Raw genomic sequence first — 56,078 nt, 5'->3', positions numbered from 1 at the left:
TACATCGCGTTATGGTGTGTCTCTCGTCACCGGCCGGGTCCGTGCGTCCCGCCGCCCGGACCGGGCGAAAAAGTTCAGCACATCAAAGCGTACAAACCTAGGCTTTCCGAAGAATCACGACGACGTGGAGACTCATATGCCAGGCGCCATCTATGCCGAAGGTCTGGTCAAGACCTTCGGGAACGTAAGGGCACTGGACGGCGTCGACCTGGAGGTCCCCGAAGGCACCGTCCTGGGCCTGCTCGGGCCGAACGGCGCGGGCAAGACCACCACCGTCCGCTGTCTGACCACCCTGCTGCGGCCCGACAGCGGCAAGGCGGTCGTCGCCGGCCTCGACGTGCTGAAACAGCCCGACGCCGTACGCCGCTCCATCGGCCTGTCCGGCCAGTTCGCCGCCGTCGACGAGTATCTGACCGGCCGCGAGAACCTGCAGATGGTCGGACAGCTCTACCAGATGAGGGCGAAGGCCGCGAAGACCCGCGCGGACGAACTGCTGGAGCAGTTCAACCTCGCGGACGCCGCCGACCGCACCGCCAAGACCTACTCCGGAGGCATGCGCCGCCGGCTCGACCTCGCCGCCGCCCTGGTCGTCTCGCCGCCCGTGATGTTCATGGACGAGCCGACCACCGGCCTCGACCCGCGCAACCGCCAGCAGCTGTGGGAAGTGATCAAGCAGCTCGTCTCCGGCGGTACGACCCTCCTGCTCACCACCCAGTACCTGGAGGAGGCCGACCACCTGGCGCACGACATCGCGGTCGTCGACCACGGCAAGGTCATCGCCCAGGGCACCTCCGACCAGCTGAAGGCCCGCACCGGCGGCGAGCGCGTCGAGGTGGTGGTGCACGAACGCGAGCACATCCCGTCCGCCTCCGCGCTCCTGGACAAGTACAGCCTGCGCGGCGCCGGCCGGGGCGACACCACGGTCGAGGACCACATGCGCAAGATCACCACACCGGTCTCCGGCGGGGCGAAACTCCTCGCCGAGATCATCCGCGACCTCGACACCAGCGGCATCGAGATCGACGACATCGGTCTGCGCCGCCCCACCCTCGACGACGTCTTCCTCTCTCTCACCGGCCATGTCGCGGAGGCCAAGGACGACGAGAACACCAAGGAGGCCGCGAAATGAGCGCCGTCACCGATGCCGTACGGGTCACGGCCCCCGGCAATCCCATCGGCCGGTCGATCCGGGACTCCCTGGTCGTCGCCAAGCGCAATCTGATCCGCATGGGCCGGATTCCCGAAGTGATCATCTTCGGGCTGATCCAGCCGATCATGTTCGTGGTGCTGTTCTCGTACGTGTTCGGCGGGTCCATGGACATCGGCGGCAGTACGAGCCCGCAGGTCTACCGCGAGTTCCTGATGGCCGGCATCTTCGCCCAGACCGTCACCTTCGCCACCGCCGGCGCCGGGGCGGGCATCGCCGAGGACATGCACAAGGGGCTCATCGACCGCTTCCGCTCCCTGCCCATGGCACGCGGCGCGGTGCTCACCGGCCGCACCCTCGCCGACATGGTGCAGACGGCGCTCACCCTGCTCGTGCTCGCCGTCGTCGCCCTGCTGGTCGGCTGGCGCACCCACACCAGCATCGGCGAGGTGCTCGGCGCGTTCGGCCTGCTCCTGCTCACCGGGTACGCCTTCACCTGGATCGGGGCGCTCATCGGCCTGTCGGTCCGCACCCCGGAGGCGGCCACCTCCGGTGGACTGGTCTGGCTCTTCCCGGTCACCTTCGTGTCGAACGCGTTCGTGGACTCCAGCAACATGACGCCCTGGCTGCGTCACATCGCCGACTGGAACCCGTTCAGCGCCACCGTCCAGGCCTGCCGTGAGCTCTTCGGCAACCCGGGGGTCTCCACCTCGGACGCCTGGCCCATGCAGCACCCGGTGTGGGCGTCGCTGATCTACTCGGTCCTGATCATCGTGTTCTTCCGCACCCTCGCCGTGCGCAAGTACCGCTCGGCCGCGGCATGACGAAGCCCCCGGCACCGCGCGGGTGCCGGGGGCCCGTCAGGGACTCGCGGGCGGATCAGCCGCTGTAGGGCTTCGCCTCAAGGATCTTCACCGAGGCGACCTTGCCGTTCGGCAGCTCGTACTGGGCGTCGTCGCCGACCTTGTGGCCGATGACGCCGGAGCCCAGCGGGGACTGCGGCGAGTAGGTCTCGATGTCGGTGCTCGCGTACTCGCGGGAGGCCAGCAGGAAGTCCAGCGTGTCGTCCTCGTCGCCGTCGAAGGCGATCGTCACGACCATGCCGGGCGCCACCACGCCGTCGGCCGCCGGGGCCTCGCCGACCTTGGCGTTCTCGAGGAGCTGGGTCAGCTGGCGCACACGGAGCTCCTGCTTGCCCTGCTCCTCCTTGGCCGCGTGGTACCCGCCGTTCTCCCGCAGGTCCCCCTCCTCGCGCGCGGCCGCGATCTTCGCGGCGATCTCCGTGCGCGCGGGACCAGTAAGGTACGCAAGCTCGTCCTTGAGCTTGTTGTACGCCTCCTGGGTCAGCCAGGTGACGTTCTCGCTGGTCTGGGTCACAGGTGCTCCTCGTAGGTACTGGGAATACAAAGCAACGCCCTACCCAGAAGGATGGTCCTCCAGGGATGGGCGAAACCACGAGCCTAACAATTCAGTGCCCGAAGGGGGAGGACATAAGCCACCAGACTCATGTCAGCGCAGGTCAGCAGCCAGGTATTCCCGGCGGTGCCGGTCCGTGCGCCGGTCCGGGCGTCAGTCCGTGTGGCAGCCGACGAGCTCGGCGGTCGTACCCGGGGAGGTCGTACGCAGCGTGACGACCTCATCGACGCGCGTGGCGTCCCTGTCGAAGCGGAAGTCGGCGCGGCCCACCTCGGCGCCGTCCTCGGACTGGGAGCGGACGGTGCAGTAGCCGTCGACGCCGGCGTCCTTGTGCACCTCCAGATGCACCTTCACCGCGTCGTCGGAGATGTCGAAGCCGATCACCTCGGCGCTGATCTCGTTCTGCGCGACGTAGTGGTAGCCGAGCCAGCCGACCAGCCCGAGCAGCAGCACCGCCAGCACGCCGCCGACGACCTTGAGGGTGCGGTCGGCACGCTGGTCCGAGGAGCGGCCGTAACGGCCCTCGGGCAGCCGCGTGCTCGGCGTACTCATGATCGTCTCCTCGGCTCGGAACCCGGAGCCGGACCCCGGAATTATTCGTCCCCCGATTCGGTCACTATAGAAGCCTGCGACTGCGCCGCCGCACTGAGGGCGCCTACCGACTTGAGGATTGAGTCTTGACTGACCAGCTGCGACTGATGGCCGTCCACGCCCACCCCGACGACGAGTCGAGCAAGGGCGCGGCCACCATGGCGAAGTACGTGTCCGAGGGGGTGGACGTGCTCGTGGTGACCTGCACGGGCGGGGAGCGCGGCTCCATCCTCAACCCGAAGCTGCAGGGCGACGCGTACATCGAGGAGCACATCCACGAGGTGCGCAAGAAGGAGATGGACGAGGCCCGGGAGATCCTGGGGGTGAAGCAGGAGTGGCTCGGGTTCGTGGACTCCGGTCTGCCCGAGGGCGACCCGCTGCCGCCGCTGCCGGAGGGCTGCTTCGCCCTGGAGGACGTGGACAAGGCGGCCGGTGAGCTGGTCCGCAGGATCCGCGCGTTCCGCCCGCAGGTGATCACCACGTACGACGAGAACGGGGGGTATCCGCACCCCGACCACATCATGACCCACAAGATCACGATGGTGGCGTTCGAGGGTGCGGCGGACACGGCGAAGTACCCGGAGGGGGAGTACGGGCCGGCGTTCCAGCCGCTGAAGGTGTACTACAACCAGGGCTTCAACCGGCCGCGTACCGAGGCGCTGCACGAGGCGATGCTGGACCGGGGGCTGGAGTCGCCCTACGGGGACTGGCTGAAGCGGTGGAGCGAGTTCGAGCGCAAGGAGCGGACGCTCACCACGCATGTGCCGTGCGCGGACTTCTTCGAGATCCGGGACAAGGCGCTGATCGCGCACGCGACGCAGATCGATCCGGACGGGGGCTGGTTCAGGGTGCCGATGGATCTTCAGCGGGAGGTCTGGCCGACGGAGGAGTACGAGCTGGCGAAGTCGCTCGTCGATACCTCCCTCCCCGAGGACGACCTCTTCGCGGGCATCCGGGACAATGTCTGACATGAGCGCAAGCGCAAGTCTGGCAATGACGCACCTGGTGCCTCTGGCGAAGGAACTCGACGAGGACAAGGTGACGCCCGGTGTTCTCGGGTTCATCGTGTTCGCGGTGATGGCTCTGGCGGTGTGGGGGCTGATGAAGTCGATGAACCGGCACATGGGGCGGGTGGACTTCCCGGAGGCGTCCGAGGAGCCGAAGCCGGAGCCGACGACGGCGGACGGTCGAGGCTGAGCCCTCCACCCCTGCCGCCCTCGGGGCTGCGCCACCCCGCCGCCCTCCGCGGGCAGCCTTAAGAGCCTGAGAGGTCCCCCGGTGACACGGGCGCGACGGCACCCGGGAGGCGTAGGGCTGCGCCACCCTGCCGCCCTCCGCGGGCAGTCGTGCCGCTGGGGCGGCACGGGTGGGCGCGACGGCACCCCGTAAGCGCCGGGCCGCGCGACTCACCCCGGTCAGGCAGCGTCGCCGGGTGCCGGCTCGTGGGTGGTTGTGCCCACCCGTTCCGCCCTGCGGAACGACTGCCCACAACCACGGCGGGGTTGCGACGCACCCTGCGTCATCTCACGCCACAACCACGGCGGGGTTGCGACGCACCCTGCGTCATCTCACGCCACAGCCACGGCGGGGTTGTGACGTGCCCTGCGTCATCTCACGCCACAGCCACGGCGGGGTTGTGACGCGCCCTGCGTCATCTCACGCCACAGCCACGGCGGGGTTGTGACGCGCCCCGCGTCGGTGTCGCGTCGGCGCGGATGGTCAGCGGGTGGTGACCGGTACGCCCATTACCTCGCGGGCGTGGCGGGTGGGGACCATGCCGAGGTGCCAGGCCTGCCAGCCGGACTCCAGGGTGACCCCCCGCTCCAGGAGGAGCTGGTACGCCTCCACGCAGTCGGCGAGTTTCCCGTCGCGCAGGGCGTGGCCCGCCCGCCCCAGCTGGGCCAGCTCCTCCTGCGCCACCGCCGTACCGACCTCCGTACCCCCCGGCGCCGCGTACGGCAGCAGCGTGCAGCGCAGGAAGCGCGCCCAGTCCTCGCCGCGCCGGTCGCCGTACGAGGCGAACAGCGCCACCGCCTCGTCGCACAGCGCCAGCGCCTGCGGCGTGCGCGCGTTGCCCGCGTCCACGACCGCCAGCTCCAGACAGGTCCACGCCTCCCCGTGCGCGACCCCGATCCGCTGGAAGTCGGCGCGCGCGTCGACCAGGAGCTGCCGGGCGAACCCGGAGTTGCGCAGCGACCCCGTCTGGGCCGCCCGCTGGTCCCGGGTCACCCGCGCCGAGTGGTGCCGGGCGCAGGCGAGGCCGTACACGTCCCGCATGCGGGAGAACATGGTGCGGGCCCGTTCCAGCTCACGCACCGCCCGGTCCAGGTCGCCGGTCTCCTCCAGGGCCTGTCCCAGGTAGTACAGCGTCCACGCCTCGCCCCGCGCATCCTCGTTGTCCCGGTGCCGGGCGGCGGCCCGGCGCAGATCCTCGACCGCCGGTGACGCGTCCCCGTCCACGAGCCGGGTCCGCGCCAGCTCGGTCAGCGCCCACGCCTCACCGCGGGCGTCGCGGGTGCGGCCGTAGAGCTCCAGGGCGGTACGCAGCTCGGTCTCCGCCCGCGGCACGTCGCCCATCCGAAGGTTCAGCTGCCCCAGCTGGAAGTGCGCCCACGCCTGTCCGTGCACGGACTCGCCCGCGCGGTGCAGCACCAGCGACTCGGTCAGCAGGTCCAGGGCCTCGGAGAGCCCGGCCCGGTCCCGTACGACCGCCGCCAGCGCGTGCATCGTCCAGGCGCGGTCCGTGGCCAGCTCGGGCGCGGCCTGCAGATCCAGCGCCTCCCGCAGCTTCGCCGACGCCTCGGTCAGGTTGCCCTGGTGGTGCAGCGTGATGCCGAGCGAGGTCAGGGCCCGCGCCGCGCCCGCCTCGTGCTGCGCCTCCCGGTACAGGTCCACCACCGATGTCAGCGTGCTCCGCGCCTTGTCCAGCTCGCCCAGCTGACGGGCCGCGATGCCGGTGCGCCACTGCACGGAACGCACCAGCAGCCCCTCGTCCACGGCCTGCGCCAGTTCGTTGATCTCCCCGAGCCGGTACAGGTCGCCGCGCAGCAGGCAGTAGTCGCACAGCGCGCCGAGCAGGTTCAGCACCGCGCCCCGGTCCACGCCCTCGGCGTGCCGCAGCGCCGCCGTGATGAAGCTCGACTCGTCGTCCAGCCAGCGCAGCGCCTCGTCGAGCGAGGTGAAGCCGTAGGGGCTGAAGCGGTCGGAGCGGGTCGACATGTTGCCGTCGACGAGCCGCAGCACCGAGTCGGCGAGTTCGGCGTAGTTCACGATCAGCCGTTCCTGTGCCGCCGTGCGCTCGGCGGGTTCCTCCTCGTCGTGGAGCCGGGCGAGGGCGAAGGCGCGGACGAGGTCGTGCAGCCGGTAGCGGCTGTGCCGTACGCGGTCGATCAGCCCGGCGCGGTGCAGCGCGGTCAGATGCCGGGTGGCCTCGGCCTCGTCGGTGGCGAGCAGCGCGGCCGCCGCCGCGGCGCCCAGCGAGGCCCGCCCGGCCAGTGCGAGCCGCCGCAGCAGCCGCCGTACGGTGTCCGGCTGGTCGGTGTAGCGCAGCCACAGGGCCCGCTCGACCGGTTCGACGGGACCGTAGGCGCCGAGGTCGGTGGCGAGGGCGAGCGGGGAGCGCGGGCCCAGGGCGGCCCCGGCGATCCGCAGTGCCAGCGGCAGGCCCCCGCACAGCTCCCGGACCCGTTCGGCGGAGTCGGCGTCGTACGGCCCGGAGGTGTCCTGCGCGGCGGCCGCGAGCAGTTCCTCCGCGCCGGCCGGGTCCAGTGGCTCCACCGGCAGCTGGTACACCCGGGCCGGCAGATCGTCAGGCAGCCCCAGCGGCGCGCGGGAGGTCACCAGGACCAGACTGTCGGACCGCTCGGGGATCAGCGTGCGGACCTGCTGCGGATCACAGGCGTCGTCCAGGACGATCGTGACCGGCATCCCGGTCAGATGCTGGTGGTACAGCTCGCTCAGCCGCTTGACCTGCTGGTCCGGGGACGACCGCTCACGGAACAGCAGCTGCTCGCGCGGCGCCCCGAGCCGGTTCAGCAGGTGCAGCAGCGCGTCCCGCGTGGACAGCGGCGGCTCACCGGGGCTGTCGCCGCGCAGATCGACGACGCACGCGCCCCGGAAGTGGTCCTTCAGATCGTGCGCGGCGCGCACCGCGAGCGTCGTACGGCCGCTGCCGGACGTCCCGTGCAGCACCACCACCGTCGGCCGGGTCTCCGTGGTCGCGCGGGCCGCCCGCACCCACTGCCGGATCCGCGCCATCTCCTGCCGCCGCCCCGCGAACGGGCCCAGCGGTTCGGGCAGTTGCCCGAACGACTGCTCCAGCACACTGCGCCCGCGGGCCGCCGCGCTCTTGTCCGTGCCGCGCAGCCGGGGCCCCGTCTTCTTCGGCCCGGTGGACGCGGCCAGCACCCGCTGCTGGTCCAGGAACGGCCGTATCCCGCGCACCTCCAGCGCCGTCAGCCACTGCAGTCGCAGCTGTTCGGGCCCGCCCGGCTGGCTCACCGCGCCGGCCCGGTGATGGGCGGCGGGCACATGGGCGCCGGCCACCTTCACCACGGTCGCCGCCGCGCCCACGACCCCGACGGCCACGCCCGCGCCGAGCGCCGTCCCGGTGCCCGTCCCCAGCGCCATGTCGGCGACCACGGCGGCCACCCCGGCCACGCCGGCGACGAGCAGCGGCGTCCCGGCGCCCTCGCGGGCGTACCGCTGGCGGAAGCTGAGCTGCCCGGCCTGCGCCTCGTCCAGCGCGCGCGTGTACGCCGCGTACTCCTCGGCCGAGCTCGACGCCATCGACTCCAGCGAGCCGCGCGCCCGCGCGAGCAGCACCTTGCCGTCGGTGCGCCCGCCCGACCGGCGCACCTCCTCCTCCACCGCCCGCGCCAACAGCCGCTCGGCGTCGGACCGATGACTGTCCCGCATGACATGTCCCCCTCCGACGGCAACTCCTACGCCCCCGAGTGTCCTTCGGACGGAGCGTCAGCGCGAGAGGGCGACGATCAGCGACCGCGACGGCGGACGGCCTCCTGCGCGTGTCGGGGGCCGGGGTGCGCGAGGATGGCCGTATGGCGAACCGACTTGCGCAGGCCACGTCCCCCTACCTCCTCCAGCACGCCGACAACCCGGTCGACTGGTGGTCCTGGTCCGAGGAGGCCTTCGCCGAGGCGCGGCGGCGGGATGTGCCGGTGCTGCTGAGTGTCGGCTACTCGAGCTGCCACTGGTGTCATGTCATGGCGCACGAGTCCTTCGAGGACCGGGACACCGCCGATGAGATGAACGCGCACTTCGTCAGCGTCAAGGTGGACCGTGAGGAGCGGCCCGACGTGGACGCCGTCTACATGGAGGCCGTGCAGGCGGCGACCGGGCAGGGCGGCTGGCCGATGACCGTGTTCCTCACGCCGGACGCCGAGCCGTTCTACTTCGGTACGTACTTCCCGCCCGAGCCCCGGCACGGCATGCCGTCCTTCCGGCAGGTGCTCCAGGGCGTCCACCAGGCGTGGGGGGAGCGGCGCGGCGAGGTCGACGAGGTGGCCGGGAAGATCACCCGGGACCTGGCCGGACGGGAGATGTCCTACGGCGACGACCGGCTGCCCGGTGAGGAGGAGCTCGCGCAGGCGCTGCTCGGCCTGACCAGGGAGTACGACCCGCAGCGCGGCGGGTTCGGCGGGGCGCCGAAGTTCCCGCCGTCCATGGTGCTGGAGTTCCTGCTGCGGCACCACACCCGCACCGGCGCGGAGGGCGCCCTGCAGATGGCGGCGGACACCTGTGAGCGCATGGCGCGCGGCGGGATCTACGACCAGCTCGGCGGCGGCTTCGCCCGGTACTCCGTCGACCGGGACTGGATCGTGCCGCACTTCGAGAAGATGCTGTACGACAACGCCCTGCTGTGCCGGGTCTACGCCCATCTGTGGCGGGCCACCGGCTCCGGACTCGCCCGCCGGGTCGCGCTGGAGACCGCGGACTTCATGGTCCGCGAACTGCGCACCGCCGAGGGCGGGTTCGCCTCCGCACTGGACGCCGACAGCGACGACGGCACGGGCCGGCACGTCGAGGGCGCCTCCTACGTGTGGACGCCCGCGCAGTTGCGTGAGGTCCTCGGCGACGACGACGCGGAACTCGCCGCGCGTTACTTCGGGGTGACCGCCGAGGGCACCTTCGAGGAGGGCGCCTCGGTGCTGCAGCTCCCCCAGCGCGACGAGGTGTTCGACGCCGCACGGATCGACGGCATCCGGGAGCGGCTGCTCGCGGCACGCTCCGAGCGGTCCGCGCCCGGCCGGGACGACAAGGTGGTCGCCGCCTGGAACGGGCTCGCGATCGCGGCGCTCGCCGAGGCCGGGGCCTACTTCGGCCGGCCGGACCTCACGGAGGCCGCCGTCGCCGCCGGTGATCTGCTGATCCGGCTGCACCTGGACGACCAGGCCCGTATCGCCCGCACCAGCAAGGACGGCCGGGCCGGCGCGAACGCGGGCGTGCTGGAGGACTACGCCGATGTCGCCGAGGGCTTCCTGGCGCTCGCGTCGGTGACCGGCGAGGGGGTGTGGCTGGAGTTCGCGGGGCTGCTGCTCGACCATGTCCTGGCCCGCTTCACCGACGCCGGATCGGGTGCCCTGTACGACACGGCGTCCGACGCGGAGCGGCTGATCCGGCGCCCGCAGGACCCGACCGACAACGCGGCCCCGTCCGGCTGGACCGCCGCCGCGGGCGCCCTGCTGAGCTATGCCGCGCACACGGGTTCCGAGCCGCACCGTACGGCCGCCGAGCGGGCGCTGGGCGTGGTGAAGGCGCTCGGTCCGCGGGTGCCGCGGTTCATCGGGTGGGGGCTGGCGGTCGCCGAGGCCGTACAGGACGGTCCGAGGGAGATCGCGGTGGTCGGTCCGGCGCTGGACGACCCGGCCACGGCCACCCTGCACCGTACGGCGCTCCTGGGTGCCGCGCCCGGCGCGGTGGTCGCCGCCGGCACCCCGGAGAGCGACGAGTTCCCGCTCCTGGCAGACCGCCCCCTGGCCGGGGGCCGGCCGGCCGCCTACGTCTGCCGCAACTTCACCTGCGACGCGCCGACGACGGACCCGGACCGGCTGCGCACGGCCCTGGGCGACGGAATCGCCGCGGTGTGAGCGAGGCCGGGGCGCGGTGGCGGCCATGGAACGCGCGGGTGCGTCATGGCTGGTCGCGTCCACGCGGCGGAGCCGCACATCGCTACGGCCCCGCGCCCCTTCGGTGCGCTTGCCCTCAGCCCCGCTCGGGCTGTGAAGCGACCGCCCGCTCCACGATCGCGACGAGTTGCTCGTGATGCGCGCCCTTCCAGTAGGCGCGCCCGCACTCACCGCACTGCGCGAACACGTCGTACGACCGGTGCGTACCGCCCTTCAGCTGGTCCGCGACCTCGTCCTTGGTGACCTTGCGCAACATCCCGTTGCAGGCCGTGCACCGGGTCCAGGGCCGTAGCTCGGGGCGGAAGCGGTCCAGCACGTAGGTGAGTTGTTCCTCGGGCCGGGTGCTGTACACGAACGCGCCCGCCCACAGCTCACGCCGCCGCAGCAGCCCCCGGTCGCGGCTGAGCATCACCCGCCGCTCAGCCGCCGACCGCGCGGCCAGCGCCGGATCGCCGATGTCGGTGGACTCGTACGCCGTGTCCACGCCCAGCAGCCGCAGCCGGCGGGCCAGTGTGCCGAGGTGGACGTCGAGCAGGAAGCGCAGGGGAGCCCCCGGTACCCGCTGGGGGTGCGCGACGGCGCGTACCGCCACCGACTCGCCCGCCGCCGGCACATGCCCGGCCGGCACCTCGCGGCCGTCCACGAGCAGCGTGCCGACCTCGGTGAGCGGGACGCCGAGGGACTCGACGACATGGCCGAGGGTGGAGACGCCGTCGGTGGCGGCCTTCGTGGCGCCGGTGGGGCGTGCCCGGGGGACGAAGAGCAGCAGCTCGGTGGCGAACTCGACGTGGATCTCGGGACCGTTCACCCGGCCAGGATGCCATGCCGGGTGGACGCGGTCCGTGGAATCACGCGTGCTGGTAGGCCACCAGGGAGATGCCGACGTAGTGGGCGATGAAGGCGGCCAGGGTGAAGGAGTGGAAGACCTCGTGGAAGCCGAACCAGCGCGGTGACGGGTTGGGCTTCTTGATGCCGTAGATGACCCCGCCCGCGCTGTAGAGCAGACCGCCCACGATCACCAGGACGAGTACGGCGATGCCGCCCGAGCGCATGAAGTCCGGCAGGAAGAAGACGGCCGCCCAGCCCATCGCGATGTAGCAGGGCGTGTACAGCCAGCGCGGCGCGCCGACCCAGAAGACCCGGAAGGCGATCCCGGCCACCGCCGCCCCCCAGATGCCCCACAGCAGCCACCGTCCCTTGGACTCGGGCAGCAGCAGGATGGTCAGCGGCGTGTAGGTGCCCGCGATGATCAGGAAGATGTTGGCGTGGTCGAGGCGGCGCAGCACCCCGTCCATGCGGGGGCTCCAGTCGCCCCGGTGGTACAGCGCGCTCACGCCGAACAGCAGGCAGGCGGTCAGGGCGAAGACCCCGCAGGCCAGACGCCCGCGTGCCGAGTCGGCGAAGGCGGTCAGCACCAGCCCGGCGACCAGGGCGGCGGGGAACATGCCGAGATGCAGCCAGCCGCGCAGCTTGGGCTTGACCGGATGCGGCAGGGAGGTCTCCACCGGGCCGTCGGCCGGCGGATCCGTGGGGGCGTCGGGGACGAGCGCAGTCATGCTTCGCATCGTACCTACGGGACCGTAAGTTACGCGTCGGGCCGTCGAATTGACGAGCACGAAGTGGCCATCATCTCACGCCACCCCTCCGCGTTGTCACGCAAAGAAATCGCAAGGTGAACCCAACGTGCGCGCAAAGTGTCCCGAGAAACCGTGGTCATCGTCACGTTGCTCACTTGTGCGGCCCTCTGGACAGATGGGCGCTCCCGTCGGATGATCAAATGAGTGCGGTCGACACCGGATGAGCGCGCAGCGCACCACCGTGCAGCATCCGGGTCGCAGCCCCCACGGGGCCTCCCAACAAAAAACCCTCATTTAGGAGCAATCGTGGCGCGCGACATCGCGGAACCCGGCGTCCCCACCACCCACCAGGGACTGATCTCCTGGGTCGACGAGATCGCAGACCTGACGCAGCCGGACCGGGTGGTCTGGTGCGACGGCTCGGAGGCCGAGTACGAGCGCCTGTGCGGGGAGCTCGTCGCCAAGGGCACCTTCCGGAAGCTGGACCCGATCAAGCGCCCGAACTCCTACTACGCGGCCTCCGACCCCACCGACGTCGCCCGCGTCGAGGACCGGACCTTCATCTGCTCCGAGAAGGAGGAGGACGCCGGCCCCACGAACCACTGGAAGGCCCCCGCCGAGATGCGGGACGTCTTCCGGGGCGAGCAGGGCGTCTTCCGCGGCTCGATGAAGGGCCGCACCCTGTACGTCGTGCCCTTCTGCATGGGCCCGCTCGGCTCTCCGCTGTCCGCCATCGGCGTCGAGATCACCGACTCCGCGTACGTCGCCGTCTCCATGCGCACCATGACCCGTATGGGACAGCCCGTCCTGGACGAGCTCGGCGACGACGGCTTCTTCGTCAAGGCCGTGCACTCGGTCGGCGCCCCGCTGGAGCCCGGCCAGGAGGACGTCCCCTGGCCCTGCAACAGCACGAAGTACATCTCGCACTTCCCCGAGGACCGCGAGATCTGGTCCTACGGCTCCGGCTACGGCGGCAACGCCCTGCTCGGCAAGAAGTGCTACGCCCTGCGCATCGCGTCCGTCATGGCCCGCGACGAGGGCTGGCTGGCCGAGCACATGCTCATCCTGAAGCTCACGCCCCCCACCGGTGAGTCCAAGTACGTCGCCGCCGCCTTCCCGTCGGCCTGCGGCAAGACCAACCTCGCCATGCTGGAGCCCACGATCTCCGGCTGGACGGTCGAGACGATCGGCGACGACATCGCCTGGATGCGCTTCGGCGAGGACGGCCGCCTGTACGCCATCAACCCGGAGGCCGGCTTCTTCGGCGTCGCCCCCGGCACCGGCGAGCACACCAACGCCAACGCGATGAAGACCCTGTGGGGCAACTCCGTCTTCACCAACGTCGCCCTCACCGACGACAACGACGTGTGGTGGGAGGGCATGACCGAGGAGACCCCGGCCCACCTCACCGACTGGAAGGGCAACGACTGGACTCCCGAGTCCACCACGCCCGCCGCGCACCCCAACGCCCGCTTCACCACCCCCGCCGCGCAGTGCCCGATCATCGCGCCGGAGTGGGAGGACCCCAAGGGCGTGCCGATCTCCGCGATCCTCTTCGGCGGCCGCCGGGCCAGCGCCGTACCGCTGGTCACCGAGTCCTTCGACTGGAACCACGGTGTCTTCCTCGGCGCCAACGTGGCCTCCGAGAAGACCGCCGCCGCCGAGGGCAGGGTCGGCGAGCTGCGCCGCGACCCGTTCGCCATGCTGCCCTTCTGCGGCTACAACATGGGCGACTACATGGCGCACTGGGTCGACGTGGCCAAGGGCAAGGACCAGTCGAAGCTGCCCAAGATCTACTACGTCAACTGGTTCCGCAAGAACGAGGACGGCACGTTCGTCTGGCCCGGCTTCGGTGAGAACTCCCGCGTCCTGAAGTGGATCGTGGAGCGCCTGAACGGCGAGGCGGAGGGTGTCGAGACCCCGATCGGCGTGCTCCCGGCCAAGGCCGCGCTGGACACCGCCGGTCTGGACCTCTCCGACGCCGACCTGGACTTCCTGCTCAGCGTCGACAAGGACGTCTGGCGCGAGGAGGCCGCCCTGGTCCCCGACCACCTCAACACCTTCGGTGCGCACACGCCCGAGGAACTGTGGGACGAGTACCGGGCGCTGGTGCGGCGCCTGGGCTGAGGCCCGCCACAGACCCCGCGGCCGGTCGGTTTCTCGGTTTGAGGATGCCCTGACCAGCGATCGTCACGCCACGGCCGGCCGCGGAACACACCGGCGAGACCCGCACAACGGCGTGCGGTGTCATGGGGCCCGCCGCCACTCCCTTTGCCCGCCCCGGCGAAGGGACCGGCGGCGGGCCCTCGCCCATCTCCGCGCACGCCGCGCGCCGCCGTCCACGTCAGGCGCCGGGCCCGTCCGCCCCGCCCCGCTCCTCCAGGTACCGGGTGTGGGTCTCCTGACGGCGGGACTCCGTGTCGCGCAGGACCGCCGCCAGGTTCTCCGATTCCCGGCGCAGCAGGACCAACTGGCGTTCCAGGTGCCGCTCCGGGGGCTCCTGGTTCGGTGTGAGACGGGTCCACCAGCGTGCTCGTACGTAGCTGTCCACGGCCTCGGGGAGGTCCTGCCGTACCGTCCGGGACAGGGTGTGCAGGCCCTCCGGGTCCTCGGCGAGGAGTTCGGTGGCCCAGCCGGGGTCCAGCAGGGCGGTGAGCAGATCCGTCAGTTCGGTGAGGCGGGCCCCGGCCGCCGGGGACAGGTCCACCTCCGTCAGATAGCCGCGCAACGTCGCGTAGTCGGCGCGCAGTTCGTCCAGCTGGGCCGACGGGTCGGGGAAGTCCGGCAGGGCGGGGCGTTCCGGTGGGGCGATCAGCGCGCCCGCGCCGTACAGGCCGACGACCACGACCGGCCAGTACGGGCCCGCCACCCCGGTGAAGGTCAGCACGAGACCGGCGAGCCCGCACACGCCGCCCGCGATGTTCTTGCGGGACTCCAGGTATCTACTGATAGCCACGGATCTCCTCGAACGCCCCGTCCAGCGACCCCTTCCGCGCGTCGAAGAGGCGGCCGCCGGTCAGCTGGGCGATGTGCTCCAGTTCGGAGCGGTCGGAGTCGCCGAAGAGGATGGGGAAGACGGGGATGTCCTGCCGCTCGCGGGACAGCGTCCGGTAGAAGGAGTCGAAGTCGCCGGCCTTGACGCCCGCCGTGTTCTCGCCGTCCGTCATCAGCACGATCGACGTGAACGTGTCCTGCCCGCCGCCGAGATGGCCGTACGCCTTCTCCAGCGACGAGTAGATCGCGGTCTCGCCCTCCGCGCGCAGCGCCGCGGTGTCCCGGCGGATCGCGGCGAGCCCCCGCTCCGGGTCGGCGGGGCCGACGACATGGGTGCGCACGCTCTTCACCGCCGTCCCGAACGGCATCAGCGTGACCTCCTCCCGGTCGCGGAAGTCGCTGGTGAGGCCGGTGAGGGCCTGCTTCAGCCGGGCGATCCGGTCGCCCTCCATCGAGCCGGAGGTGTCGAGGACGTACACCGTGCGGGAGGGGCGGCGCAGCTGGTTCTCGTACGCGTCGAGCAGCCCGTCGGCGACGGAACGGCTGCCGGGGAACGGCAGTTCGCGTCGGCGGCTCGTGTCGAGTCCGGCCGCGGGTGTCACCGAGGCGACGACCGGGCGGCGCAGGGTGCGGTCGGTGATCAGCCGCTGGACGGCGTCCGAGCGCAGCGCCTCGGTCACCCGGCGCACGTCCTCGCGGGTGTCCGTGTCCGTCGAGGCCAGGGAGGTCAGCGGATAGTCGGCGGTCACCACCCCGTCCTTCGGGCGGATCACGGTCAGGCCCTTGATCTGCTCGAGGACGGACTCGTAGTTGAGGATCGCGTCCACGTCGCCGCGCCGGTCGTACGCGCCGGCCAGCCAGCCCGACGAACCCGATGTCAGCTTCTGCCCCCTGAAGAAGTCCTTCAGCCGGGGCGTCGCCTCGGTCACGTCCGCGTCGGTGAGCGCGGACTGTGCCCCGGAGAGCGCGGAGGCGACGGAGATCAGTGTGGAGAAGCCGGAGTTGGAGCGGGTCGGGTCGGTCATGCCGTAGGTGAGCCCGCCGTCCCGCACGGCCCGCTCGATCGCGGACCAGGTGACCTCCTCCGGCTTCCAGCCCAGCCGTCGCACGGTGGCCGTGCGGACGCCGAGGGCGACGGGGCTCGTCATCACGGGTGTCTCCGAGACGACCTTGTCCGCGGCCTCCGGGCGCAGCCGCAGATAGTCGTTGGACGACAGCCACACGGCGTCGTACCGGCCGTCCGTCCTCCCCGTGGCCAGCATGTCCACGGCGTCGAGCGTGCCGATCCAGGTCGGCCGGACCCTCACGCCGGTGTCCTTCTCGACCCGTTCCAGGACCGGTGTCATATCGCTGAGCTCGCTGGAGGCCAGGATCCGGAGCGTGCCCGGCTCGGCGGCTCCGGGGTCCGTCTCCTCACGGCTGTCCGAGTCCGACGTGCAGCCGGTCAGCAGCGCGGCGGCGGCGAGCAGTGCGGCCGGGATGTGCCGTCTCATCCGAGGCCCCCTTCCAGCGCGCCCCGCGACCGGCTGCGTTCCAAGTAGGAGCTCGCGTGCTGCAGTTCGGAGGTCAGGTTCTCCACCGTCACCGCCATCGCCTCCGTCGCCTGCGCCTTGTAGGTGTCGATGGCGTCGAGCGTGCGGTAGATCTGCTGGAACGCCGACCGCAGCGTCTCCGCCCCGACCGCCGGGTCGGCGGCGATGCGCTGGATCTCGCCGCTCTGCGTCGCCAGCATCTCCGCGTTGCCCCGGATCAGGTCCTCGGTGGTGCCGCGCAGCGCGTCGACCTGCTCGACCACCTTCTTCTGGTTGTCCAGCGCGGACGCCAGCATCACGGAGATCCGCAGCGCCGACACGGTCGTCGTGGCCGCCCGGTCCACGCCCTTGATCAGCTCGTCGTTGTTGCGTCGTACGACGTCCATGGCGAGGTAGCCCTGCGCGCACACGGCGAGCTGGGTGAGAAGGTCCTGGTGCTTCTGCCGGACGGGGAAGAGGACGTCGGCGCGCAGCGAGTCGGCCTCCGAGGGATCGGCGGCCCCGATGTGCCGCTCCACGGCCGTGTCCAGGGCCTCCGTGAGGACGACGTACTCCTGGAGCTTGCCCATGGTCTCCCACAGCCGGACCCGCTCCGTCTGCAACGCCGCGTTGTCACGCCGCAGTTCGTCCTGGCCGCCGCGCAGCGCGCCCACGATCCGGTTCAGAGTGCCCTGTGCCGAGGCGTACTTGGCAATGTGGTCGCGCAGTCTGTTGCCGCCGGGCAGCCGGGAGAGGAACGTGCGTCCCTTGCTCGCGGGCAGGTCGCGCGGGTCCAGGTCCTCCACCACGCGCCGCAGTTCGACGAGCGACCCCGCCACCTGGGACTGGGCGTCCCCGCCCTTGCCGGGCAGGCTGCGGAGCGTGCGCTCCAGCATGCGGTTGGACTGCGCTGTGGCGGTCCGCATCTCACCGCCGCCCAGCGAGGTGATCTCGCCGACCTTGCCGGCGAACTCGGGGGAGCGGGCGTCCAGGGCGGCCAGCCCCTCGACGTACGCGGCCGCCTTGGCCGCCATGTCGGCGCGAACGCCGTCGTCGACGGGTACGAGCCCGCCCGCCTTCTCCCGGGGCACGGCGGCGACGGCCTCGGGCGGTGTGAGGACGAAGTCCCCGTCGGTGGTGTTCATCCGGTGCGTTCCCCCTTATCCGCGCGCCCGTCGCGCCAGCTCGTGCAGCACCGTGGAGGTGGGCACGGGCGCCTGGCGGACGCCGGTCAGTCGCTGCTTGAGATAGGCGGTACGGCCCACGGCGGCCGCCGCGAACTCGGCGACGTCGCCCTGCGGGCGGAAGCCGTGCCGTACGGCCAGCTTGCGCAAGGCCGGGTCGGCGCCGAGGAGCTCGGCGACCTCCCGGCCCGCGTCGGTGAGCGGGACGACCGTGTGGTCACTGTTGACCGTGGTGTCCGGGTAGAGGACGACGAGATCGTCCGCGTTCTGCTGCTCGTCGAGGAGGGCGGCCACCTGGGACTCGTAGACCAGGACGAGCGGGTTGCCGGCCCCGCTGACGAAGTCCCGGAACGCCGCGTCCGTACTGGACTGCTGGGCGCCCTGGACGCCGACCAGCTTGCGCAGCAGGGGAGCGGTGCGCTCGATCTCGGTGTCGCTCGCGACCACCTTGCCGCGGTTGGCGACATAGGAGGCGGCGGCCAGATACAGGGCGCCGGAGTTGGAACTCTCCGGGTCGGTGCTGGAGATGTACAACGTGCCGGTGAGCTCCCCGTACGCGTCGGCGCCCTCGAGCTGCTGCCAGGTGCGGTCGCGCCCGGCCGCGTCGAGGTAGGCGGCCATCCTCAGCGTGCCCGGGTTCTTCCCGTCGAGCACGGCCAGCTTGTTGGCGGCCAGCACCTCGGCGGCGCCGCGCCGGGACACGACGACGAGGGGCGAGTAGAACGGGCGCGGCAGGATCCCGCGTACCCCGTGCTTCTCGGCCAGCTCGTCGGCGGGCGCCCGGCTGGACGGGAAGGCGAGGTCGTACCCCTGGAGGTCCAGGCCTTCCATGGCCCAGGACCCGGAGGTCTCCGCCTCGACGGTGTAGCCCTTGGCGGCGAGGGCCTTCACCACGTCGGGGTCGGCGAAGAATTCGGCCTTCTCCGACCCGATCACCATGCGCACGGTCCTCGTTGCCGTGCCCGGTTCCCCGTTGTCCCGGCCCGCGACGACGGCGGCCACCACGCCACCGATCAGCAGGACCGCGAGGACGATTCCCATAATCCGTCTCACGCCCGGAGCATCCCTGCGGAATCCAACGTTCCCCGGCGGTCCGGATGAACGGCCGGTGTCCGCGTGATACCGGTACGCAACGGGAACCGGCCACTCCGGCCGACGGGCGCGGGACAGGTGATGTCCCGCGCCCGTGGGCCGGCCGGCTCAGCTTGCGCTGGAACGCCTTGATCGTGTTCTTTCCGGGGATGCCGTCGACCGAGTCCCCGTAGCCCCAGTCCGCCGTGAGGTGCCGCTGGAAGGCCTTCCGGCCGTTGGATCCGAGGTCGCCGTCGATCAGGTCGTTGTAGTCCCAGCGGGCCGCCGGCCGGCGCTGGATCCCCTCGGCCTGGCTGTTGCTGAGGCCGAAGTCGTACACCGCCAGCGTGCCGGCCTCGCCGGTCACCGCCGCCTGCCGCACGGACGTGTCGGGCGCCGCGGTGCTGACGGTCGCGCCGGCGAGGCTTCCGGCGGCGATGCCCGCCGCGGCGACGATGCTGACGGCGGTGCGCTTCATGATGTGCGGTCGCACAGGTCCCCCTATGGGCTCGCAGGGCCCGGCGGCGGGCGGAACCTGCAACTGTTCAGGGTCGCCCGGCGGTCAGTCGGCGGCCGTGTCGCCGAGGTCCTCCAGTAGTCGCCGGAGAACCTCGGCGGTGCTCTCGACCACGCCCCGGTCCACTCCGGCGAGCAGGCGCGCGTAGTCGGCCAGATGGTCGGCGAAGGCGGCCCGGGTGACCTCGTGTCCGTGCCGGGTGAGGCGGATCCTGACGGTGCGCCGGTCACCGCTGTCGCGCACCCGCTCGACGAGGCCCTTCGCCTCCATCCTGTCGATGCGGTTGGTGATCGCTCCGGAGGTGACCATGGACGCCTTGAGCAGGGTCCCGGCGGTGAGGGCGTAGGGGGGCCCGGAGCGCTGCAATGTGGTGAGCACGTCGAACTCGCCGTGCTCCAGCCCGTGTGCGGCGGCCGTGGCCTTGGCGGACTTGTCGGTCAGCCGGGCCAGCCGCTGGATCCGGGCAAGGAGTTCCACCGGCCAGAGGTCCTTCACCACATCGGGGCGTTCCTTCGCCCACTGGCCGGTGATCGCGTCCACGACGTCGCTCATGTCCCTCGTTCCTCTCCGTCGGCGACTTCTTCTCAACGTTAAGAGACTTGACGTCGAGGCGTTCGCAGGGGTTTTATCTTAACGTTGAGATTATCAAGGTTGAGAGATGAGGGCGTCCCCGATGCGCGAGCTCGGAATCGCCCTCGGGACTACTCCGGGAGACGACCATGAGTGAGAAGACACCCACCCTGTCCGCGGCCACCACGCCGTCCGCGGCGCTCTTGACCCGGCGTGCGGACGCCGAGACCTGTTCCGACCCGAGCAGTGTGATGACCCTTCTCGCCGACGCGGAGGGGTTCACGAGCTACCGGTCCACCTTCGCGAAGGGCGCCACGGGGGCGCCGGCCCACTTCCACACCCGGGCGACAGAGCTGTTCCTCGTGATCAGCGGATCCCTGCGGGTGCTGGTGGGCGAGGAGGTCACCGTGCTGGAGGAAGGCGACTTCCTCGCGGTCCCGCCCCACACTCCGCACGCCTTCGGGGCCGCCCCGGGGTGTGAGGCGGACGTCCTGTTCGTCTTCACCCCCGGCATGGGCAGGTTCGACTACCTGCGCCTGCTCGGCCGGGTGATGCGGGGCGAGGCCGACCCGAAGGAGATCGCGGAGTCGTCGGAGCGCTTCGACAACCACTACGTCGACAGCCCGGCGTGGCGTGCCGCCCTGGAGGAATCCGCCTGACCGGCGGCCCGCTTCACGGGGTTCCTCCGAGGATGCCCAGGCCTTCAGGCCGGGGAGGAATCGGACTCCTGCGGAGCAGGGCAGGGAAAGCCCGAATCGCCGTCAGGGCGATTCGGCGTCTGCCGCGGCGGCGTACGTACCTACACCTGCACCGCGTGCGGAGCCGTGTCCCCCCGGGACAAGAACTCCGCCCGCGTGATGCTCGTCCGGGCTGGTCTCGACCCGGCTGGTGCTGAGGGCGTAAGACCTCCGGGGGCGCTGCTCCCGGAGGCAGCCTGAGCCAGGAATCCCCTCCCCCAGGGAGGGGAGGATGTCAAAGGACGGTCCGGGTGATCAGCGGGCGGTTCCGGAGGGCGAGGAGTTCGTCGGCGAGGTCGAGGACCGGGAACGGGGGCTGCTCGCCCCTGAGCTCGATGCCGGCCGCCAGCAGGTTCCGGGGGACGGCGTGCGCGTCGAGCAGGGTGCGCCAGTCCTCGGGGGCGAGGCTCAGGTACTCCAGACCCGTCAGCCCCGTGATCTCGAGGGGGTCGGCCAGCGTGCCCGCGTCGGCGGTGAGGGTGCGCAGCCGGGGGAGTCCGGCGAGCGGGGCGAGGCCGACCGGCGTGCCCTGCCTTCCGCCGACGCGGAGCACCTCCAGCTCGGGGCGGGCGGCGGCCTCCACACCGCCCGGGTCGCCGATGTTCACGCCGGCCACCACCGGCGGGACGTCCCCGTCGGGGTCCCGGTGCCAGCCGCTGGGGCGGTCGAGCACCATCCTGGTGAGGGAGTCGGCGCGCAGTCCGGCGCCGATGGTCTGCTCGTGGTCGATCACGACGACCTGCCCGGTGTGCCCGGCCGGGCCCGGTGTCAGGTCGACGGCCAGCCGGTCGCCGCCGCCGTTGTCGCCGAAGGCGATCCAGCCGGGTGAGCCGACGAGGCCCTGTACGGCGGCGTCCGGGGCCGTGACGGCGGCGTCCGTCGCGGCGAACCGCCAGGGAGCGGGACGGGAGCGGGCGTCGGCGATGTACAGCCCGTCCAGGGGGAAGAGCTCACAGCCGACGGCGTCGCTGACGCGCTCCCGCGCCGCGTAGTCGCCGCTCCAGTCCTGCCACCGCGCGCGGGTGACGCGGTAGAGCGCCTTGAGTTCTTCGGGGAGCGGCACCCCGAGGCGGGCCTCCGCTCCGGCGATCTCCTCGTCGGTGGCGCCGATCGCGTCGGGCAGCCGCTCGCGGAGCGTCCGCTCCAGCAGCGCCGGGTCCGCCGAGGGGGCCGGCACGGCGGCCGGCACCGGCTCGGGCAGCCGCCGCCAGGGTTCGGGTACGGCGCCTTCGACCAGGATCAGGGATCCTATGAACGGGCTCGTGACGCCGTGCTCCACGGCGGGCCCCGAGTCGATGACATGGAGCCGTGTCCTGCCGTCCGGGGCCGTCTCGACCACGTACGACACGTTGTCCACGCCGGCGTCCCGGAGGGCGGCCTGCACTCCTTCCACGGCGGTGATCTGGTCCCGTATGCCGGCCGCCGGGTGGTGCTGCGGCGCGGGCAGGGTGAAACCGCCGAGCCCGATCTGGCCCGTGAAGTGGCCGCCGGGCGCGGCGAGCCGCTCCGCCTGGGCGTCCCGTACCAGCCGCAGCAGCGGCTCCCAGGTCGCGAGGTCGTGTATCGAGGACAACGGTGCTCTCCGCTCGGTCGGGTCATTGCCGGCGAGGCGATCCTAGGAGCGGCCACTGACACCGCGTGCGGCCCGCGCGGGGTGGGTACCCGGGGACCCTGGGGAAGGAGGGATGCGCCATGGCAGACGGCGACGACTTCTACTCGCGTGACCGGCCGGAGCACCCGTACCTGGAGGAGGACCGCCCGCGCGGCGGCGGCCCGGAGGACCCCGACTCCCGCGGGACCTGGCCCGTATGGGTGATCGTCCTGGCGGTGCTGCTGGCGTTCGTGCTCTTCACGGTGCTCCTCGGCTGAGCAGCACCGCCGGTGCTCGCCGGGCGCTGCTGCGTCCACCCTCCCCCCGTCGCCCCGGGGAGCCCGGGGCTCGGGCCGGGTCGAAAAAGCCGGGCGGGCCCGGGGAGGCGTGGCGCCCGGCCCGCGCGTCGCTGCGGGTGCGCGCGGGCCGGGGCCGTCGGGGGGAGCCCGGGTGGGCTCAGTGGGACGTCAGCGGGCGCGGCTTCAGCGCCGCGGTGTGCGCGTCCATCCGCTCGGCGGACAGGATCGCCGCCGCCGTGTCGGCACGGGAGGCGGCGACGACCAGGGCGCGGCCGGCGAGCGCGTGGGCCCGCCGGTGCAGGGCCGCCGCGTTCGGCGCGCGGCCCTTCGTGGTCGCCGACGCGCGGGCCGGCGTACGTCCTCCCCGCAGCCGGGTGATCTCCTCGGCGAGCCGCTCGGCCGCGGTGTCCAGATCGGCCGAGGGTGCCGCCACGCGCAGCTCGTCGGTGGCGGCGAGCAGCGCGCCGAGATGACCCGCGAGCTGGATGTCCAGCTCCTCCTCGCGGGACCGGCGGGGGAAGTCGTCGGGGGAGCCGGCCATCGTGCTGTGGACCGACTTGGCACGGATCGGTTCGTACATGGATGGCCTCCTGTGATGCAACAGGAAACCATCTTAGCTTAGAACCTGTCTAAAGTTGAGTCGTTCGTAGAATCGTCGCCCCGCACAGTCTCAGGGCTGGCTGTAGCCGTCCAGGAAGCGGGCGATCCGGCCGACCGCGTCCCGCAGATCGGTGACCGACGGGAGCGTCACGACCCGGAAGTGGTCCGGCTCCGGCCAGTTGAAGCCGGTGCCCTGCACGACCATGATCTTCTCGCGGCGCAGCAGGTCCAGCACCATCCGCCGGTCGTCCTTGATCTTGAAGACGTCCGGGTCGAGGCGTGGGAACAGATACAGCGCGCCCTTCGGCTTCACACAGCTCACCCCCGGGATCTGGGTCAGCAGCTCGTACGCCGTGTCCCGCTGCTCGCGCAGCCGCCCGCCCGGGAGGACGAGTTCGTTGATCGTCTGGCGGCCGCTGAGCGCGGCGACCACACCGTGCTGGCCCGGCATGTTCGCGCACAGGCGCATGTTCGCCAGGACGGTGAGGCCCTCGATGTAGGAGTCGGCGTGGGCGCGCGGCCCCGAGATCGCCATCCAGCCCACCCGGTAGCCGGCCACCCGGTACGCCTTCGACATGCCGTTGAAGGTGAGGGTGAGCAGATCGGGGGCGACGGACGCGGTCGGGATGTGCTTCGCGTCGTCGTAGAGGATCTTGTCGTAGATCTCGTCGGAGCAGACCAGCAGGTTGTGGCGGCGGGCGATGTCCGTCAGGCCCTTGATGACCGCCTCGTCGTAGACGGCGCCGGTCGGGTTGTTCGGGTTGATGATGACGATCGCCTTGGTGCGGTCGGTGACCTTGCGCTCCACGTCGGCGAGGTCCGGCATCCAGTCGGACTGCTCGTCGCAGCGGTAGTGCACCGCCGTACCGCCGGAGAGCGAGACGGCCGCCGTCCACAGCGGGTAGTCGGGCGCGGGCACGAGGACCTCGTCGCCGTCGTCCAGCAGGCCCTGCATCGCCATCACGATCAGCTCGGAGACGCCGTTGCCGATGAAGACGTTCTCGACGTCGGTCTCGATGCCGAGGGTCTGGTTGTGCATGACGACCGCCCGGCGTGCGGCGAGGAGGCCCTTCGCGTCTCCGTAGCCGTGCGCCGTCGACACGTTGCGCAGTATGTCCTCGAGGATCTCGGGCGGGCACTCGAAGCCGAACGCCGCCGGGTTGCCGGTGTTCAGCTTGAGGATGCGGTGACCGGCCGCTTCCAGCCGCATCGCCTCCTCGAGCACGGGGCCCCTGATCTCGTAACAGACGTTGGCGAGCTTGGTCGACTGGATCACCTGCATGCTGGGAGCTTACGGCCCGGTATGGCACTCCGGGCCGTGTTTTCCGCCACGTGAGACGTGTCGATTCGGGTGGTTATGTCGGTGACGGCCGTACGCGGTGCCGTGCGCCTTCATCACGTCCACACCGTCCCTCCCCTCCCCACCACCCTCTTTCTCCGCAGGCTCGGGCGAACCTGAGGGCTCGGGTTACCGGTCGGAAACAAAGCCTTGTCCCCCTGTCGTCCGCATGCCGACAATGCGCATGACAACTCGTACGTCGGGGGACCGGAGGCATTCCGGCCCCCCGACGCCGCTAGAGGGGACCCCCATGAGAAAACCTCTCGTCGTCGCGCTCTGCGCCCTGGCCTTCGCCGGGGCCGGCGCGACCCCCGCGGTCGCTTCCGCGCCAACCCCCACGGGCGCGGACACGACCACGGACACGGCCCCGGCCACGCTGACGGATGTCGTCGACGGCGTGGCCGGGACCGCGGCGGACGCCCTGTCCGCACTCACCGCCCCCAGGGAGAGCGCGGTGAACTTCGCCGGCACCGTCTCGCTCAGCAACTGCTCCGGCTCCGTCGTCCGCATGCCCGGCTCGGCGGACGACGACCCGGCGCTCGTCCTCACCAACGGCCACTGCCTGGAGAGCGGCTTCCCCGCGCCGGGCCAGGTCCTCGTCGACCGGGCGTCCAGCCGCACCTTCGGGCTGCTGAACGCCTCCGGCTCCAGGGTCGCCACCCTGCGCGCCGACCGGCTCGTCTACGCGACCATGACCGACACGGACGCCGCGATCTACCGGCTCGGCACGACGTACGCGCAGATCAAGAGCGCGTACGGCATCGACGCGCTGAAGCTGAGCGGCACCCGCCCGGCGGCCGGTACGGCCATCAGCGTGGTGTCCGGCTACTGGAAGCGGATCTACAACTGCTCCGTCGACGGCTTCGCGTACCGCATGAAGGAGGGGAACTGGACCTGGAAGGACTCGGTCCGTTACACCTCCGCCTGCAACACCATCGGCGGCACCTCCGGCTCACCGGTCGTCGACGGCGCCACCGGCCAGGTGGTCGCCGTCAACAACACCGGCAACGAGGACGGCGAGCGCTGCACCGTCAACAACCCGTGCGAGGTCGACGAGAACGGGCAGGTCACGGTCCGCCAGGGCATCAACTACGCCCAGCAGACGTATCTGTTCCCCGCCTGCTTCGGCGTCGACAACAAGCTCGACCTGAGCGCGAGCGGCTGCGTGATCCCCAAGCCGTAGCACGCCGTAAGGGGTCCGGGCGGTCAGCGGGGAGTCCTGCGGACCGCCCGGCCCGCGAGCACGTCCGTGCGCCGTCCGTCCTCGATCACGAACCGCCCGTCGACCAGCACATGCGGGATGCCCGTCGGCAGCGTCCGCGGCTCGTCGAAGGTCGACCCCGCGGCCACCGTCCCCGGGTCGAACAGCACCAGGTCCGCCCTGTAGCCCTCGCGGATCAGTCCCCGGTCCGCCAGCCGCAGCCGCGCGGCCGGCCGCGAGGTCAGACGCGCGACGCACTCCTCCAGCGACAGCACCCCCAACTCCCGGACGTAGTGACCGAGATAGTGCGGGAAGGTGCCGTACGCACGCGGATGCGGCTTGGCGCCCTGGAGGATGCCGTCCGAGCCTCCGGTGTGCACCCGGTGCCGCATGATCGCCCGTACGTTCTCCTCGTGGCCGACGTGCTGGAGGATCGTCGGGGCGAGCCTGTCCTTCAGCAGCAGCTCCCGGGCCACCACCCACGGCGGCTCACCGCGCGTCCGCGCCGACTCCAGGACCGTACGGCCCACGTACTCGTCCAGCGCCGGATCGCCGACACCCGAGATCTCGATGGTCTCCCACTCCACGGGTACACCGTGGCAGCCGTCCGAGCCGGTGACCTCCAGATGGTGCCGGATCCGCTCGGCCGTCGCGTCGTCCGCGAGCCGCCGCAGGATCTCCTCGGGACCGCCCTCGCTCGCCCAGCTCGGCAGCAGCGCCACGAGGGTGGTGCAGCCGGGGGTGTACGGGTAGGTGTCGAGGGTGATGTCGGCCCCGGAGTCGAGCGCGTCGTCGAGAAGGGCCAGCAGCTCGGGCGCCCGGCCCTTGTTCACCCCGAAGTTCATGGTGGCGTGCGCCAGGTGCAGCGGACAGCCCGCCTCCCGGGTCAGCGCCACCATCTCCTCGTACGCCTCCAGCGCGCCGGCGCCGTAGGAGCGGTGGTGCGGGCAGTAGTAGCCGCCGTACGACGCCACCACCCGGCACAGTTCGGTGAGTTCGGCGTCCTTGGCGTACATGCCGGGCGTGTACGTCAGTCCCGACGACATGCCGACCGCGCCCTGTTCCATGCCCTCCGCGACCAACCGCCGCATCCGGTCCAGCTCTTCGGGCGTGGCCTCGCGGTCCTCCCAGCCGACGGCGAGCGCGCGGACCGTGCCCTGCGGGATCAGATACGCCGCGTTGACGGCGATACCCCGGTCCAGCCGGTCCAGATACTCGCCCACCGACCGCCAGTCGAAGTCGATGTCGTCCCCGGAGCCGTTCCACCCGGCGATCGCCCGGCGCACCTCGCCCAGCGTGCGGTCGTCGACCGGGGCGTACGACAGCCCGTCCTGGCCCAGGACCTCGAGGGTGACACCCTGCGCGGCCTTGGCGCTGTGGTCGGGGTCGCGCAGCAGCGCCAGATCGCTGTGGGCGTGCATGTCGATGAAGCCGGGGGCCAGCACCAGCCCCTCGGCGTCCAGTTCGCGGCGGGCCTTCGGGCGCTGACAGCCCGCGTCCGCCGCCTCCTTCACGATGGAGACGATGCGACCGCCGTCCACCACCACGTCCGCGCGGTAGGCGTGGTCGCCGGAGCCGTCCACGACGTCCGCGTCCCGGATGACGAGCTCTTCCATGCGCCGGCCTCCTAGAAGAACGTACGGATGTAGTCGACCACCGTGCCGTCCGCCTCGGCGAGCGGGATGAGTTCCCACTTGTCGAACGACGTGCACGGGTGGGACAGACCGAGTCCCACCCAGTCTCCCACCTCAAGTTCGGCCTCCCCGGTGGTCCGCAGCCACGCGTGCTGGTCGGACAGTCCGGTCACCGAGATCCCGGTGGCCGGGCGCTCGCTCCCGTCCCGGCGCACCACCTGGGCGAACGGCAGATCGAGGTCGTAGGCCGCGTCCCGCTTGCCGGCGTTGGTGAACGCCTGCTCGTCGGACGGCCGGGACACCACCTGCGTCCACAGCCGGAACGCCGGCTCCAGCGCGCCCTCCTCCGGGACCCGGTTGAAGGGCGTCAGCTCGCGGTAGTGGCCGTCGTCGTGCGAGACGTACGCCCCCGAGCGCAGCAGCTTCAGCACGGGGGAGGAGAGTTCGGGGACCTCGGCGAAGACATCGGCCACCGCGTCGAACCAGGCACTGCCGCCCGCGCTCAGCACGATCTCGTCGAGCCCCGCGAACCGCCCCGCCTTGTCGAAGTCCGCCGCGAGGGACACCAGCCGCCGCAGCCAGGCGTGCACCCGCTCCGGGTCCGCCCGCGGCACCTCGCCCTCGTACCCGGCGACCCCGGCCAGCCGCAGCCCGCGCGCACCGGCCACGGCGTCGGCGACGGCGGCGCACGCGTCCTCCGTCCGCGCCCCGGTCCGCGCGCCCTCACCGGCGGCGAGCTCCACGACGACGTCCACCGGGCGGGAGGCCCCCGCCCCGGTCAGGGCCGCGTCCATCAGCTCGACGCCGCGTACGGAGTCGACGTAGCAGATGAAGCGGAAGCCGGGGTCGGCGTCCAGCTCGGCGGCGATCCAGCGCAGGGCCGCCTCGTCCACCAGCTCGTTGGCGAGGAAGATCCGCTGTACCCCGAACGCCCGCGCCACCCGCACCTGATGCGGAACCGCCAGGGTGATGCCCCACGCCCCGTGCTCGATCTGCCGCCGGAAGAGCTGCGGGGCCATGGACGTCTTGCCGTGCGGCGCGAAGGCGAGGCCGTGCCGGGCCGCGTACGTCTCCATCAGCCGCAGGTTGTGCTCCAGGCGCTCGGCGGAGAGCGCGAGCACGGGGGTGGTGAAGCCGCCCGTGAAGAGGTTGCGGCGCTGCGCGGCCAGCTCCCCGACGGTCAGGCCCCCGGCGTCCGGCGGGAGGCCCTTGAAACGGTGATCCACACGTTCCTCGGTGAGGCGGGCCAGAGCGTCGAGGACCATCAGAACCTCCTGATCAGGCGTGTTGCAAACTGTGCAACACTCATTGCGTATATCGCTCACCGCTGTCTAACATCTCGGCCACGCGGGGTCAACGGACACCGCGGCAGTCGCTGAAGAGAAGGAGCCGCGCCGTGGACGTTGTCGCACTCGGCGAGTCCATGGTGACGTTCCTGCCCTCCCGGCCGGGGCGCCTCGCCGACGTCCCGTCCTTCGACCGGGGCATCGGCGGCGCGGAGTCGAACGTGGCGTGCGTGCTCGCGGCGGCCGGCCACAGCGCCCGCTGGGTCAGCCGGGTCGGCGCCGACGCGTTCGGCGACCATCTCGTCGAGGCGATCGGGTCGTACGGCGTCGACGTGTCGTACGTCCGCCGCGACCCGGCCCGCCCGACCGGCGTCTACTTCCGCACGGCCGGCGACCGCTCCACCGACTCCCACGAGGTCGCCTACTACCGGGCGGGCTCGGCGGCCTCCGCGATGACGGCCACGAACCTGGACCTGGAGGCGGTACGCGGGGGCCGCGTTCTGCACCTGTCAGGCATCACACCGGCACTCTCCGCCGACTGCCTGACCCTGATCCGGGAACTGACCGCCCCCCACCCCACCCGCCCTCTGATCTCCTTCGACGTGAACTACCGCCCGGCCCTGTGGCGCGACACCCACGGCCCGGAGATCCTCCTGGACCTGGCACGTGGCGCGGACATCGTCTTCGTCGGCGAGGACGAGGCAGAGGAGGCCTGGGGCATCACAGGCGGCCCCACCGCCATCCGCGAAGCCCTCCCGGAACCGGGAATCCTGGTGGTGAAGCAGGGGGGCCGCGGGGCCGTGTCCCTGGGCCGAGCCGCGGGCAGTCGTGCCGCCTGGGGCGGCACGGGTGGGCGCGGCGGCACCCCGCAATCGCCGGGCCGCGCAACATCCCTGCGCCCGGCCACCACCGCGCCGGCGCTGAAAGTCGACGTAGTCGCGACAACCGGCGCCGGCGACGCCTTCGCCGCAGGCTTCCTCTCCGCAACCCTCCGGGGCCTCCCCGCCCGGGACCGACTGAGGCATGGCCACCTCATGGCGGCAGCCAGCCTCACCGCCCCCGGCGACCTCGCCGCACCCCCCACCCGCGCCCTCGCCGACCGTCTCGTCGCCTTGGACGACACCGCGTGGGGGAGACTGCGACTCGGCCCCGGATGGACGGACACCATGGGCCGGGACATTGAGGAGGCACGCACCCCATGAGCCAGACCGTAGACCGAGCCCTGAGCATCCTCCCGTTGCTCGCGGAGGGCCCCGCCGATCTCGGCCAGGTCGCCGACCGCCTCGGCGTGCACAAATCCACCGCCCTCCGCCTTCTGCGCACCCTCCACGAACACGGCCTGGTCTACCGCCAGTCCGACCAGCGCTACCGCCTCGGCGCCCGCCTCTTCGCCCTCGCCCAGGAGGCGATGGAGAACCTCGACGTCCGCGAGATCGCCCACGCCCACCTCGTACGCCTCAACGAGAAGATCGGACACACCGTCCACCTCGCCGTGTACGAGGAGAACGAGGTCCTCTACATCGACAAGGTCGAGAGCCGCTACCCGGTCCGGATGTACTCCCGTATCGGCAAACCGGTCGCCATCACCGTCGCGGGCGTGGCCAAACTCCTCCTCGCCGACCTTCCCGAGCACGAGCGCCGCGCCCTCGCGGAGAAGCTCGACTACCCCATGTACACGGCCCGTTCGACACCGCACGCCACCGCGTTCCTCCAGGAACTGGCCAAGGTGCGCGAACAGGGCTGGGCCACCGACCTCGGCGGCCACGAGGAGTCCATCAACTGCGTCGCCGCCCCGATCCGCGGCGCCGACGGCCGAGTCGTCGCCGCGATGTCGGTCTCCGCGCCGAACGTCGTCGTCACCGCCGACGAACTCCTCACCCTGCTCCCGCTGGTGCGCCGTACGGCGGACGCGATCAGCGGCGAGTACTCCGGCAGAACCCCAGTGAAGGAAAGCTCCGTATGACCGACAAGACCGCGCTCACCCCCGCCACCCACACCACCCCGCCCGCGAAGTTCTCCCACGGTGTCCGCAAGGGCAACATCCTCCAGGTCGCCGGCCAGGTCGGCTTCCTGCCCGCCGAGGAGGGCAAGGCGCCCACGCCGGCCGGCCCCGCCCTGCGCGAGCAGACCCTCCAGACCCTCGCCAACGTCAAGGCGATCCTCGAAGAGGGCGGCGCGAGCTGGGACGACGTGATGATGATCCGCGTCTACCTCACCGACGTCGACCACTTCGCGGAGATGAACGACCTCTACAACACCTACTTCGAGGAGCAGGGCCTCACCCAGCCGCCCGCCGCGCGCACCACCGTCTACGTCGGTCTTCCCGCCGGGCTCCTCATCGAGATCGACGCGCTCGCCGTCCTCGGCTGACCCGCGCCGCGCTCCACCTCTCCACCGCCGCACGACATCACGGCACGGCCTCCCGCACCCCTGGGACGCCGTGCCGCGATCCCCCCTGCCCGAAAGTTCCATGCCCTTACCCAGAGGACCCCCGAATGTCCCATCCGCTCCTCCCGCTCGCCGCCTCCGCACCCGCGGAGACACCACCGCACACCGGAGGGCTGCTCCTCCTCCTCGACGGCACGGCGGGCCTGCTGACCGTCGCCGCCATCGGTATCGCGCTGCTCCTCTTCCTGATCATCAAGGTGCGGCTGCAGCCGTTCGTCGCGCTGCTCGCCGTGTCCATAGCCGTCGGCCTGATGGCCGGCCTGTCGGTCACCGAACTCTTCGGCACGGTCCAGCGGTCGGACGCGGTGTCCACCATCGAGTCCGGGATGGGCGGCATCCTCGGCCATGTCGCGATCATCATCGGCCTCGGCACGATGCTCGGCGCGATCCTCGAAGTCAGCGGCGGCGCCGAGGTGCTGGCGGGCCGGCTGCTCGGCCTGTTCGGTGAGAAGCGGGCCCCGCTCGCGATGGGGCTCACCGGTCTGATCTTCGGTATCCCGGTCTTCTTCGACGTCGGCATCTTCGTCCTCGCGCCGATCGTGTACGCGGCCGCGAAGCGCTCCGGCAAGTCGATCCTGCTCTACTGCCTGCCCCTCCTCGCCGGTCTCTCCGTCACCCACGCCTTCCTGCCCCCGCACCCGGGCCCGGTGGCCGCCGCCGGACTGCTCCACGTCGACCTGGGCTGGGTCATCCTCATGGGCGTCGTCTGCGGTCTGCCGGCCGTCGCCGCCGCCTGGGTCTACGCCGCCTGGATCGGCAAGCGCATCTTCGTGCCCGTACCGCAGGACATGGTCGAGGCCGCGCAGGAGGCCAAGGACGCCGTCGTCGCCGAACAGCGCGCCTCCGGGGTCGAGCCGCGCGAGGCGCCGGTGCCGCTCGGCACGGTCCTCGGCATCATCGGTACGCCGCTCGTCCTGATCCTCGCGGCCACCTTCTCCTCGATCGCGCTGGACCCCTCCACCCTCCGCTCGGTCATCGAGTTCTTCGGCCACCCCTTCGTGGCCCTCACCCTCGCCCTGTTCCTCGCCTACTACCTGCTGGGCATCCGGCGCGGCTGGTCCCGCAAGTCCCTGGAGACCGTCTCCACGTCCTCGCTGAAGCCCGTCGGCAACATCCTGCTGGTGGTCGGCGCCGGCGGTGTCTTCGGCGCCGTCCTCAAGGCCAGCGGCGTCGCCCAGGCCCTCTCCGACACCTTCAACGACGTCGGCCTCCCGGTGATCGTCCTCTCCTACCTGATCTCCGTGGTGCTGCGCGTCGCGCAGGGCTCGGCGACGGTGGCGATCGTGACGACCGCGGGCATCGTGGCTCCGCTGCTCGCCGAGGGCGACCACTCCCAGGCGTTCGTCGCCCTGGTCATCATGGCCATCTCGGCGGGCTCGATCTTCGCCTCGCACGTCAACGACGGCGGCTTCTGGATGGTCGCCAAGTACTTCGGCATCAGCGAGCGGGACACCCTGAAGACGTGGACGGTGCTGGAGAGCGTCCTGTCGGTGGCCGGGTTCGTGGTGGCGGCGGCGCTCAGCCTCGTCGTGTGAGCCGTGTCGTCCGTGTAGGCGTCCGATAACGAAGTTGGGGCTGGCTGTGTCCGGCACAGGTTTATCGACCATACTCCTGCGGTGTGGAGCAGCGCATAGGTTCGAGCAGCCAGCCCCTGGAAGGCGCCGGGTTCGACCCGGCATTCATCCCCGGGCTCACCTCGCCCGCGTCCGGCCGGAAGGAGGACGCGAAGGCGGCGACGGATACGGAGCCGGAGGACACGGCTCCCGAGGAGGCGGCTCCGGAGGCCGAGCCGGAAGCGGAGGCCGTGCCCGACGGGCCGGTCTTCGAGGCGTCCGACCGTCGCGCCAGGATCGTCGCCGACCACCGGGGCGTACGACTGAGTCTGGACGACCAGGAGTGCGAGTTCCGGTGGGACGAGATCGGGGCCGTGGAGACGGAGACCGCCCGCTTCGGCAAGCGGTACACGGTCACCGTGCACACCCCCGACAGCCGCTGGTACCCCATCGAGGTCGAGGCCCCGTCGCGCGGCAGTTTCGCGGAGTGGGACACCGCCCTGGACGCGGTCCTGGACGTGTACTTCGAGGACGGCGAGACGCCGGACGCGAAGGACGACGCGGACGGGGACGCGAAGGACGCCGCGGACGACGAGGCCACGGACGACGAGACGCCGGACGCCGAGGACAAGGGCGCCGAGGACAAGAACGCCGAGGACAAGAACGCCGAGGGCGACGGGAAAACCGCCACCGAGTAGGTGCATGGCGTGAAGATCCCCGCACGCCCTCTTGTCCGACCGGCGGTCATCCGCTTTCTTGACCTCCATGGCGGACACCACGGGCAACACCACAGGCGCAGGCGTACCGGTCGGGGCCGACGCGGCACCCCGTAAGTCCAGTTGGCGTCACATCGGTCCCGGCATCGTCGTCGCCGCGACCGGTGTCGGCGCCGGCGATCTCGTCGCCACCCTCATCGCGGGCAGCAACTTCGGCTACACCCTGCTGTGGGCCGCGGTCATCGGCTGTCTGGTGAAGATCTCCCTCGCGGAGGCGTGCGGCCGGTGGCATCTGTCCACCGGGCGCACGGTCTTCGACGGCTGGGCGAGCCTCGGCCGCTGGACGACCTGGTTCTTCGCGGTCTACGCGGTCATCTGGGGCTTCGTCTACGGCGCCGCGGCGATGTCGTCGAGCGGGCTGCCGCTCCAGGCGCTGTTCCCGGGCGTGATGGACCTCGAATGGTGGGGCATCGCCTGCGGCCTCGTCGGCCTGGTCTTCGTCTGGTTCAACAAGTACAACGTGTTCGAGAAGGTCATGACCGTCCTGGTGGGCGTCATGTTCGTCGTGACCGTGTATCTCGCGATCCGGGTCACCCCCAACCTCGGCGACGCCTTCGCCGGCCTGCTCCCGGTCCTCCCGGACGAGAAGGACTCGGTCCTCAACACCCTCGGCCTGATCGGCGGCGTCGGCGGCACCATCACGCTGGCCGCGTACGGCTACTGGGTCAACGCGAAGGGCTGGACCAACTCCGGCTGGATGAAGGTCATGCGCCTGGACAACCGGGTCGCCTACGCGACGACCGGCATCTTCGTCGTCGCCATGCTCTTCGTCGGCGCCGAACTGCTGCACTCCGCGAACATCGCCATCGCGGGCGGCGACAAGGGTCTGATCCAGCTCGGTGACGTCCTGGAGGAGCAGTACGGCACGGCGACCGGCAAACTGTTCCTGATCGGCTTCTTCGCCACGTCCTTCACCTCCCTGATCGGCGTCTGGCACGGTGTGAGCCTGATGTTCGCCGACTTCCTCGCCCGGCAGCGGGGCGAGCGGCAGGCACGCGGCGACGAGCTGGCCTCCGGCCGCCGCGAACGCTCCTGGGCCTTCCGCGCCTACCTGCTCTGGCTCACCTTCCCGCCCATCGTCCTGCTCTTCCAGGACGAGCCCTTCCGCCTGATCATCATCTACGGCGTGCTGGGTGCCGCGTTCATGCCGTTCCTGGCGCTCACCCTGATGTGGCTGCTCAACTCGGCCCGTACGCCCCGCGAATGGCGCAACGGGCCGCTCAGCAACACCATGCTCGCCGTCGCGGCCCTGCTGTTCCTGGTCCTGTGCGTCAAGCAGATCTGGGACCAGCCCTGGTCGGAGTTCTTCTAGTCCGCGCGCCGGTAGGCCACCGGGGGCTCCTCCTCGCCGCCGAGTGTCGTCACGGTCAGCTGGTCCGTGCTCTTGAGCCGCAGCGTCTCGGTGTTGCCGCTCTCGCACTGGTCCTTCGGTTCCGCGGCCGTGACGACCGACGGGCCGAGCCGTACGCCCGTGCTGGTGGCGTCCACCAGCACGCTCTCCCACTCGCAGTGGTACGCCGGTCCGTCACCGGTCCAGGTGGCCACCACCTCGCCGTGCGCCGCCTGCTCCAGTACGAGGGACATGCTCTCGCCGGGTTCGGAGGCCTCGCGTTCCCAGGTGCCGAGGAACTCGGCCGGGACGGGGGTGCCGGACAGTTCGGTCCGCTTCAGGATCGCGGTCTCGCCGCGTTCGTCGTTGGTCCAGATGAGCGAGCCGTCGTCACGCAGCCGCAGGGTCTGTTCGCCGCCGTCGGTGCAGGAGTCCTCGGGGATGCTGGAGACCGCGCGGGACTCCACCACCATCAGGTTGTCGAACGAGACCAGTTCGGCCGCGCCGGTGCACAGCACGTCGTCGAAGGAGTTGAACGTCGTGGCGACGTCCTCGCCCTCGACGCCCTGGGTGATCGTGATGCGGCGCAGCGAGAGGGTGTTGCCGTCGGAGTCCTTGCCCTCGCCCTGCCAGGTGCCCAGATAGGCGTCGGCGATCGCGCCCTCGATGGTGGCGGAGGGGGCGGTGCCGGGGGGAGAGGAGTTTTCCTCCTCCGGCTGGGCGGCTTCTTCCGTGCCGTCGTCGGGCTGTTCGGAGCCGCCCGTCCTCCCCGAGCTGGTGTTCTTGCCGTCGTCCTTGTCGCCGCCCAGGTTCATGGCGGCGTACGTGACGCCGCCGGCCAGCAGCGCGACGGCCAGGACGGCGGAGCCGACGATCAGCCGGGTCCGCCTGGGGCGTGCCGGGGCGGGGACGGGCACCGGGTCCCCGAACACGCCGAGGGGCGGCGCCACCGGTGTCGGCGCGGGTGTGGGCGAGGGGTCGAGGGCGGGAGGGTCGGGGTGCACGGCCGCCGGTTCCGGTTCCGGTTCCGGCTCCGGGGTGACCGGCGCGCTCACCGGCAGCGGCGGGGTCGCGGGCGGAGTGGCGGGCGGTGCCGAGGGCGGCGCCGTCGACGGCAGCGGCGGTGCGGCGGGCGCGGGCGGTCCGCCCGAGGGCATCGGCGGCACCGTCGGCGGCCCGGCGGGGGGCGGGGGTACGGCGCGGGTGGCCGGTGCCTCCGAGTCCAGCAACCGTGCGGCCCTGCGGCCGAGTTCCGCCGTCAGGCCGGCCGGCAGCCACGGCACGGTGTCCGCGTCCGCGGCGTCCGCCGCCGTACGCTCCACGAGCTGCGCCGGGGTCGGCCGGGCGGCGGGGTCCTTGGCCAGACAGTCGCGTACGAGCTCGGAGAGGCCCTCGGGCAGACCGGACAGGTCCGGCGGCTCCTGCGCGATCCGGTACATCACCGCGTGCATCCCGCTGTCCGACGAGCTGAACGGCTGGCGCCGGGTCGCCGCGAAGGCCAGCACGGAGCCGAGCGAGAAGACGTCGCTGGCCGCGGTGAGGGGCTCGCCGCGGACCTGCTCGGGGGACATGTAGCCGGGCGAGCCGATCACCGCGCCGGTGCGGGTCAGCTTGCCGTCGGCGGTCACCGCGTCGAGGGCGCGGGCGATGCCGAAGTCGATGACGCGCGGCCCGTCGATGGTCACCAGGATGTTCGCGGGCTTGAGATCCCGGTGGACGAGGCCGGCCTCGTGGATGGCGGTGAGCGCCTGGGCGAGCCGGTTGCCGAGGATGCGCACCGACCGCTCGGGCAGCGGCTCGGGCCGTTCGGCGATCACCTCGTGCAGCGAGGGGCCCGGTACGTAGCCGGTGGCGACCCACGGCGACTCGGCGTCGGTGTCCGCGTCCAGCACGGGCGCGGTCCACTCGCCGCCGACGCGCCGCGCGGACGCGATCTCCTGGGCGAAGCGCCTGCGGAACTCCGGCTCCGACGCGAGTTCGGAGCGGACGAGTTTCACGGCGAGGGTGCGGCCGCCGGCCGAGCGGGCCAGATAGACCTCGCCCATGCCGCCCGCGCCGAGGCGGGCAAGAAGCCGGTAGGGGCCGATACGTGACGGGTCGTCGGGTCTCAGCTCATCCACGGGCCGATCCTCGCACAGCGGGCACTCCGTGCGAGGGCTCCCTACGCATCGGTTACTTCTGTATCCCGCTCGTGACCTGCGCTCTCCAGCAGGGGGCACCGCCCCCGCCCCACGCGGCCGTGGGGCGGGGGCGGCCGCCGGTCACGGCAGGGCGTGCACGTGCGGGCCCACCGCGTTCGACCACGCGTTGCCGGCCGTGGCGTCCCAGTTCGTGGACCAGGTCATCGCGCCGCGCAGCGACGGGTAGGTCCGCGACGGCTTGAAGGTGCCGCAGCCGGTGCCCTTGGTGAGGCAGTCCAGGGCGTTGTTCACCACCGACGGGGAGACGTAGCCGCTGCCCGCGCCCCGCGTCGAGGCGGGCAGACCCAGCCCGACCTGGGAGGCGTCGAGGCCGCCCTCCAGCTGGATGCAGGCGAGCGCGGTGAGGAAGTCCACCGAGCCCTGGCTGTAGACCTTGCCGTCGCAGCCCAGCATCGAACCGCTGTTGTAGTACTGCATGTTGACGACGGTGAGGATGTCCTTCACGTTCAGCGCGGTACGGAAGTACGAGCCGGACGTGGACTGCATGTCGATGGTCTGCGGGGCCATGGTGAGGATCATCGACGGGCCGGCCTTGGCGGACAGCGACCGCAGCGCCTGCGTCATGTAGGTCGGGTTGAGACCGTTCTCCAGGTCGATGTCGACGCCGTCGAAGCCGTACTCCTGCATCACGGAGTACACCGAGTTCGCGAAGTTGTTCGCGGACGTGGAGTCGTTCACCGAGACGGTGCCCTTCTCGCCGCCGACCGAGATGATGACCTTCTTGCCCGCGGCCTGCTTGGCCCGGACGTCCGCCTTGAACCGGTCGACCGTGTAGCCGTTCAGGCCCGCCGAGTCCAGGTTGAAGGTGACGGCGCCCGGAGTGCCGGTGGCGTCGGCGAAGGCGACCGCGATGATGTCGTACGCGGCCGGCACGTCGGAGATCTTCTGTACGGCGGCGCCGTTGTTGAAGTTCTGCCAGTAGCCGGTCACCGCGTGCCTGGGCAGGTCACCGCCGTTGTTCCCGCCGCTCTCCTTGGTACGGGCCGACACCGCCGTCGACTTCGGCGACTCGCCCTTCGTGTTGGTGGCGGCGACCTGGAAGGAGTACGACGTCGAGGCCGCGAGCCCGGTCACGGTGGCCGACGTGCCCGATACGGCCGTCACCCTGGTGCCGTCGCGGTAGACGGTGTAACCGGTCGCTCCCGACACCGCGTTCCAGGCGAGCGACACCGAGGAGGAGGTCGTGCCGGCGACGGTCAGTCCGCCCGGGGTGGCCGGGATCGTCGGCTCGGGGTCGCCGCCGCCGCCCCCGTCGGGGCCGAACACCGAGATGTCGTCGGCGTAGTAGGCGGCCTGGCCGTACCAGCCGTGGGTGTACACCGTCACCGAGGTGGTGGAGGAGCCGGTGCTGAAGCCGGTGGACAGCTGCTTCCAGCCGCCGGAGTCCGGGGTCCAGGTGGACACGTCCGTCGTACCGGTGCCGGTCACGCCCAGGTAGGTGTAGCCGCCCTGCACCCACCCGCTCAGCTGGTACGTGGAGTTGGGCTTCACGGCGACGGTCTGGCTGCAGCGGGCGTTGTCCTGCCCGGCGGGCGTGGCCTTCAGCGCGGCCGCGCCGGCGTGCACGGGGGAGGAGACGGTCGTGCCGCTGTTCGCCGAACAGGTCCAGTTGCCGAGGCCCGCCTCGAACCCGGCGTTCCTCGCGTTGTTGACGTCCGCCGCGGACGCCTGGCCGGCTCCGGCGAAGGTGAGGGCGAGAGCGGAGACGACGGCTCCGGCCCACAGGCGTCTGCCTCGGCCGGGTGTTCCTGATGGGCGGTTCACTGAGGCCTCCGGTGGGGGAGAAGGGTGGGGGAGAGGGGAGATGCGAGCGAGCGACGGTGGCCACCGTGTGCAGCACAAGGTGGTCCAGACCAATCCAGATGTCAATAGGTCCAGACCAAAATCGACCAGTGAACCGACCCGACGGCACCGCCCGACGTCAAGGCAGTGCACAGGACCTCCACCCGTGAGGCTTGATCGAGACCGGCGAGATGCTCAACCTGCCCCGTTTTGGCGCACCTTGTGCATCGACGGTTGCCGTTCGGCTACTCAATCGCTGTTCTCCGGTCACGGACCCGCGGATACAGTGCTGAGGTAGTCACGCAGTGAAGTCACCAGGGTGCATCGGAGTAACGCCCGGTGGGCCGTCGGGCATGGGGAGAACGGGGAGCCGCGCGTGCCAACTGCCATTGCCGTGACCGGCGCCGACATGGCACTGCCGGCGCAGGACGAACGCACCCTGCCCGCGGTGGTGCTGCGGGACATCGACACCCGCCCGCTCGAACAGGTCCTGAACGAGCTGCAACTGCTCCTCGAGCACCACGGCCATGTCATCGTGGTCGGCTCCCGGACCGCCCCCACCGCCGTCCAGCGGCGCCTGCACACCCTGCGCTCCCTCCTGGAGAGCGACCGGATAGCCCTCTTCAGCCCCGACCTGCCGCCCCTGGGACTCGCGGTCCTGGTGCGCCAGTTACGGCAGCTCGCCTCCTGCGACCTCAGCCCCGGCGTGCTCGCCTCCGCCGGCCGGCTGCTGATCCACTACATCCACGCCGGGGCCCTGCTGGGCTCCGTCGCCCGCCTCGACCGCGTCCCCGTCGACCTGAAGCAGCACGCCAAGTCCTGGATGCCGGGCACCCAGTTCGCCGTCGTCGCCCACCCGCAGCCGCAACTCGTCCGCCTCGGCCCCGAAACCCGCCTCGACGGCCCCGAGTTCGGCACCTGGATGCTCGTCGCCAAGGGCCAGCTCCAGTCCGACTGGGTCACCACCACCCTGGCCCCGGCCTGGAACGTCCAGGGACTGCGCGAGACCCCGCTCCCGGCCGAATCCCCCAACTGGTGGGGAACCGGCAAGGTCGTCGAGTTCTGCACCTATCTGCCCGATCTCTCCGTGCTCTACCAACTGGTCACCTCCGTACGGCGCGGCAGCTGCCACTGGTGCGGCATCGACGTCATCGGCGACCGCTGCGTGTTCTGCTCCGCCGTACCGCCCGCACCCGAGGGCACCCCGGCCCTCACCAGAGGCACCTGACCCGCACGGCCCGCCCCGACCCGTCCGATTCCGCTCGACCGATATCCCCGATGAGGTTGCACGGTTCATGAACTCCCGTCAGCGCCGCGGCGTGATACTCCTGCTTCTGTCGGTCCTGTGCGCCCTCGGCGCGTTCGCCGGCGTGCTCTCCGTCATCAGCGACGTCGAGTCCAAGGTCGGCCCCGAGGTCACCGCGTACCGGCTGAAGAACGACGTGGACCCCTACACCCCCCTCGCCACGGGCCAGTTCGAGCAGATCGAGATGCCCGAGCGGTGGCTGTCCAAGAACGCGGTCACCGACCTCGGAGACATCCGGGGCAAGATCGCCGTGACGAAGCTGCGCGAGGGCTCCCTGCTGCAGAGCGACATGATCGTCGACCAGCCCGCCCTGCAGCCGGGGCAGCAGGAGGTCGCCATCATGATCGACGCGGCGACCGGTGTCGCCGGCAAGATCACACCCGGCGCCGCGGTCAACGTCTACGCCACCTTCGAGGGCGAACGCGAGGGCGAGCCGGACCAGTCCAGGGTCATCGTGACCAACGCCAAGGTCCTCGACGTCGGCCGGCTCACCGCCCTCCAGTCCGACGACAACGACCGCGGCCGGGAGCCCACCGACGCCGTCCCGATCACCTTCGCGCTGTCCGCCGTCGACGCCCAGCGCATCACCTACGCCGAGTCGTTCGCGAAGCGCGTCCGTCTCGCCCTGGTCGCGCCCGGCACCGACGGCGCCGTACCGGACTCGCAGCGGACGTACGAACTCGCGAAGGACAAGTGAGAGCCGCATGCCCACGAGGATCCTGCCGGCCGTCGGCGACGCGGACGCGGTCCGGTCCATCACCACACTGCTCAGCCAGCTCCCGGACGCCGAGCCGGTGGCCCCGGTCGTCGACTCCACCCAGCTCGTCGACACCCTCGCGCGCCTGGCCGCCGAGTCCGTCGACGAACTGCCCGAGGTCGTCGTCGTACACGAACGCATCGGACCCGTCCCGGCCCTGGAGCTGATCCGCGAGGTCGCCCTGCGCTTCCCCGCCGTCGGCGTCATCCTCGTCACCTCCGACCCGAGCCCCGGCCTCTTCCAGGCCGCCATGGACTACGGCGCCCGCGGCGTGGTCGCCCTCCCGCTCAGCTACGAGGAACTCGCCAGCCGCGTCCAGGCCGTCGCCCAGTGGTCCGTCGGCGTACGACGCCATCTCGGGTCCGGCGGTGACGTGTTCACCGGTGTCGGCGGCACCGTCGTCACCGTCAGCGGCGCCAAGGGCGGCGTCGGCGCCACCCTCACCGCGATCCAGCTCGCCCTCGCCGCCCAGGCCTCCGGCCGCACCACCGCACTGCTCGACATGGACCTGCAGACCGGGGACGTCGCCGCCTATCTGGACGTCCAGTTCCGCCGCTCCGTCGTCGACCTCGCCGCCATCACCGACATCTCCCCGCGCGTCCTCGCCGACGCCGTCTTCCGGCACGACACCGGCCTCGCCCTGCTGCTCGCCCCCGGCGAGGGCGAACGCGGCGAGGAGGTCAGCGACCGCTCCGCCCGCCAGATCGTCAGCGCGCTGCGCTCACGGTACGAGGTCGTCGTCATCGACTGCGGCGCCCAGCTCGGCGGCGCCGGCGCGGCCGTCGTGGAGATGGCCGACACGGCCCTGCTGGTCACCACGCCCGACGTCGTCGCCGTACGGGGGGCCAAGCGGGCGGTGCGGATGTGGGACCGGCTGCAGATCCGCAAGGCCGAGGAGACCACCGTGGTCGTCAACCGGCACACCCGGTCCACGGAGATCCAGCCCCCGCTCATCCGGAAGATCACCGGCACGGCCGTCGCCGCCACCGTGATCCCGGCCCACTTCAAGGAACTCCAGGCCGTGGTGGACGCGGGCCGCGTGCACGAACTGGAGAACAAGAGCGCCGTGAAACAGGCCCTGTGGGGTCTGGCCGGCGAACTCGGCCTGGTCAGAGCCGTCCAGGGCGACCGGCGCACCGGCCGGCCGCGTGGCGACCGGGGGTCGGTGAGCTTCCGGCGGCGCAGGGACTCGGGGGGATGACCATGAAGGCCGTACTGCCCGCGCGAGGCCGCGGCCGTCTCGGCGACCGGGGCCAGGTCACCATCGAGTTCCTCGGCATGACTCCCACGATCCTCGTGACCCTGGTGGTGCTGTGGCAGCTCGTCCTGGTGGGGTACGCGTTCACTCTCGCGGGGAATGCTGCGGACGAGGCCGTACGGCAGGCCACGGCGGCGCCACCGGACGCCCGCCAGGGCGCCTGCCGGGCGGCGGGGCGGGACAAGCTGTCACAAGCGTGGGCGGAGGGGGCGACCGTGAACTGCGCGACCTCGGGCGGCTTCGTCACCGCCGACGTACGGCTGGCCGTCCCCCTCCTCTTCCCCGGCGTCGTCTCCCTCCCCCTCGATGTGAAGGGACACGCGGGCGCGGTCGAGGAGGAGAAGGACTGACATGCCGTACGCATCCCGTCGCCGCCCCCGCGACCGGGGCCAAGTGGCCCTGGAGTACCTGGGCTTCCTCCCGATCCTGCTCATCGTCGCCATGGCCGCCGTACAGCTCGGCCTGGTCGCCTACACCACCCAGCAGGCGGGTACGGCGGCCCGCGCCGGGGCGCGCAGCGCGTCACTGGGGGAGGCGTACGGCACCACGTGCAGGGCCGCCGTCAGCACCTGGCTCGCCGACGGCACCTCCTGCGAGGGCTCCTCGGGAGGCGACGAGATCACCGTCTCCGCCACGGTCGACATCCCCTCGATCGTGCCGGGCTGGAACTTCGACCCCGTCCGGAAGTCCGCCACGATGCCGCGAGACCACTGAGGAGCACGCGACCCATGAGCCTGCGGGCACGCATCAACTCCCCCGAGGAGAAGGCCGGCCGGGGCGAGGACGGCCATCTGGTCGCCTCCTACCGGGCCAAGCTCCTCGAGGAGATCGACCTCGCCGAGATGAGTTCGCTGGCCGCGGCCGAGCGCCGGGCCCGGCTGGAACGCGTCCTCGGCCACATCATCAGCCGCGAGGGCCCGGTCCTGTCGACCGCCGAGCGCTCCCAGCTGATCCGCAGGGTCGTCGACGAGGCACTGGGCCTCGGCATCCTCGAACCGCTCCTCGAGGACGCGTCCATCACCGAGATCATGGTCAACGGCCCCGACGCGATCTTCGTGGAGCGCGGCGGCAGAGTGGAGCAACTCCCGATCCGCTTCGCCTCCAACGACCAGCTGATGCAGACGATCGAACGCATCGTCTCCACCGTCAACCGCCGCGTCGACGAGTCCAACCCCATGGTCGACGCCCGCCTTCCCTCCGGCGAGCGCGTCAACGTCATCATCCCGCCGCTCTCCCTGACCGGCGCCACCCTCACCATCCGCCGCTTCCCGCGGTCCTTCACCCTCCAGGAGCTGATCGGCCTCGGCTCCCTCGACGAGCACATGCTGTACCTGCTGGCCGGACTGGTGCAGGCCCGCTTCAACGTCATCGTGTCCGGCGCGACCGGCACCGGGAAGACGACCCTGCTGAACGCCCTCTCCGGTCTGATCCCCGAGGGCGAACGCATCATCACCATCGAGGACTCCGCCGAACTCCAGCTCCAGCAGCCGCACGTCATCCGTCTGGAGTCGCGCCCGCCGAACGTCGAGGGCAAGGGCAAGGTCACCATCCGCGACCTGGTCCGCAACTCCCTGCGGATGCGCCCCGACCGCATCGTCGTCGGTGAGGTCCGCGGCGGCGAGTCCCTGGACATGCTCCAGGCCATGTCGACCGGCCATGACGGCTCCCTCGCCACCGTCCACGCCAACAGCGCCGAGGACGCGCTGATGCGCCTCCAGACCCTCGCCTCCATGTCGGACGTGGAGATCCCCTTCGTCGCCCTGCACGACCAGATCAACAGCGCCGTCGACGTCATCGTCCAGCTCACCCGCTTCGCCGACGGCGCCCGCCGTATCACCGAGGTCGCCCTGCTGGAGAGCCACGGCGGGGAACCGTACCGGCTGGCCACCGTGGCCCGCTTCCACGCCCGCCCGATGACCGCCGACGGCCGTGTCCACGGCGCCTACGAGCACCACCCCCTGCCGCGCCGCACCGCCGACCGCCTGTACATGGCGAGCCAGCCCGTCCCCCCGGCGTTCGGCGTCGCCCAGTCCTTCGACCAGCTCGCCACCCGAGAAGCCAGGTAGTCCCCATGGAGCTGCGGAACCTGATCACGCTGACCACCGGCATCACGCTGCTGACGTGTGTCCTCGCGGTCGTCGGCGTGCACACGTACGCCACCGGCAGGGCACAGCGGCAGGCACTGGTGGACCGGCTGTCGGCCACCGGTCAGATCCCCGTCACCGGCCGCCGGCGTCACTTCCCCACCCTGGACCGCCGCCTGCGCCGCACCGAACCCGGCAGGAAACTCGAACTGCGGCTGGCTGCCACCGGACTGGACATCACCCCGGGCGAGTTCCTCGTCTACATGCTCGCCACCGTCGCCGGCCTGTGGCTCATCGGCCAGGCCACCCTCGCCCCCTTCTTCGGCCCGATCGCCGGACTGCTCGGCATCTGGGCGGCACTGCAGTTCCTCAACTGGCAGCGGCAGAAACGCATCGAGAAGTTCATCAACCAGCTCCCGGAACTGTCCCGCATCCTCGCCAACGCCACCCAGGCCGGCCTCGCCCTCCGTACCGCCATCGGCATGGCGGCGGAGGAGCTGGAGGCCCCGGCGGGCGAGGAACTGTCCAAGGTGGCGAACCAGCTGGCGGTCGGCGCGTCCATGGACGACGCCCTCGGCGAACTCGCCGACCGTCTCCCGTCCCGCGAACTCGTCGTCCTGGTCACCACCCTGGTGCTCTCCAACCGGGCGGGCGGACAGGTGGTGAGCGCGCTGCGGAACCTCACGGAGACGCTGGAGGAGCGGAAGGAGACCCGGCGGGAGGTCCGTACACAGCTCTCGCAGGTCAGCATGACGTCGTACGCCGTGCCGGTGCTGGGCGTCGGCGCGTTGTTCCTCATGAACGGCGTGAAGGACGGCGCCCTGGACCGGATGACCGGTTCCCCGGCCGGTCAGCTCGCGGTGATCACCGCGTTCGGCCTCTATGCCGTCGGCTTCTTCCTCATCCGCCGCCTGTCCCGTATCGACGTCTGAGCGAAGGAGGCCGACCGACATGGCACTGCTGCTGGCCCTCCTGACGGGCCTCGCCGTCTACGGCGTCTTCGCCGGCGTCCGTATGTACCGGGCGGAGGTGAAACTCCCCACCGACCTGGCCCTCGCCCTGGAGGTCGGCTCCACCCGCACGGGCGCGGTCGACTCCCTCGTCGACCGCATGGGCATGCGGTACGCGCCCGCCGTGCTGCGGATCATGGGACCCAAGCAGGTCGCCAAGTACCGCCGCAAGATCGACCTGGCGAGCAACCCCGGCGGGCTCACCATCGACCGTTACGCGGCCCGGCGCGCGGTGTACGGCTTCCTGGGCGTCGTGGGCTGCCTGGTCTTCCTGATGCGCGGCCAGCCTTTCATGGCCCTGCTGCTGCTCGCCTTCGGCGCGTTCTGGACGGAGGTCGGCATCTGGTCGGCGATCCGCGTCCGCCGGGACGTCATCGAGCGGACGCTGCCGGACTTCCTGGACGTGCTGGCGGTGGTGGTGAGCGCGGGTCTGGGCTTCCGGCAGGCCCTGGACCGGGTGTCGCAGAAGTACGAGGGCCCGTGGGCGGACGAACTCCGCATCACGCTGCGCCAGATGGACCTGGGCATGAGCCGCAGGCAGGCGTTCACGGAGCTGCGCCGGCGCAACGACTCGGAGCAGGTGGCGATGTTCGTGTCGGCGCTGCAGCAGGGTGAGGAGCTGGGTGCGCCGATCGTGGAGACGCTGGTGTCCCTGGCCAAGGACATGCGCCGTACGGATGCGCAGAACGCCCGCCGGAAGGCGGCCCGCGCGGTGCCCAAGGCCACCATGATGATCACCACGTTCATGGTCCCGGCCACGATGATCCTCCTCGGCGCCGGCCTGATCCTCGGCTCCGGCATCGACTTCGGCGCGGTCACGGGCGAGTAGGGCGGGGGCGGGCGCGATGACGACGACGAGGGACCGCACGGGTCTGTTCCGCCGCGCCGCGAAACCGTCGGAGATCACCACCCCGCCCACCGGCACGGTCCTCCCACCCCACACCAGGACGGGCGCCCCGGACATCCCGGTGACGTCGGCGACCCCGGCACTGCCGCCGGGCTGGGAACCGGCGGAGGCATCACATGACCGGGGACGGTCAGCCGCCGACGGCGGAGGCGCCCCGCAGGGGCCACCCGCACCCGACGACGAGACCCGCACCGGTGGTGCGGGTGGGAACCCACATCCGGCCGAAGGCCGGATGCACCACCCGCAACCCGCACCAGCCGCACCGGACGTGCAGATCCAGATCAACGCCCTCCAAGCCCTGTGCCGGCAGGCCTTCGGCTTCAGGCTGGCGATGATCGCCCTGGCAACCCCCTCCGCCCTCCTCAACGCCGCCGAAGGCTGGAGCACCCGCCTGGTCGCCCTCGCCGTAGTGGCCACCTTCATGGCCTCCTACGTCCTCTTCAGGGACTGGGAACGCTTCGGCCCCCTCCTCCTCCGCCACCCCACCCTCCTTGCCGCGGACACCCTTTTCGGAGCCCTGCTCCTCATCTCCGCCGGCCCCGACACCACCCTCGCCTACGTCAGCGTCTGCACGCCCCTCCTCGCCGGCCTGATCTACGGCTGGCGCGGCGCGGCGGTCTTCGCCTCCCTCCAGGGCCTGATCCTGCTTCTCGTCTACGCGGCCCTGGACAACCCCCGTACGAACCCGGCGGAGACCCTGATCCTTCCCGGCCTCTGCGTGGTCGCGGGCGCGGTCGGCTCCAGCCTCCGCAACCTGATGCTCCGCCTGGGCACGGCGACCCAGGCCCTCGGCACCGTCCAGGCCCGCCTGGCCGTCACGGAGGCGGTCAGCGCCGAACGCGCCCGCCTGGCACGCGAGATGCACGACTCGGTGGCCAAGACCCTCCACGGAGTGGCCCTGGCGGCGGACGGCCTGACCGGAACCGCGAACGCCCCGCACCCGAACCCGTCCCTGGTGAGACAACAGGCGGAACTGGTGGCCCGCTCGGCCCGCAGGGCCGCCGCCGAATCCCGCGAACTCCTGGCCGACCTGCGCAGGGAGTCGGACCCGCACCAGGGCACGGACGTACTCGTGGAATTGGCCGCCCGCACCCGGGACTTCGCCACCCGCACCGGACTCCCCGCGGCCTACCGCCCCACCGGCGAGCACGCGGTCCCGCCCGTCCCGCCCGCCGTGGCCCGCCAACTCCTGACCATCGCCGCGGAGGCCATGGAGAACGCCCACCGCCACGCGAAACCGACACGTGTCGACGTCGAAGCCGGCGTCCACGGTGACCTGCTCCGCATCAGTGTGTACGACGACGGCAGCGGCCTCCCGCCCGGCACCGACCTCGAACAACTGCGCCGGGCGGGGCACTTCGGCCTCATCGGCATGGTCGAGCGGGCGGCCTCCGTCGGAGCCCGCATCCGGGTGGGCCGGGGCGGGCATACGCGAGGCACCGAGGTCCGCCTGGAACTCCCGCTGGCGGCCCTGACGACCCCCACGGAGGCCACCCCATGACGACCTCGCCGAACCCCTTCGCGAACGTCCCGCCCCCGGCCCCGCTGCGGGTCGTGGTGGCCGACGACAACCCGGTGGTCCGCGCCGGCCTGACCGCCCTTCTCACCGGTCGGGAGGACATCACGGTCGTGGCGGAGGCGGCCGACGGCCGCGCGGCTTACGAGGCGGCCCACGCCCACCGCCCCGACGTGGTCCTGCTGGACGTCCGTATGCCCGGTGTGGACGGCATCTCGGCACTTCCGTACCTGGTACGGATCGCTCCGGTGGTGATGCTGACGTACAGCAGGGAGTCGGAGATCGTCCAGGAGGCCCTGCGCAGGGGAGCGGGCGGCTACCTGGTCCACGGCGAGTTCACGGCGGACCAACTGGTCGCGGCGATCCGAGACATCGGACAGGGCAGGCCCCACTTCACCCCCACGGCAGCAGGGGCGTTGCTCTCGCAACTGCGGGAGAACCCGCGACCGACCGGAGTGCTGCCGGAGGGACTGGGTGCGAGCCACCCAACTAAGCCCGGTGCAAACGGAGTCGACGTATCGCACATCCCATCCTCGTCTACTTCTGCGGAAAACCTTTCGCAACTGCAACCGGATATGGCACGATCGTCGTCTGGGTGGACAGGTGGCCGTCCGGCCGCCCCCGACCGGTCGGCGTTCCAACTCAGTGCGAGGGAGGCGGAGATCATGGACCTCATCGCATCCGGCATGACCAACCAGCAGATCGCCGCCACGTGCTTCATCAGCGAGAAGACGGTCAAGAACCACATCAACCGCATCTTCGCCAAGCTTCACAGCACGAGCCGTTCCGAGGCCGCGGCGAAGTGGCTGGGCACGGCACAGGGCTCGCACCGAGGGACGGGGTGACCTCCGGTGACTGCGGCGAGGACGAGGACATGGGCCCGTCTTTGGGCCCGGGACTGGGCCCTGGGGCCCTCGGCGGGACAGGGCTCCCACCCCTACGTTGCAGAGGTCGAAAGCGGTCCCGTGAACCAGGCCGCTGTTGCGTCAGCCGGAGGGGAACACCATGAGCGACCTGATGATGAAGACCGCCGTCGCGACCAAGGTCCGCGTGAACGGCTGGAGGGACACGACCGTCGAGGCCCTGCGGCGCCGCAACGCCGACAAGGGGCAGACCGCGGTCGAGTACCTGGGGATCATCGCGGTGGTCGTGCTGATCGTGCTCGCGATCACCGGCACGAGCATCGGTCAGACGATCCTCACCAAGATCAACGCACAGATCGCCAAGGTCGCTCCTTGACGCGATCCCGCCGGTACGGCGACGCAGGGCAGGCCTTCCCCATCTACATCACGGTGGTGGGGGGCCTGCTTTTTCTCGCGCTCGCGTACTTCGCGGTCGGCCAGGCAGCGGTGAACCGGAACGGCGCGCAGACCGCCGCCGACGCGGCGGCGCTCGCGGCGGCGCAGGACACCCGGGACGCACTCGCGGACCGGTGGGCTCAGGACCTGCTCGACCCGGAGAAGTGGCTGGCCATCTTCAACGGCAACGTCGACGGCATCGGTTCGACCTGCGGGCGGGCGTACGAGCTCGCCGCGCGGAACGACGCCGCCGTGCGCGACTGTGACCCCGAGGGCCTTCTCAGGTACCGAGTCGTCGTCCAGGCCAACAGACCCGTAGGGGAATCCGTCGTTCCCGGCACGGAGACACGGAAGTCCCACGCGTCCGCCACCGCCGTGATCGAACCCCGTTGCACCTTCCAGCTCCCGGCCGAGGACGCCGAAGAAGATGAAGACGTACTGCCCCTGCTCACCTGTGACGGCGAGCGATGGAAGCTGGACCCCGACGGACCGGACGAACTCCTTCCCGAGCCCGAGGACCTGTTCGAAGTCCACCTGGCGACTGACTAGCGACGACGAGTGACGAAGGAAGCGGAGCGATGAGTATGCGGATCACTGCGAAGGCCCGCAGGGGGATGGTCGCGTTGACCGCGGTGGCCGGCCTGGCTCTCGGTATGGCGGGCTGCGGCGGCGGTGGTGGCGACGACGAGAAGCCGAAGCCCTCGGCATCCGCTTCCGGGGACGGCGGATCGCAGCCGAGTGCTCAGGAGGGGCAGGAGGAGACTCCGCTGGCCGAGCTCAAGGGCACGGACGGGCTGCTGCTCCAGATCACCTCTGCCGCACGGGATTCCGGCGGCTTCGTCACCGTGAGCGGGAACCTCAAGAACGACGGCGCGGAAGCGGTGGCCATCCCGGCCCAGACGAGCGGGGACGAGACCGAGGTCGTCAAGCACGGGCAGTCGCTGGGCGGGGCGACACTCGTGGACTCCAAGGGCAAGAAGCGCTACTACGTGCTGCGTGACACGGACGGCCGCCCGCTGACGACGACGGGCCTCACCACCCTCGACGCGGGTCAGGCCCTCCCGGTGTTCATGCAGTTCCCCGCTCCGCCGACCGACACGGCCGACGTGACGTTGCAGGTGCCGACGTTCTCCAGCGGCACGATCAAGATCTCCGGGTGAGGCCCGCCATGACGCGAAACCCCACCCGTGTGGCGCCTCCGCGCCTCGCCCTGGTCCTCTCGGCCGCCACGGTCATGGTCGCCGCCAACCTGTACGGCGCGGTGGTGGCCCGGGCGGACGACGGCCCCGGCGTTCCGCCGGGAACCGAGGCGTCCGCGTCGGCGCCCGTCGAGGTCGACCCCAACGACCCCGACCTCAAGCTCCCGGAGGGCGCCACGCTCACCGAGCCGAAGGTGCTCGACATCAAGGCGATCGTGGAGGACAAGAGCGGTGACGAGCGCCGGGAGGACACGAACGCGGACGTGACGTTCGCGCTCCAGGCGGAGGTGCTGTTCGGCAAGGACAGTGCGAAGCTCGGGGCGGCGGCGAAGGCCCGTATCGCCGCGATCGCGGGCGAGATCAAGACGCAGAACGCGTCGAAGGTCCGCGTCTTCGGCTTCACCGACAACCTGGGCTCGTCCGCCCACGGCGACGTACTGTCCCGCCAGCGCGCCAACGCCGTACAGGCCGTCCTGGGCCAGGAGCTGAGCGACGCGAACATCACCTACGAGGTACGCGGATACGGCGAGCAGTTCCCGATCGCCGACAACTCCACCGAGGCCGGCCGCAAGAAGAACCGCAGGGTCGAGATCACCTTCCCCCGCACGGCGAACTGACCCGAGAGCGGCGGATGGCCCGTCGTGCGGGGGTGTGCGCCGATTTGGGTCCACGGGCCCATGCCACGGCCGTAAGCGCTTCCTACCATCGAGTGGTACTGACCGGTAAGTGCGGGACGCCACAGTTGGGTTGAGGAGCGGCCATGTCCCAGAGCGAAGTGCGCACGGTGACCCGTACATCGATCCGCCGACGCCGGGACGAGGGGCAGACGGCGGTGGAGTACGCGGGTCTGATCGCGGTCGTCGCGACGGTCGTCGCCACGCTCGCCTTCAGCGGCGTGGGCGGCCCGATCCACGCGGGGATCGGCTCCGCGGTCTGCGCGGTCGCGGGCGGGGGCTGCCCGGCCTCCGGCGACGGCGGGGACGTGCCGGTGGACGGCGACCTGAACGGGGAGCCGCTGTCGGGTACGGGCCTGGACGACTTCCTCCCCGATGACGACGAGAGCGGCAACGACGAGAGCGGGATCAGGGGCCATGGGGGAGGAGACGCCGCCGGGGAGGAGCCGGGGCTGGGTTCCGGTCCCGGACCTGTGCCAGGTGGCGCGGGGCGAGAGGACCCGGGCGCCGAGGCCGGTCATGGGCCCGGTCCCGGGGACGGCCTGCGGGAAGGCGACGGAAGCGGCGAAGGCCCCATCGGCGACGCCGGCATGATCGGCGGCGCGATCGTCGGGGGCGGCGAGGTGATCGGTGGCGCGATCATCGGCGGCGGCGGAGCGATCGGTGGCGCGATCATCGGCGGCGGCGGAGCGATCGGTGGCGCGATCATCGGCGGCTTCGGTACTGCCGACGGAATCACCGGGGGCTCGAAGGATCGGGACGCCATCCGAGGAGGCGGGAAAGCGGAGGACGGGATCAGGAAGGGCTAGGAAACTCCGCGAAGTTGGTGGGCCTTCCGTGGTACGTTCCGCCTCGCTGTGCGTTACCGCGAACCGAGGAGGTGAGACCGATCAACGCTGTGACAGGTCGGGGCTCCCTCTCTCGCATGGCCTGGGGAGTGCCCGCAGAAGGCATCCCGAAAGGCTCGAAACGCTATGCGCTTCAGCTCTGAGACGTCGTCCGACGGCGTCCGTGAACAGCTCTTCACCCTCGGCGAGATTCCCGGCGTGCTGTGGACGCCGGCAGGTGCCGCCGGTACTCGGCCCCTCATCCTGATGGGACACGGCGGCGGCCGGCACAAGAAGGACCCCGGCATCCTGGCCCGTGCGCGCCGCTTCGTGGCCGAGTGCGGTTTCGCGGTCACGGCGGTGGACGTGCCCGGCCATGGCGACCGACCGATGGATGAGGAGTTCAACCGGATCGCGACCGAGAACCAGGCTCGCGTGGCTGCCGGGGAGGAACTGGCCCCGCTGATCGCCGGTTTCCAGGCGCTCGTGGCTCGCCGGACCGTCCCGGAATGGCGGACGGTTCTGGACGCGGTCCAGGAGCTCGACCACGTCGGTGCCGGTCCGGTGGGCTATTGGGGAGTGTCGTTGGGGTGCGGACTCGGTGTTCCGTTCGTCGCCGACGAACCCCGGGTCCGCGCGGCGGTGCTGGGCCTGGGCGGGGCGCTCGCATCGGCGGAGGCCGCCGCGCGGATCACGGTCCCGGTGGAGTTCCTGGTGCAGTGGGACGATGAGCGGGTCCCGCGGGCCGACGGCCTGGCGCTGTTCGACGCGTTGGCCTCGGCCGAGAAGACCCTGCACGCCAACCCCGGCAAGCACGGGGAGATCCCGGGATTCGAACTGGACAGCACACTGCGGTTCTTCACCCGGCACCTCGGCTGACAGCCCGCGCCTGCGGTCCGCGACGTGCCGATCGGGATCCGTTCCCGGTCGGCGCGTTCGGCTAACAGCGGCGGCCCGGCCCACTCGAAGGGGTCACTTCCACCCGGGACCCCACCCGCAGCCCCCACCCCTCCATCGCCCCCGCCTCCGCCTCCAGTACATGCCGTGCACGCCACCGGGGCAGGCCCAGGCGTCCCGGGGGCATGGTGCGTACGGCGATGACGTGGAGGCGGCGGTCGAGGTAGGCCACGTCGATCGGGATGCGCATACGGAAGGTGTGGATGCTGCTGGCGGGGGAGAGGAGCAGGGCCCCGGAGAGGGAGTCCCGGCCCAGCAGGCCCCTCGTGCGGGCCCGGTAGGAGGTGGCGATCTCCAGGGGGATGACGGCCGGCGGGTTCCCCTCCGGCCAGATGGTCAACTCCCCGTGTCCGTCCGGCCAGCGACCCATTCCCGACCACCCCTCCCCGCGACCCCCCGACCGTATCGCGGACGTCAGTGCTTGCGGAGTTGTGCGGCCAGCGCGGCCAGTGCCTGGGCGGTCTCGGACAGGCTCGCCACGGCCGCCTGGAGTTCCGAGGCGACGCGGGGAGCCGTGGGGACGGCCGACGACACGGCGGCGACCGGGGTGCCGCGGTAGCCGATCGGGCCCTCGTTCCAGCGCTGGTAGTAGCCGGTGAACGCCTGACCCGCGGGTGCCTCGGCGAAGCGGACCCGGGCGAGCTGGACCTCGGAGCCGCCCGCGTTGCGGGTGATGTCGAGACGGTAGTGGCGGTAGGCCCGCGCGTTGGAGCGGAGGTGGAACTCCCGGGTCTGGAACCGCTCCGGGAACCTCTCACCGCTGCGTGTGTCCAGCGGCGTCCACGCGCGGCCGTCCTGGGAGCCGAGGAGGGTCCAGTCACGGGGGTCGCGGTCGTCGAAGTCGTTCGCCGAGGTCAGGGAGTACGAGGCGACGGCGGTGGGGCGGGCGAGGGTGAAGTCGAGATGAGCGGTCTCGTCGAACGTCAGCCACTTGCTGCGCCGGTCCTCCAGGAGGTTGTCCGCGCCCTCGCCCCCGTCGTCGAACTCGTCGCTCGCCTCGACGCCGGTCACCTCGACCTCGGAGGAGGCGGCGTGCAGTGCCACCACACCGGAGTTGCCCCGCTGGTCGCGCCAGGTCACCCGCTCGACGGACGCCCCACCGTCGTCGACGAGCAGCCGCAGCTCGTGGGAGGTGTGCCAACTGCCGCCCCACCCCTCCTCCGTGTGGAAGCGGTGCAGGACGGACGCGGACAGGTTCTCGGTGTCGTCCGAGTACGGCCGACGGTCGGCGAGCCGGCCCCGGTACTCGTACGCCGTACCGTCCGCGGCGCGGTGCACACCGTGGAAGTCGGACATGGCGGACTGGAAGCTGATGGCGGACTCGGCCCCGTCCTCGCCCCGCCAGCCGAGCTGCGCGGGCAGGGACCGCTCGTCCCGGTCGATGTGGAAGAGCAGCCGGGGCGCGGCCTGCCAGCGCGCCGAGGAGGCGTGGGCCGGGCGGAGCTCCGTGTCGTAGGTGAAGACCGAGTCCCGGGCCGCCTCCGCGGTCCGCGCGCGCTCGGAGCGGCCGCGCTCCCCCACCGGGTCCAGGGTGATCCGGTACAGCCAGAGCATGCTGCCGGACTTGTCCGAGGAGCGTATCTCCAGCGTGTTGGTGCCGGGCTTCAGCAGACGGCCGGGCACCGCGAAGACGTTGTCCTGGGGAAGGTCGCCGCCTCCGGGCACGGTGAGGTCCTCGGCCACCGTCTCCCCCTGCACCAGCACGCTCATCGGCGCGTACCCGAGGTCGGAGCCCAGCTTGGAGACGAGGGCCGTGACCGTGAGCGTCACCTGGGGGACGTCCTCCGGGTCCGCCACCTCGAACTCCAGCGCCACACTCCCGCCCGCGCTCAGCGCCACGTGCGACCCGGCGAACCGGGCCCCGTGGAACCGGACGTCGGCGTTCGCCAGCCGGCTCGGTTCGACGGAGAAGTCGGCGTAGGTGGCCTCAAATCCCATGGCTGCTCCAAGATGTGGCGGTACGTCGGTTGCGGCCGCCACGCTCCGGGCGACTGTGATCAGGACACTAATGCGCCCGACTGACAACGCCCGTCACCCGGACGGCCGTTGGGCGCCGGTTTGGGCCCACGGGCCCATCCCCCGAAAGCGCCCTCTCCCTACTCTCGGGCCGTGTCGTGCACAAGACACGGCCCAGAACCGGGGGACTTGAGGAGGGCGGCCATGGCCTCGCACGGGGGAGGAACGGAGTCGGGGGTGGCGCGGGGCGCACCCGGGTACGGGAGGGGCCTGCCCCGGCCGCTGTCCCGGGCCATGCTGCTCGTGCACGCCCTGTTCGCGCTCACGGTGGCCGGTGGCCTGGGACTGCTCCTCACGGCGGCGTCGCTCGACGCGGTCGACGGCACCCTGCTCGCCCAGGTGGCGTACGCGGCCGCCCCCGGCGTCGTCGGCTGGTGGCTGGCCCGGCGCACCTGGCGGGGCGGAACCAGGACATGGCTCGCGCTCATCGCCGTACAGGCATGGCTGATCCTCGGCTCCCTGTCCAACCTCGCCGACGGATCGGCCCGCGGTCTCACCCAGCTCCTCCTCCCCCTGCTGATCCTCTGCCTCCTGACCCGCCCGGAGAGCCGCGAGTGGTATCGCCTCGCGCACCTCGACCGGCCCGAGCGGCGCCCCTTCTCCCTGCCCCGGATGATCCGATGGCGCCGGGACGACGGCCAGACGGCGGTGGAGTACGCGGGACTGGTCGCGGTCGTCGCCGCGATCATCGCCGCGCTGCTGGTCAGCGGGCTGGGCCCGCGGATCCTCACCGGCATCCAGGCCCAGGTCTGCCGCGTCACCGGCACGGCCTGCCTGGCACCCGGCGGGGGCGACGGCGGCCCGGTGACGGCGGAGGGCGGTGACAGCGACGCCGACCCGGACCCCAGCCGTCGCGACACACCCCCTGCGACCGGGGGCGACCCCTCCGTGGTGCACCCGGTGGCCGCCGAGGACGAGATCGACGAGCCGCCGTACGAGGACCCGACCACCGGAAACGAGGAGGAGGGCGAAGGGAGCCAGGAGGACGAGGGCGAGGGCTGTTTCTCCGGCTTCGGTGCCTTCTTCGGCTGCGCCGGCGACCAGATCGGCCAGGTGGGCGGCGGCCTCTTCGTCGACGGTGTCTGGGGCGACGTCACCGGCATCTGGGACGTCGTCACCAGCCCCGTCGACACGTGGAACGGCCTGATGGACTACGGCAGTTCCCTCGGCGCCCAGTGGTGGGACGACTCCGCCGACGCCCGCGGCATGTGGGACGACGGCGACTACCTGGGCGCGATCCTCGGCTGGGGCGGATCCTCCCTCGGCACCGGCGGCACGGTCCTGTTCGACTCCTTCATCGGCGACGACGTCGTGGACCAGTGGGACGACGGCAACGAGACGCGCGCCGTCACCACCGTCATCTGGAACATCGGCTCCCTCTTCATCCCCGGCTACGGCGAGGCGAAGATCGCCGAGAAGGTCGGCTCGCTCGGCCGGCTCAGCCGGGTCGTCGACGACGCCACCGAGGCCGCCCAGGACGCCCGGCGTGCCGCCGAGGCCGGCGACCTCGACGCGGTGAAGGACGCCGCCCGCCGCGCCGACGAGTCGGCGGACGAGGCCGAGGACGCCGCCCGCCGCACCGGCTGCACCATCTCCGCACCGCCCCGCAGCACCCCCTACGACTCCACGGGCCCGCGCGGGGGACCCGGCACCGGCACCACCGTCCTCGCGGCGGCCGGCAGCCCGTACGTCGTCCTGGCGGAGGGCGGCTGCGACGAGGAGGCCCGCGAACAGGCGGAAGCGGCCCGCGCCGCCGAACGCCAGGC

At 71.4% G+C, this 56,078-nt stretch carries 51 protein-coding genes and 1 pseudogene (1 of these 52 cut by a window edge); 33 read left to right on the top strand and 19 right to left on the bottom strand.

Going from position 1 to position 56,078, the window contains the following annotated elements; all coding sequences use genetic code 11:
• Positions 1 to 136 precede the first annotated feature (136 nt).
• A complete protein-coding gene (locus tag IF28_RS0117050; protein WP_030220544.1) occupies positions 137 to 1,129 on the top strand; it encodes a daunorubicin resistance protein DrrA family ABC transporter ATP-binding protein in 993 nt (330 codons plus the stop codon).
• On the top strand, positions 1,126 to 1,971 hold the full coding sequence (locus IF28_RS0117045) for an ABC transporter permease (protein WP_030220541.1): 846 nt from the start codon (positions 1,126 to 1,128) through the stop codon (positions 1,969 to 1,971). Before IF28_RS0117050 ends, IF28_RS0117045 begins: the two co-directional genes overlap by 4 nt.
• Before the next feature lie 55 nt (positions 1,972 to 2,026).
• On the opposite strand, the gene greA is transcribed toward IF28_RS0117045, so the two are convergent.
• Positions 2,027 to 2,524: a transcription elongation factor GreA gene (greA, locus tag IF28_RS0117040; RefSeq protein WP_030220538.1), complete on the bottom strand. Its 498-nt coding sequence runs from the start codon at positions 2,522 to 2,524 to the stop codon at positions 2,027 to 2,029.
• A 192-nt stretch (positions 2,525 to 2,716) separates the two neighbouring features.
• Positions 2,717 to 3,115: a DUF4307 domain-containing protein gene (locus IF28_RS0117035; RefSeq protein ID WP_030220537.1), complete on the bottom strand. Its 399-nt coding sequence runs from the start codon at positions 3,113 to 3,115 to the stop codon at positions 2,717 to 2,719.
• 125 nt (positions 3,116 to 3,240) lie between these two features.
• Here IF28_RS0117035 and mca point away from each other — a divergent pair, with 125 nt between their 5' ends.
• Positions 3,241 to 4,122 carry a mycothiol conjugate amidase Mca gene (gene mca / locus IF28_RS0117030; RefSeq protein ID WP_030220536.1) on the top strand — a complete coding sequence of 294 codons (882 nt, stop codon included), beginning with the start codon at positions 3,241 to 3,243 and terminating at the stop codon, positions 4,120 to 4,122.
• On the top strand, positions 4,115 to 4,351 hold the full coding sequence (locus IF28_RS0117025) for a hypothetical protein (protein ID WP_037893434.1): 237 nt from the start codon (positions 4,115 to 4,117) through the stop codon (positions 4,349 to 4,351). Before mca ends, IF28_RS0117025 begins: the two co-directional genes overlap by 8 nt.
• Positions 4,352 to 4,873: 522 nt before the next feature.
• On the opposite strand, the gene IF28_RS0117020 is transcribed toward IF28_RS0117025, so the two are convergent.
• Positions 4,874 to 8,071, bottom strand: a complete 3,198-nt coding sequence (locus tag IF28_RS0117020; protein ID WP_030220534.1) for a tetratricopeptide repeat protein — start codon at positions 8,069 to 8,071, stop codon at positions 4,874 to 4,876.
• Between the two features lie 143 nt (positions 8,072 to 8,214).
• On the opposite strand from IF28_RS0117020, the gene IF28_RS0117015 reads away from it, so the two are divergent.
• Positions 8,215 to 10,263 carry a thioredoxin domain-containing protein gene (locus tag IF28_RS0117015; protein ID WP_030220529.1) on the top strand — a complete coding sequence of 683 codons (2,049 nt, stop codon included), beginning with the start codon at positions 8,215 to 8,217 and terminating at the stop codon, positions 10,261 to 10,263.
• A 115-nt stretch (positions 10,264 to 10,378) separates the two neighbouring features.
• Here IF28_RS0117015 and IF28_RS0117010 read toward each other — a convergent pair whose 3' ends face one another.
• Both IF28_RS0117010 and trhA read right to left on the bottom strand, forming a co-directional pair.
• A complete protein-coding gene (locus IF28_RS0117010; RefSeq protein WP_030220527.1) occupies positions 10,379 to 11,110 on the bottom strand; it encodes a Mut7-C RNAse domain-containing protein in 732 nt (243 codons plus the stop codon).
• A 40-nt stretch (positions 11,111 to 11,150) separates the two neighbouring features.
• Entirely contained in the window at positions 11,151 to 11,858 is a 708-nt protein-coding gene (gene trhA / locus IF28_RS0117005; protein WP_030220525.1) for a PAQR family membrane homeostasis protein TrhA, read from the bottom strand.
• 327 nt (positions 11,859 to 12,185) lie between these two features.
• Between trhA and IF28_RS0117000 the strand changes: the two genes are divergently transcribed.
• A complete protein-coding gene (locus IF28_RS0117000; protein WP_030220522.1) occupies positions 12,186 to 14,006 on the top strand; it encodes a phosphoenolpyruvate carboxykinase (GTP) in 1,821 nt (606 codons plus the stop codon).
• A 217-nt stretch (positions 14,007 to 14,223) separates the two neighbouring features.
• Here the strand turns inward: IF28_RS0117000 and IF28_RS0116995 are convergent, their stop codons facing one another.
• The 5 genes from IF28_RS0116995 to IF28_RS0116975 form a co-directional block, all read right to left on the bottom strand.
• Positions 14,224 to 14,835: a hypothetical protein gene (locus tag IF28_RS0116995; RefSeq protein ID WP_030220520.1), complete on the bottom strand. Its 612-nt coding sequence runs from the start codon at positions 14,833 to 14,835 to the stop codon at positions 14,224 to 14,226.
• Complete coding sequence (locus IF28_RS0116990; RefSeq protein WP_030220519.1) at positions 14,822 to 16,366, bottom strand: substrate-binding and vWA domain-containing protein; 1,545 nt, start codon at positions 16,364 to 16,366, stop codon at positions 14,822 to 14,824. The genes IF28_RS0116995 and IF28_RS0116990 overlap by 14 nt, the downstream gene beginning before the upstream one ends.
• On the bottom strand, positions 16,363 to 17,529 hold the full coding sequence (locus tag IF28_RS0116985; protein ID WP_030220517.1) for a toxic anion resistance protein: 1,167 nt from the start codon (positions 17,527 to 17,529) through the stop codon (positions 16,363 to 16,365). The genes IF28_RS0116990 and IF28_RS0116985 overlap by 4 nt, the downstream gene beginning before the upstream one ends.
• A 15-nt stretch (positions 17,530 to 17,544) precedes the next feature.
• Positions 17,545 to 18,621, bottom strand: coding sequence for a substrate-binding domain-containing protein (locus tag IF28_RS0116980; protein WP_030220515.1), 1,077 nt, complete (start codon positions 18,619 to 18,621; stop codon positions 17,545 to 17,547).
• A 580-nt stretch (positions 18,622 to 19,201) separates the two neighbouring features.
• Positions 19,202 to 19,708 (bottom strand): MarR family winged helix-turn-helix transcriptional regulator, encoded by a 507-nt coding sequence (locus IF28_RS0116975; RefSeq protein ID WP_030220512.1) that lies wholly within the window; start codon positions 19,706 to 19,708, stop codon positions 19,202 to 19,204.
• Between the two features lie 167 nt (positions 19,709 to 19,875).
• Between IF28_RS0116975 and IF28_RS0116970 the strand changes: the two genes are divergently transcribed.
• Complete coding sequence (locus IF28_RS0116970; RefSeq protein ID WP_030220508.1) at positions 19,876 to 20,385, top strand: cupin domain-containing protein; 510 nt, start codon at positions 19,876 to 19,878, stop codon at positions 20,383 to 20,385.
• Positions 20,386 to 20,520: 135 nt separating this feature from the next.
• A pseudogene (locus tag IF28_RS39860) lies at positions 20,521 to 20,664 on the top strand (RNA-guided endonuclease TnpB family protein); the annotation flags it as partial.
• Positions 20,665 to 20,698: 34 nt separating this feature from the next.
• Here the strand turns inward: IF28_RS39860 and IF28_RS0116965 are convergent.
• Entirely contained in the window at positions 20,699 to 22,036 is a 1,338-nt protein-coding gene (locus IF28_RS0116965; protein WP_030220505.1) for an SMI1/KNR4 family protein, read from the bottom strand.
• Positions 22,037 to 22,155: 119 nt separating this feature from the next.
• Here IF28_RS0116965 and IF28_RS39460 point away from each other — a divergent pair, with 119 nt between their 5' ends.
• Positions 22,156 to 22,332: a hypothetical protein gene (locus tag IF28_RS39460; protein WP_030220502.1), complete on the top strand. Its 177-nt coding sequence runs from the start codon at positions 22,156 to 22,158 to the stop codon at positions 22,330 to 22,332.
• 178 nt (positions 22,333 to 22,510) lie between these two features.
• Here IF28_RS39460 and IF28_RS0116955 read toward each other — a convergent pair whose 3' ends face one another.
• Both IF28_RS0116955 and IF28_RS0116950 read right to left on the bottom strand, forming a co-directional pair.
• The gene (locus IF28_RS0116955) at positions 22,511 to 22,933 is read right to left on the bottom strand and encodes a hypothetical protein (RefSeq protein WP_030220499.1); all 423 of its coding nucleotides are present in this window, start codon (positions 22,931 to 22,933) and stop codon (positions 22,511 to 22,513) included.
• A gap of 90 nt (positions 22,934 to 23,023) precedes the next feature.
• A complete protein-coding gene (locus IF28_RS0116950; protein ID WP_030220496.1) occupies positions 23,024 to 24,235 on the bottom strand; it encodes a pyridoxal phosphate-dependent aminotransferase in 1,212 nt (403 codons plus the stop codon).
• A 307-nt stretch (positions 24,236 to 24,542) separates the two neighbouring features.
• Between IF28_RS0116950 and IF28_RS0116945 the strand changes: the two genes are divergently transcribed.
• Positions 24,543 to 25,475 carry a S1 family peptidase gene (locus tag IF28_RS0116945; protein ID WP_030220493.1) on the top strand — a complete coding sequence of 311 codons (933 nt, stop codon included), beginning with the start codon at positions 24,543 to 24,545 and terminating at the stop codon, positions 25,473 to 25,475.
• Between the two features lie 23 nt (positions 25,476 to 25,498).
• Here IF28_RS0116945 and IF28_RS0116940 read toward each other — a convergent pair whose 3' ends face one another.
• Both IF28_RS0116940 and IF28_RS0116935 read right to left on the bottom strand, forming a co-directional pair.
• The gene (locus IF28_RS0116940; protein WP_030220491.1) at positions 25,499 to 27,109 is read right to left on the bottom strand and encodes an N-acyl-D-amino-acid deacylase family protein; all 1,611 of its coding nucleotides are present in this window, start codon (positions 27,107 to 27,109) and stop codon (positions 25,499 to 25,501) included.
• Between the two features lie 11 nt (positions 27,110 to 27,120).
• Positions 27,121 to 28,392, bottom strand: a complete 1,272-nt coding sequence (locus IF28_RS0116935; protein WP_030220488.1) for an amino acid deaminase — start codon at positions 28,390 to 28,392, stop codon at positions 27,121 to 27,123.
• 158 nt (positions 28,393 to 28,550) lie between these two features.
• On the opposite strand from IF28_RS0116935, the gene IF28_RS0116930 reads away from it, so the two are divergent.
• The 6 genes from IF28_RS0116930 to IF28_RS0116905 all read left to right on the top strand — a co-directional run bounded on the left by IF28_RS0116930 (position 28,551) and on the right by IF28_RS0116905 (position 34,502).
• Positions 28,551 to 29,615 (top strand): sugar kinase, encoded by a 1,065-nt coding sequence (locus tag IF28_RS0116930; RefSeq protein WP_234325226.1) that lies wholly within the window; start codon positions 28,551 to 28,553, stop codon positions 29,613 to 29,615.
• Entirely contained in the window at positions 29,612 to 30,376 is a 765-nt protein-coding gene (locus IF28_RS0116925; protein ID WP_030220479.1) for an IclR family transcriptional regulator, read from the top strand. Before IF28_RS0116930 ends, IF28_RS0116925 begins: the two co-directional genes overlap by 4 nt.
• Positions 30,373 to 30,783 carry a RidA family protein gene (locus IF28_RS0116920; RefSeq protein WP_030220476.1) on the top strand — a complete coding sequence of 137 codons (411 nt, stop codon included), beginning with the start codon at positions 30,373 to 30,375 and terminating at the stop codon, positions 30,781 to 30,783. The genes IF28_RS0116925 and IF28_RS0116920 overlap by 4 nt, the downstream gene beginning before the upstream one ends.
• Positions 30,784 to 30,908: 125 nt before the next feature.
• The gene (locus tag IF28_RS0116915) at positions 30,909 to 32,396 is read left to right on the top strand and encodes a GntP family permease (protein ID WP_030220473.1); all 1,488 of its coding nucleotides are present in this window, start codon (positions 30,909 to 30,911) and stop codon (positions 32,394 to 32,396) included.
• Positions 32,397 to 32,479: 83 nt separating this feature from the next.
• Positions 32,480 to 33,112: a hypothetical protein gene (locus tag IF28_RS0116910; protein ID WP_030220470.1), complete on the top strand. Its 633-nt coding sequence runs from the start codon at positions 32,480 to 32,482 to the stop codon at positions 33,110 to 33,112.
• A 67-nt stretch (positions 33,113 to 33,179) separates the two neighbouring features.
• Complete coding sequence (locus IF28_RS0116905; RefSeq protein WP_030220467.1) at positions 33,180 to 34,502, top strand: Nramp family divalent metal transporter; 1,323 nt, start codon at positions 33,180 to 33,182, stop codon at positions 34,500 to 34,502.
• Here IF28_RS0116905 and IF28_RS0116900 read toward each other — a convergent pair.
• Positions 34,499 to 36,640: a serine/threonine-protein kinase gene (locus IF28_RS0116900; RefSeq protein ID WP_030220464.1), complete on the bottom strand. Its 2,142-nt coding sequence runs from the start codon at positions 36,638 to 36,640 to the stop codon at positions 34,499 to 34,501. The genes IF28_RS0116905 and IF28_RS0116900 overlap by 4 nt on opposite strands.
• Positions 36,641 to 36,781: 141 nt before the next feature.
• Positions 36,782 to 38,485: a chitinase gene (locus IF28_RS0116895; protein WP_030220461.1), complete on the bottom strand. Its 1,704-nt coding sequence runs from the start codon at positions 38,483 to 38,485 to the stop codon at positions 36,782 to 36,784.
• Between the two features lie 412 nt (positions 38,486 to 38,897).
• On the opposite strand from IF28_RS0116895, the gene IF28_RS0116890 reads away from it, so the two are divergent.
• The 16 genes from IF28_RS0116890 (at position 38,898) to IF28_RS0116815 (ending at position 52,218) form a co-directional block, all read left to right on the top strand.
• Positions 38,898 to 39,731: a hypothetical protein gene (locus tag IF28_RS0116890; RefSeq protein ID WP_030220457.1), complete on the top strand. Its 834-nt coding sequence runs from the start codon at positions 38,898 to 38,900 to the stop codon at positions 39,729 to 39,731.
• Between the two features lie 67 nt (positions 39,732 to 39,798).
• Positions 39,799 to 40,506: a Flp pilus assembly protein CpaB gene (cpaB, locus tag IF28_RS0116885; protein ID WP_030220454.1), complete on the top strand. Its 708-nt coding sequence runs from the start codon at positions 39,799 to 39,801 to the stop codon at positions 40,504 to 40,506.
• Positions 40,507 to 40,513: 7 nt separating this feature from the next.
• Positions 40,514 to 41,767 carry an AAA family ATPase gene (locus tag IF28_RS0116880; protein WP_030220451.1) on the top strand — a complete coding sequence of 418 codons (1,254 nt, stop codon included), beginning with the start codon at positions 40,514 to 40,516 and terminating at the stop codon, positions 41,765 to 41,767.
• Positions 41,764 to 42,174 carry a septum formation initiator gene (locus IF28_RS0116875; RefSeq protein ID WP_106982069.1) on the top strand — a complete coding sequence of 137 codons (411 nt, stop codon included), beginning with the start codon at positions 41,764 to 41,766 and terminating at the stop codon, positions 42,172 to 42,174. The genes IF28_RS0116880 and IF28_RS0116875 overlap by 4 nt, the downstream gene beginning before the upstream one ends.
• A 1-nt stretch (position 42,175) precedes the next feature.
• Entirely contained in the window at positions 42,176 to 42,538 is a 363-nt protein-coding gene (locus IF28_RS0116870) for a TadE/TadG family type IV pilus assembly protein (protein WP_030220443.1), read from the top strand.
• A gap of 14 nt (positions 42,539 to 42,552) precedes the next feature.
• Positions 42,553 to 43,890 carry a CpaF family protein gene (locus IF28_RS0116865; RefSeq protein WP_030220440.1) on the top strand — a complete coding sequence of 446 codons (1,338 nt, stop codon included), beginning with the start codon at positions 42,553 to 42,555 and terminating at the stop codon, positions 43,888 to 43,890.
• Between the two features lie 5 nt (positions 43,891 to 43,895).
• Positions 43,896 to 44,840, top strand: a complete 945-nt coding sequence (locus IF28_RS0116860; RefSeq protein ID WP_030220438.1) for a type II secretion system F family protein — start codon at positions 43,896 to 43,898, stop codon at positions 44,838 to 44,840.
• Between the two features lie 19 nt (positions 44,841 to 44,859).
• Complete coding sequence (locus tag IF28_RS0116855; protein WP_030220436.1) at positions 44,860 to 45,747, top strand: DUF5936 domain-containing protein; 888 nt, start codon at positions 44,860 to 44,862, stop codon at positions 45,745 to 45,747.
• A 16-nt stretch (positions 45,748 to 45,763) separates the two neighbouring features.
• The gene (locus IF28_RS0116850; protein ID WP_030220434.1) at positions 45,764 to 47,326 is read left to right on the top strand and encodes a histidine kinase; all 1,563 of its coding nucleotides are present in this window, start codon (positions 45,764 to 45,766) and stop codon (positions 47,324 to 47,326) included.
• On the top strand, positions 47,323 to 48,186 hold the full coding sequence (locus IF28_RS0116845) for a response regulator (protein ID WP_030220431.1): 864 nt from the start codon (positions 47,323 to 47,325) through the stop codon (positions 48,184 to 48,186). The genes IF28_RS0116850 and IF28_RS0116845 overlap by 4 nt, the downstream gene beginning before the upstream one ends.
• Before the next feature lie 160 nt (positions 48,187 to 48,346).
• On the top strand, positions 48,347 to 48,580 hold the full coding sequence (locus IF28_RS0116840; protein ID WP_030220428.1) for a hypothetical protein: 234 nt from the start codon (positions 48,347 to 48,349) through the stop codon (positions 48,578 to 48,580).
• On the top strand, positions 48,577 to 49,188 hold the full coding sequence (locus IF28_RS0116835; RefSeq protein WP_030220424.1) for a pilus assembly protein TadG-related protein: 612 nt from the start codon (positions 48,577 to 48,579) through the stop codon (positions 49,186 to 49,188). The genes IF28_RS0116840 and IF28_RS0116835 overlap by 4 nt, the downstream gene beginning before the upstream one ends.
• Before the next feature lie 29 nt (positions 49,189 to 49,217).
• Entirely contained in the window at positions 49,218 to 49,799 is a 582-nt protein-coding gene (locus IF28_RS0116830; RefSeq protein WP_030220420.1) for a hypothetical protein, read from the top strand.
• Between the two features lie 8 nt (positions 49,800 to 49,807).
• Positions 49,808 to 50,455 carry an OmpA family protein gene (locus IF28_RS0116825; protein ID WP_030220417.1) on the top strand — a complete coding sequence of 216 codons (648 nt, stop codon included), beginning with the start codon at positions 49,808 to 49,810 and terminating at the stop codon, positions 50,453 to 50,455.
• Between the two features lie 143 nt (positions 50,456 to 50,598).
• Complete coding sequence (locus IF28_RS0116820) at positions 50,599 to 51,321, top strand: Flp family type IVb pilin (protein WP_030220413.1); 723 nt, start codon at positions 50,599 to 50,601, stop codon at positions 51,319 to 51,321.
• Between the two features lie 165 nt (positions 51,322 to 51,486).
• Positions 51,487 to 52,218, top strand: a complete 732-nt coding sequence (locus IF28_RS0116815; protein ID WP_030220410.1) for a dienelactone hydrolase family protein — start codon at positions 51,487 to 51,489, stop codon at positions 52,216 to 52,218.
• A 61-nt stretch (positions 52,219 to 52,279) separates the two neighbouring features.
• Here the strand turns inward: IF28_RS0116815 and IF28_RS0116810 are convergent, their stop codons facing one another.
• Together IF28_RS0116810 and IF28_RS0116805 are read right to left on the bottom strand one after the other, a co-directional pair.
• Positions 52,280 to 52,666 carry a DUF192 domain-containing protein gene (locus IF28_RS0116810; protein WP_030220405.1) on the bottom strand — a complete coding sequence of 129 codons (387 nt, stop codon included), beginning with the start codon at positions 52,664 to 52,666 and terminating at the stop codon, positions 52,280 to 52,282.
• A gap of 44 nt (positions 52,667 to 52,710) precedes the next feature.
• A complete protein-coding gene (locus IF28_RS0116805) occupies positions 52,711 to 54,234 on the bottom strand; it encodes a hypothetical protein (RefSeq protein WP_030220403.1) in 1,524 nt (507 codons plus the stop codon).
• A 222-nt stretch (positions 54,235 to 54,456) separates the two neighbouring features.
• Here IF28_RS0116805 and IF28_RS0116800 point away from each other — a divergent pair, with 222 nt between their 5' ends.
• Positions 54,457 to 56,078, top strand: partial view of a Tox-REase-5 domain-containing protein gene (locus IF28_RS0116800; RefSeq protein WP_030220398.1) — the 5' portion only. Its footprint extends 613 nt past the window's final position; only the first 1,622 of its 2,235 coding nucleotides appear in the window; the start codon lies at positions 54,457 to 54,459; its stop codon lies beyond the right edge, outside the window.

The organism is Streptomyces sp. NRRL WC-3626, from assembly GCF_000718785.1.
GTDB classification, from domain to species: domain Bacteria; phylum Actinomycetota; class Actinomycetes; order Streptomycetales; family Streptomycetaceae; genus Streptomyces; species Streptomyces edwardsiae.
Note: the sequence above shows the minus strand (reverse complement) of the source record. Positions and strands in the feature narration are given on the sequence as shown.

What these genes read in the sequence shown, in the direction of transcription:
- cpaB (WP_030220454.1), top strand. Translation starts at nt 39,799, where the DNA reads ATGAACTCCCGTCAGCGCCGCGGCGTGATACTCCTGCTTCTGTCGGTC.
- IF28_RS0116840 (WP_030220428.1), top strand. Translation starts at nt 48,347, where the DNA reads ATGAGCGACCTGATGATGAAGACCGCCGTCGCGACCAAGGTCCGCGTG.
- IF28_RS0117035 (WP_030220537.1), bottom strand. Translation starts at nt 3,115, where the DNA reads ATGAGTACGCCGAGCACGCGGCTGCCCGAGGGCCGTTACGGCCGCTCC.
- IF28_RS0117025 (WP_037893434.1), top strand. Translation starts at nt 4,115, where the DNA reads ATGTCTGACATGAGCGCAAGCGCAAGTCTGGCAATGACGCACCTGGTG.
- IF28_RS0116810 (WP_030220405.1), bottom strand. Translation starts at nt 52,666, where the DNA reads ATGGGTCGCTGGCCGGACGGACACGGGGAGTTGACCATCTGGCCGGAG.
- IF28_RS0116855 (WP_030220436.1), top strand. Translation starts at nt 44,860, where the DNA reads ATGGCACTGCTGCTGGCCCTCCTGACGGGCCTCGCCGTCTACGGCGTC.
- IF28_RS0116805 (WP_030220403.1), bottom strand. Translation starts at nt 54,234, where the DNA reads ATGGGATTTGAGGCCACCTACGCCGACTTCTCCGTCGAACCGAGCCGG.
- IF28_RS0117050 (WP_030220544.1), top strand. Translation starts at nt 137, where the DNA reads ATGCCAGGCGCCATCTATGCCGAAGGTCTGGTCAAGACCTTCGGGAAC.
- IF28_RS0116880 (WP_030220451.1), top strand. Translation starts at nt 40,514, where the DNA reads ATGCCCACGAGGATCCTGCCGGCCGTCGGCGACGCGGACGCGGTCCGG.
- IF28_RS0116935 (WP_030220488.1), bottom strand. Translation starts at nt 28,392, where the DNA reads ATGGTCCTCGACGCTCTGGCCCGCCTCACCGAGGAACGTGTGGATCAC.
- IF28_RS0116920 (WP_030220476.1), top strand. Translation starts at nt 30,373, where the DNA reads ATGACCGACAAGACCGCGCTCACCCCCGCCACCCACACCACCCCGCCC.
- IF28_RS0116985 (WP_030220517.1), bottom strand. Translation starts at nt 17,529, where the DNA reads ATGAACACCACCGACGGGGACTTCGTCCTCACACCGCCCGAGGCCGTC.
- IF28_RS0116815 (WP_030220410.1), top strand. Translation starts at nt 51,487, where the DNA reads ATGCGCTTCAGCTCTGAGACGTCGTCCGACGGCGTCCGTGAACAGCTC.
- IF28_RS0116845 (WP_030220431.1), top strand. Translation starts at nt 47,323, where the DNA reads ATGACGACCTCGCCGAACCCCTTCGCGAACGTCCCGCCCCCGGCCCCG.
- IF28_RS0116830 (WP_030220420.1), top strand. Translation starts at nt 49,218, where the DNA reads ATGAGTATGCGGATCACTGCGAAGGCCCGCAGGGGGATGGTCGCGTTG.
- IF28_RS0116925 (WP_030220479.1), top strand. Translation starts at nt 29,612, where the DNA reads ATGAGCCAGACCGTAGACCGAGCCCTGAGCATCCTCCCGTTGCTCGCG.
- IF28_RS0116905 (WP_030220467.1), top strand. Translation starts at nt 33,180, where the DNA reads ATGGCGGACACCACGGGCAACACCACAGGCGCAGGCGTACCGGTCGGG.
- IF28_RS0117015 (WP_030220529.1), top strand. Translation starts at nt 8,215, where the DNA reads ATGGCGAACCGACTTGCGCAGGCCACGTCCCCCTACCTCCTCCAGCAC.
- IF28_RS0116820 (WP_030220413.1), top strand. Translation starts at nt 50,599, where the DNA reads ATGTCCCAGAGCGAAGTGCGCACGGTGACCCGTACATCGATCCGCCGA.
- IF28_RS0116875 (WP_106982069.1), top strand. Translation starts at nt 41,764, where the DNA reads ATGACCATGAAGGCCGTACTGCCCGCGCGAGGCCGCGGCCGTCTCGGC.
- IF28_RS0116940 (WP_030220491.1), bottom strand. Translation starts at nt 27,109, where the DNA reads ATGGAAGAGCTCGTCATCCGGGACGCGGACGTCGTGGACGGCTCCGGC.
- IF28_RS0116850 (WP_030220434.1), top strand. Translation starts at nt 45,764, where the DNA reads ATGACGACGACGAGGGACCGCACGGGTCTGTTCCGCCGCGCCGCGAAA.
- IF28_RS0116860 (WP_030220438.1), top strand. Translation starts at nt 43,896, where the DNA reads ATGGAGCTGCGGAACCTGATCACGCTGACCACCGGCATCACGCTGCTG.
- IF28_RS0116930 (WP_234325226.1), top strand. Translation starts at nt 28,551, where the DNA reads ATGGTGACGTTCCTGCCCTCCCGGCCGGGGCGCCTCGCCGACGTCCCG.
- IF28_RS0116915 (WP_030220473.1), top strand. Translation starts at nt 30,909, where the DNA reads ATGTCCCATCCGCTCCTCCCGCTCGCCGCCTCCGCACCCGCGGAGACA.
- IF28_RS0117020 (WP_030220534.1), bottom strand. Translation starts at nt 8,071, where the DNA reads ATGCGGGACAGTCATCGGTCCGACGCCGAGCGGCTGTTGGCGCGGGCG.
- IF28_RS0116825 (WP_030220417.1), top strand. Translation starts at nt 49,808, where the DNA reads ATGACGCGAAACCCCACCCGTGTGGCGCCTCCGCGCCTCGCCCTGGTC.
- IF28_RS0116975 (WP_030220512.1), bottom strand. Translation starts at nt 19,708, where the DNA reads ATGAGCGACGTCGTGGACGCGATCACCGGCCAGTGGGCGAAGGAACGC.
- trhA (WP_030220525.1), bottom strand. Translation starts at nt 11,858, where the DNA reads ATGACTGCGCTCGTCCCCGACGCCCCCACGGATCCGCCGGCCGACGGC.
- IF28_RS0117045 (WP_030220541.1), top strand. Translation starts at nt 1,126, where the DNA reads ATGAGCGCCGTCACCGATGCCGTACGGGTCACGGCCCCCGGCAATCCC.
- IF28_RS0116865 (WP_030220440.1), top strand. Translation starts at nt 42,553, where the DNA reads ATGAGCCTGCGGGCACGCATCAACTCCCCCGAGGAGAAGGCCGGCCGG.
- IF28_RS0116955 (WP_030220499.1), bottom strand. Translation starts at nt 22,933, where the DNA reads ATGTACGAACCGATCCGTGCCAAGTCGGTCCACAGCACGATGGCCGGC.
- IF28_RS0116945 (WP_030220493.1), top strand. Translation starts at nt 24,543, where the DNA reads ATGAGAAAACCTCTCGTCGTCGCGCTCTGCGCCCTGGCCTTCGCCGGG.
- IF28_RS0116970 (WP_030220508.1), top strand. Translation starts at nt 19,876, where the DNA reads ATGAGTGAGAAGACACCCACCCTGTCCGCGGCCACCACGCCGTCCGCG.
- IF28_RS0116870 (WP_030220443.1), top strand. Translation starts at nt 42,176, where the DNA reads ATGCCGTACGCATCCCGTCGCCGCCCCCGCGACCGGGGCCAAGTGGCC.
- IF28_RS0116950 (WP_030220496.1), bottom strand. Translation starts at nt 24,235, where the DNA reads ATGCAGGTGATCCAGTCGACCAAGCTCGCCAACGTCTGTTACGAGATC.
- IF28_RS39460 (WP_030220502.1), top strand. Translation starts at nt 22,156, where the DNA reads ATGGCAGACGGCGACGACTTCTACTCGCGTGACCGGCCGGAGCACCCG.
- IF28_RS0116990 (WP_030220519.1), bottom strand. Translation starts at nt 16,366, where the DNA reads ATGAGACGGCACATCCCGGCCGCACTGCTCGCCGCCGCCGCGCTGCTG.